The 57671-nt window shown below is 39.9% G+C and carries 59 protein-coding genes (2 of these 59 cut by a window edge); 24 read left to right on the forward strand and 35 right to left on the reverse strand.

Features of this window, described 5'->3' with window-relative positions; all coding sequences use genetic code 11:
- On the forward strand, positions 1-178 hold the 3' portion of the coding sequence (locus tag BM095_RS11700; RefSeq protein ID WP_218151632.1) for a YgaP family membrane protein. It extends 215 nt beyond the left edge of the window; 178 of the gene's 393 nt are visible here — the last part of the coding sequence; its start codon lies off the left edge, out of view; the stop codon is at positions 176-178.
- A gap of 44 nt (positions 179-222) precedes the next feature.
- On the opposite strand, the gene BM095_RS11705 is transcribed toward BM095_RS11700, so the two are convergent.
- Genes BM095_RS11705 through BM095_RS11725 form a run of 5 tightly spaced genes read right to left on the reverse strand, consistent with a single transcriptional unit; the run spans position 223 to position 4038 of the window.
- Complete coding sequence (locus BM095_RS11705) at positions 223-1296, reverse strand: sensor histidine kinase (protein WP_143083225.1); 1074 nt, start codon at positions 1294-1296, stop codon at positions 223-225.
- Positions 1289-1969 (reverse strand): response regulator transcription factor, encoded by a 681-nt coding sequence (locus BM095_RS11710; RefSeq protein ID WP_091661954.1) that lies wholly within the window; start codon positions 1967-1969, stop codon positions 1289-1291. Before BM095_RS11710 ends, BM095_RS11705 begins: the two co-directional genes overlap by 8 nt.
- A gap of 31 nt (positions 1970-2000) precedes the next feature.
- Positions 2001-2606: a redoxin domain-containing protein gene (locus tag BM095_RS11715; RefSeq protein ID WP_091661957.1), complete on the reverse strand. Its 606-nt coding sequence runs from the start codon at positions 2604-2606 to the stop codon at positions 2001-2003.
- Positions 2607-2624: 18 nt separating this feature from the next.
- Positions 2625-3365, reverse strand: coding sequence for a cytochrome c biogenesis CcdA family protein (locus BM095_RS11720; RefSeq protein ID WP_091661960.1), 741 nt, complete (start codon positions 3363-3365; stop codon positions 2625-2627).
- 1 nt (position 3366) lies between these two features.
- Entirely contained in the window at positions 3367-4038 is a 672-nt protein-coding gene (locus BM095_RS11725; protein WP_091661963.1) for a hypothetical protein, read from the reverse strand.
- A 580-nt stretch (positions 4039-4618) separates the two neighbouring features.
- Between BM095_RS11725 and dctP the strand changes: the two genes are divergently transcribed.
- The 3 genes from dctP to BM095_RS11740 all read left to right on the forward strand — a co-directional run bounded on the left by dctP (position 4619) and on the right by BM095_RS11740 (position 7732).
- On the forward strand, positions 4619-5722 hold the full coding sequence (gene dctP, locus BM095_RS11730) for a TRAP transporter substrate-binding protein DctP (RefSeq protein ID WP_091661966.1): 1104 nt from the start codon (positions 4619-4621) through the stop codon (positions 5720-5722).
- An 85-nt stretch (positions 5723-5807) separates the two neighbouring features.
- Complete coding sequence (locus tag BM095_RS11735) at positions 5808-6329, forward strand: TRAP transporter small permease subunit (protein ID WP_091661968.1); 522 nt, start codon at positions 5808-5810, stop codon at positions 6327-6329.
- Positions 6330-6361: 32 nt separating this feature from the next.
- On the forward strand, positions 6362-7732 hold the full coding sequence (locus BM095_RS11740; protein WP_091661971.1) for a TRAP transporter large permease: 1371 nt from the start codon (positions 6362-6364) through the stop codon (positions 7730-7732).
- 168 nt (positions 7733-7900) lie between these two features.
- On the opposite strand, the gene BM095_RS11745 is transcribed toward BM095_RS11740, so the two are convergent.
- The 4 genes from BM095_RS11745 to gabT all read right to left on the reverse strand — a co-directional run bounded on the left by BM095_RS11745 (position 7901) and on the right by gabT (position 13085).
- The gene (locus tag BM095_RS11745) at positions 7901-9214 is read right to left on the reverse strand and encodes a cytochrome P450 (protein WP_091661974.1); all 1314 of its coding nucleotides are present in this window, start codon (positions 9212-9214) and stop codon (positions 7901-7903) included.
- A 225-nt stretch (positions 9215-9439) separates the two neighbouring features.
- Positions 9440-10090 carry a FusB/FusC family EF-G-binding protein gene (locus BM095_RS11750; protein WP_091661976.1) on the reverse strand — a complete coding sequence of 217 codons (651 nt, stop codon included), beginning with the start codon at positions 10088-10090 and terminating at the stop codon, positions 9440-9442.
- A gap of 200 nt (positions 10091-10290) precedes the next feature.
- Positions 10291-11712 carry an NAD-dependent succinate-semialdehyde dehydrogenase gene (locus tag BM095_RS11755; RefSeq protein WP_281243896.1) on the reverse strand — a complete coding sequence of 474 codons (1422 nt, stop codon included), beginning with the start codon at positions 11710-11712 and terminating at the stop codon, positions 10291-10293.
- A 38-nt stretch (positions 11713-11750) separates the two neighbouring features.
- On the reverse strand, positions 11751-13085 hold the full coding sequence (gabT, locus tag BM095_RS11760) for a 4-aminobutyrate--2-oxoglutarate transaminase (RefSeq protein WP_091661978.1): 1335 nt from the start codon (positions 13083-13085) through the stop codon (positions 11751-11753).
- Positions 13086-13609: 524 nt separating this feature from the next.
- On the opposite strand from gabT, the gene BM095_RS11765 reads away from it, so the two are divergent.
- The 7 genes from BM095_RS11765 (at position 13610) to BM095_RS11795 (ending at position 22478) form a co-directional block, all read left to right on the forward strand.
- Positions 13610-14974, forward strand: a complete 1365-nt coding sequence (locus BM095_RS11765; protein ID WP_091661981.1) for a sigma-54 interaction domain-containing protein — start codon at positions 13610-13612, stop codon at positions 14972-14974.
- A 93-nt stretch (positions 14975-15067) separates the two neighbouring features.
- Positions 15068-16423, forward strand: coding sequence for a YjiH family protein (locus BM095_RS11770; RefSeq protein ID WP_091662505.1), 1356 nt, complete (start codon positions 15068-15070; stop codon positions 16421-16423).
- Positions 16424-16546: 123 nt separating this feature from the next.
- The gene (gene speB / locus BM095_RS11775; RefSeq protein WP_091661983.1) at positions 16547-17497 is read left to right on the forward strand and encodes an agmatinase; all 951 of its coding nucleotides are present in this window, start codon (positions 16547-16549) and stop codon (positions 17495-17497) included.
- 151 nt (positions 17498-17648) lie between these two features.
- Positions 17649-18023, forward strand: coding sequence for a DUF2512 family protein (locus BM095_RS11780; RefSeq protein ID WP_091661986.1), 375 nt, complete (start codon positions 17649-17651; stop codon positions 18021-18023).
- Positions 18024-18157: 134 nt separating this feature from the next.
- Complete coding sequence (locus BM095_RS11785) at positions 18158-18691, forward strand: hypothetical protein (protein WP_091661988.1); 534 nt, start codon at positions 18158-18160, stop codon at positions 18689-18691.
- A 76-nt stretch (positions 18692-18767) separates the two neighbouring features.
- Complete coding sequence (locus BM095_RS11790; protein ID WP_091661990.1) at positions 18768-19325, forward strand: general stress protein; 558 nt, start codon at positions 18768-18770, stop codon at positions 19323-19325.
- Between the two features lie 123 nt (positions 19326-19448).
- Entirely contained in the window at positions 19449-22478 is a 3030-nt protein-coding gene (locus BM095_RS11795) for an efflux RND transporter permease subunit (RefSeq protein WP_091661993.1), read from the forward strand.
- Between the two features lie 132 nt (positions 22479-22610).
- Here BM095_RS11795 and BM095_RS11800 read toward each other — a convergent pair whose 3' ends face one another.
- The 9 genes from BM095_RS11800 to BM095_RS11845 all read right to left on the reverse strand — a co-directional run bounded on the left by BM095_RS11800 (position 22611) and on the right by BM095_RS11845 (position 31290).
- Entirely contained in the window at positions 22611-23999 is a 1389-nt protein-coding gene (locus BM095_RS11800) for a hypothetical protein (RefSeq protein WP_091661996.1), read from the reverse strand.
- 419 nt (positions 24000-24418) lie between these two features.
- Positions 24419-24670, reverse strand: a complete 252-nt coding sequence (locus BM095_RS11810; RefSeq protein ID WP_091662001.1) for a ferredoxin — start codon at positions 24668-24670, stop codon at positions 24419-24421.
- 23 nt (positions 24671-24693) lie between these two features.
- Positions 24694-25680, reverse strand: coding sequence for an NAD(P)/FAD-dependent oxidoreductase (locus BM095_RS11815; protein ID WP_091662004.1), 987 nt, complete (start codon positions 25678-25680; stop codon positions 24694-24696).
- Between the two features lie 23 nt (positions 25681-25703).
- Entirely contained in the window at positions 25704-26246 is a 543-nt protein-coding gene (locus BM095_RS11820) for a chromate transporter (protein WP_091662507.1), read from the reverse strand.
- Between the two features lie 5 nt (positions 26247-26251).
- Positions 26252-26848 (reverse strand): chromate transporter, encoded by a 597-nt coding sequence (locus tag BM095_RS11825; RefSeq protein WP_091662006.1) that lies wholly within the window; start codon positions 26846-26848, stop codon positions 26252-26254.
- 70 nt (positions 26849-26918) lie between these two features.
- Positions 26919-27398, reverse strand: a complete 480-nt coding sequence (locus BM095_RS11830; RefSeq protein WP_091662009.1) for a GlcG/HbpS family heme-binding protein — start codon at positions 27396-27398, stop codon at positions 26919-26921.
- A 15-nt stretch (positions 27399-27413) separates the two neighbouring features.
- Complete coding sequence (locus tag BM095_RS11835) at positions 27414-28877, reverse strand: aldehyde dehydrogenase family protein (RefSeq protein WP_091662012.1); 1464 nt, start codon at positions 28875-28877, stop codon at positions 27414-27416.
- Between the two features lie 77 nt (positions 28878-28954).
- Positions 28955-29674 (reverse strand): TenA family transcriptional regulator, encoded by a 720-nt coding sequence (locus tag BM095_RS11840; protein WP_091662014.1) that lies wholly within the window; start codon positions 29672-29674, stop codon positions 28955-28957.
- A 155-nt stretch (positions 29675-29829) separates the two neighbouring features.
- Entirely contained in the window at positions 29830-31290 is a 1461-nt protein-coding gene (locus BM095_RS11845; protein ID WP_091662510.1) for an ATP synthase subunit B family protein, read from the reverse strand.
- Between the two features lie 249 nt (positions 31291-31539).
- Between BM095_RS11845 and BM095_RS11850 the strand changes: the two genes are divergently transcribed.
- On the forward strand, positions 31540-31854 hold the full coding sequence (locus BM095_RS11850) for a hypothetical protein (RefSeq protein WP_091662017.1): 315 nt from the start codon (positions 31540-31542) through the stop codon (positions 31852-31854).
- 101 nt (positions 31855-31955) lie between these two features.
- On the forward strand, positions 31956-32429 hold the full coding sequence (locus BM095_RS11855; protein WP_091662019.1) for a hypothetical protein: 474 nt from the start codon (positions 31956-31958) through the stop codon (positions 32427-32429).
- Here BM095_RS11855 and BM095_RS11860 read toward each other — a convergent pair.
- The 9 genes from BM095_RS11860 to BM095_RS11905 form a co-directional block, all read right to left on the reverse strand.
- Positions 32426-33541, reverse strand: a complete 1116-nt coding sequence (locus BM095_RS11860; RefSeq protein ID WP_091662022.1) for a hypothetical protein — start codon at positions 33539-33541, stop codon at positions 32426-32428. The genes BM095_RS11855 and BM095_RS11860 overlap by 4 nt on opposite strands.
- 42 nt (positions 33542-33583) lie before the next feature.
- Positions 33584-34603, reverse strand: a complete 1020-nt coding sequence (locus BM095_RS11865; RefSeq protein WP_091662025.1) for a Nif3-like dinuclear metal center hexameric protein — start codon at positions 34601-34603, stop codon at positions 33584-33586.
- A gap of 62 nt (positions 34604-34665) precedes the next feature.
- Positions 34666-35868, reverse strand: coding sequence for an NAD(P)-dependent malic enzyme (locus BM095_RS11870; RefSeq protein WP_091662027.1), 1203 nt, complete (start codon positions 35866-35868; stop codon positions 34666-34668).
- Between the two features lie 31 nt (positions 35869-35899).
- Complete coding sequence (locus tag BM095_RS11875) at positions 35900-36256, reverse strand: 2Fe-2S iron-sulfur cluster-binding protein (protein ID WP_091662030.1); 357 nt, start codon at positions 36254-36256, stop codon at positions 35900-35902.
- A 103-nt stretch (positions 36257-36359) separates the two neighbouring features.
- Positions 36360-37136, reverse strand: coding sequence for a creatininase family protein (locus tag BM095_RS11880; RefSeq protein WP_091662033.1), 777 nt, complete (start codon positions 37134-37136; stop codon positions 36360-36362).
- Positions 37137-37180: 44 nt separating this feature from the next.
- Positions 37181-37513 (reverse strand): 2Fe-2S iron-sulfur cluster-binding protein, encoded by a 333-nt coding sequence (locus BM095_RS11885; protein WP_091662035.1) that lies wholly within the window; start codon positions 37511-37513, stop codon positions 37181-37183.
- 29 nt (positions 37514-37542) lie between these two features.
- Complete coding sequence (locus BM095_RS11890) at positions 37543-37986, reverse strand: RidA family protein (RefSeq protein WP_091662038.1); 444 nt, start codon at positions 37984-37986, stop codon at positions 37543-37545.
- Positions 37987-38375: 389 nt separating this feature from the next.
- Positions 38376-39044 (reverse strand): GntR family transcriptional regulator, encoded by a 669-nt coding sequence (locus tag BM095_RS11900; RefSeq protein WP_091662043.1) that lies wholly within the window; start codon positions 39042-39044, stop codon positions 38376-38378.
- 155 nt (positions 39045-39199) lie between these two features.
- Positions 39200-40591 carry a sigma-54 interaction domain-containing protein gene (locus BM095_RS11905; RefSeq protein WP_091662046.1) on the reverse strand — a complete coding sequence of 464 codons (1392 nt, stop codon included), beginning with the start codon at positions 40589-40591 and terminating at the stop codon, positions 39200-39202.
- A 328-nt stretch (positions 40592-40919) separates the two neighbouring features.
- Between BM095_RS11905 and BM095_RS11910 the strand changes: the two genes are divergently transcribed.
- Complete coding sequence (locus tag BM095_RS11910; RefSeq protein WP_091662048.1) at positions 40920-41870, forward strand: D-2-hydroxyacid dehydrogenase; 951 nt, start codon at positions 40920-40922, stop codon at positions 41868-41870.
- 226 nt (positions 41871-42096) lie between these two features.
- On the opposite strand, the gene BM095_RS11915 is transcribed toward BM095_RS11910, so the two are convergent.
- Positions 42097-42729 (reverse strand): DsbA family oxidoreductase, encoded by a 633-nt coding sequence (locus tag BM095_RS11915; protein ID WP_091662051.1) that lies wholly within the window; start codon positions 42727-42729, stop codon positions 42097-42099.
- 167 nt (positions 42730-42896) lie between these two features.
- Between BM095_RS11915 and BM095_RS11920 the strand changes: the two genes are divergently transcribed.
- The 5 genes from BM095_RS11920 (at position 42897) to BM095_RS11945 (ending at position 48960) form a co-directional block, all read left to right on the forward strand.
- A complete protein-coding gene (locus tag BM095_RS11920) occupies positions 42897-43916 on the forward strand; it encodes an LLM class flavin-dependent oxidoreductase (protein WP_091662054.1) in 1020 nt (339 codons plus the stop codon).
- An 18-nt stretch (positions 43917-43934) separates the two neighbouring features.
- Positions 43935-44600, forward strand: coding sequence for a cyclase family protein (locus BM095_RS11925; protein WP_091662057.1), 666 nt, complete (start codon positions 43935-43937; stop codon positions 44598-44600).
- Positions 44601-45006: 406 nt separating this feature from the next.
- A complete protein-coding gene (gene codB / locus BM095_RS11930; protein WP_091662059.1) occupies positions 45007-46275 on the forward strand; it encodes a cytosine permease in 1269 nt (422 codons plus the stop codon).
- A gap of 3 nt (positions 46276-46278) precedes the next feature.
- Positions 46279-47547, forward strand: a complete 1269-nt coding sequence (gene codA / locus BM095_RS11935; RefSeq protein WP_091662062.1) for a cytosine deaminase — start codon at positions 46279-46281, stop codon at positions 47545-47547.
- 357 nt (positions 47548-47904) lie between these two features.
- Entirely contained in the window at positions 47905-48960 is a 1056-nt protein-coding gene (locus BM095_RS11945) for an exonuclease domain-containing protein (protein ID WP_091662066.1), read from the forward strand.
- A gap of 62 nt (positions 48961-49022) precedes the next feature.
- Here the strand turns inward: BM095_RS11945 and BM095_RS11950 are convergent, their stop codons facing one another.
- Both BM095_RS11950 and BM095_RS11955 read right to left on the reverse strand, forming a co-directional pair.
- On the reverse strand, positions 49023-50207 hold the full coding sequence (locus BM095_RS11950; RefSeq protein ID WP_091662069.1) for an aminotransferase-like domain-containing protein: 1185 nt from the start codon (positions 50205-50207) through the stop codon (positions 49023-49025).
- 122 nt (positions 50208-50329) lie between these two features.
- Positions 50330-50818 (reverse strand): metallophosphoesterase family protein, encoded by a 489-nt coding sequence (locus tag BM095_RS11955; RefSeq protein ID WP_091662071.1) that lies wholly within the window; start codon positions 50816-50818, stop codon positions 50330-50332.
- A gap of 214 nt (positions 50819-51032) precedes the next feature.
- Between BM095_RS11955 and BM095_RS11960 the strand changes: the two genes are divergently transcribed.
- Positions 51033-52139 carry a 5-methyltetrahydropteroyltriglutamate--homocysteine S-methyltransferase gene (locus tag BM095_RS11960; protein WP_091662074.1) on the forward strand — a complete coding sequence of 369 codons (1107 nt, stop codon included), beginning with the start codon at positions 51033-51035 and terminating at the stop codon, positions 52137-52139.
- Positions 52140-52191: 52 nt separating this feature from the next.
- Here the strand turns inward: BM095_RS11960 and BM095_RS11965 are convergent, their stop codons facing one another.
- Complete coding sequence (locus tag BM095_RS11965; RefSeq protein WP_177194796.1) at positions 52192-52779, reverse strand: cysteine dioxygenase family protein; 588 nt, start codon at positions 52777-52779, stop codon at positions 52192-52194.
- A 150-nt stretch (positions 52780-52929) separates the two neighbouring features.
- Between BM095_RS11965 and BM095_RS11970 the strand changes: the two genes are divergently transcribed.
- A complete protein-coding gene (locus BM095_RS11970) occupies positions 52930-53616 on the forward strand; it encodes a Crp/Fnr family transcriptional regulator (RefSeq protein ID WP_091662079.1) in 687 nt (228 codons plus the stop codon).
- 221 nt (positions 53617-53837) lie between these two features.
- Here BM095_RS11970 and BM095_RS11975 read toward each other — a convergent pair whose 3' ends face one another.
- On the reverse strand, positions 53838-54305 hold the full coding sequence (locus BM095_RS11975; protein ID WP_177194797.1) for a flavodoxin: 468 nt from the start codon (positions 54303-54305) through the stop codon (positions 53838-53840).
- A gap of 172 nt (positions 54306-54477) precedes the next feature.
- On the opposite strand from BM095_RS11975, the gene BM095_RS11980 reads away from it, so the two are divergent.
- Both BM095_RS11980 and menA read left to right on the forward strand, forming a co-directional pair.
- Positions 54478-54975: a hypothetical protein gene (locus BM095_RS11980; protein WP_091662085.1), complete on the forward strand. Its 498-nt coding sequence runs from the start codon at positions 54478-54480 to the stop codon at positions 54973-54975.
- A gap of 29 nt (positions 54976-55004) precedes the next feature.
- Positions 55005-55919, forward strand: coding sequence for a 1,4-dihydroxy-2-naphthoate octaprenyltransferase (gene menA / locus BM095_RS11985; protein WP_177194798.1), 915 nt, complete (start codon positions 55005-55007; stop codon positions 55917-55919).
- Between the two features lie 137 nt (positions 55920-56056).
- On the opposite strand, the gene BM095_RS11990 is transcribed toward menA, so the two are convergent.
- Genes BM095_RS11990 through BM095_RS16605 form a run of 3 tightly spaced genes read right to left on the reverse strand, consistent with a single transcriptional unit; the run spans position 56057 to position 56910 of the window.
- The gene (locus BM095_RS11990) at positions 56057-56296 is read right to left on the reverse strand and encodes a respiratory nitrate reductase subunit gamma (RefSeq protein ID WP_407639166.1); all 240 of its coding nucleotides are present in this window, start codon (positions 56294-56296) and stop codon (positions 56057-56059) included.
- On the reverse strand, positions 56283-56780 hold the full coding sequence (locus BM095_RS11995; protein ID WP_407639167.1) for a hypothetical protein: 498 nt from the start codon (positions 56778-56780) through the stop codon (positions 56283-56285). Before BM095_RS11995 ends, BM095_RS11990 begins: the two co-directional genes overlap by 14 nt.
- A complete protein-coding gene (locus BM095_RS16605) occupies positions 56773-56910 on the reverse strand; it encodes a hypothetical protein (RefSeq protein WP_177194799.1) in 138 nt (45 codons plus the stop codon). The genes BM095_RS11995 and BM095_RS16605 overlap by 8 nt, the downstream gene beginning before the upstream one ends.
- A gap of 281 nt (positions 56911-57191) precedes the next feature.
- On the opposite strand from BM095_RS16605, the gene BM095_RS12000 reads away from it, so the two are divergent.
- Positions 57192-57671: the 5' end (the start) of a nitrate reductase subunit alpha gene (locus tag BM095_RS12000; RefSeq protein ID WP_091662093.1), read on the forward strand. Its footprint extends 3204 nt past the window's final position; the window shows 480 of its 3684 coding nt (coding positions 1-480); it begins with the start codon at positions 57192-57194; the stop codon falls past the right edge of the window.

The raw sequence follows: 57671 nt of genomic DNA on the forward strand, positions 1-57671 counted from the left end.
TCTGCTGCCAATCATAGTAGGGAGCTTTCTCTTTCAGCATGCCACTCAAGGCTGGTGCCCTCCTTTAAGTATCATTAGACGAGCAGGCATACGTACTTCGTCAGAAATCCAAAAAGAAAAACAAGCACTCTTGAATATCTACCACAAGATAAAAGTCGAAAATGCGTCACCACGCTAACAACCGTAGTTGCACATTATAGATCTAGAAGGTTCAATCTTCCGTTATTCCAACGGGAGATCGAACCAAAAACTATGTCTGTGACCATCTGTTTGAAGGCCAACTTGACCTCCGTGTTTTTCGACAACTTCCTTGACGATAGCAAGTCCAATTCCTTTTCTTTCCGAGGATGCTTCCGTGCTTTCTGTCTGGTGATACCGATCAAAGATTTTATCTTTCTCTTCGGGCAGTATTGTCTTCCCCGTTGTCTCTACTTCGATATGATAATCTTTTCTCTTTGTATATCCTTTTATTTTAATAGGTGATCGGCATTCTTGATGTTCGATTGCATTTTGTACCAAATTAATCAATACACTTTCCATTTGATAAGGATCTATCTGTAAATCGCGTTCTTCCACTTCTACGCTTATTTGTATTTCTTTTTCTAATAAATCCCATCTGAAAAGTGTTATCGAACGATCAATCAGTTCTTTCATATTCACTTTCTCTTTTTTGAGTTTCCTATCCGTGATTTCTATTTCCCACTCTGACAATTTATATAGATCATTTACCATGTTAATAAGACGAAGCGCTTCTTTATGCAATGCATCGTATAAAACGGGACTGCCAGGTATGATCCCTTTTTTTAATCCTTCGAGATATCCATTAATATTCGACAAAGGTGTTCTTAACTCATGCGCCATTTCTGAAACGAGACGTGTTCTAGACTCTTCTATACTTTTTAGCTTTACTGATAATGCGTTAAAATTCCTAGTCAAACGGTTAATTTCGTTTTCTTGATGCGTCATCTCTATGTCTGGGAAGTCCCCTTTTATTAAGTCCTCTGTGGAATCTGCCAATTGCTGTATAGGGGACAACACTTTCTTTAAGAGAAGATAATAAAACACGCTGCCAGAGAGGACTGATATCAACAGTACAGCGAGGACAAAGTATAGAAAAGTTTCATTAAAGGTTTGCTGTTGAACTTGGTTTACTCCATTAAGGTTTCCAACTAACTGACACGCAAATTGATAAACCGTAAAACCACTTAACCCTATCATTAGACTAATAATAACGATATTACCAATTGTTAAACGGCTGATTAATGTTAAGGAAGATGGAATATGCTTTTTACTCAACAAACTTATACCCCATTCCTCTAACTGTGATTATTCTTTTGGGTGCTGAAGGATCTGCCTCTATTTTTTCACGCAAATGCTTGACGTGTACATCTATCGTCCGGTCCTGAATCACATTTTCGGACAGAGGATATATCTGATCAATTAACTGTTCTCTTGAGAAAAGGATGTTTGGGTGCCTCATGAAATGGTATAAAAGCGTAAATTCAATTTTCGTTAAGGAAAGAGTTTGACCATTTAATTCAGCTTCTCCTTTTCGAGGCATAATTGTCAGACCACCGTACGTGATCTTCTGACACAAGTGACCTGTGCGTCTGAGGATTGTTTCCACGCGGGCTACCAGTTCTTCGGGGCTAAATGGTTTTGTTACATAATCATCAGCCCCCATTTTCAGTCCTGCTATTCTCTCACGACTGCTTACCTTAGCCGTTAACATGAGAATCGCTGTGTCCATATCTTGATCACGCACCCATTGACATACTTCTTCCCCTGACATCTTAGGAAGCATTAAATCGAGTATAATTAAACAAGGGTTCGTTCGTTCAATCATCTGTAATGCTGTTTCTCCATCAGACGCAGTAAGTACCTCATAATTTTCCTTTTCCAGATATATTTTTATGAGATTTTGAATCATAGGATCATCTTCTACCACAAGCAATGTTTGCTGTAACAATGACGCCACCTCATTCGATGGAGGAATAATATTAATTTAATGATTCCCACTCTTCCACCATATAATCATAAGTCATGGGGCCAACGCTAATACTTTGAACTATCCCTTTCCTATCAATAAAAAAAGATGTCGGAATTGGCTGCACACCAAAATCATTGGCTGCTTCTACTTTCTTATCTAACACGATAGGAAATGTTAAATCAAATTCGTCTACGAAAGCTTCTACACTGTTTAATCCACCTTCTGTTTCTGTTAAGTTCACTGCTAAAATATTAGCATCGTGTTCTTCGTAAAAATCTTGCATGTCCGGCATTTCAGCCCGACATGGTGGGCACCATGTTGCCCAAAAGTTGATCAGGACTTTTTCCCCTTCGTACTCTGACAAAGTGACTTCATCTCCAGCTAACGTAGTAAGAGTGAAATCAGGAGCTTTTTCTCCCGTTTGAATCCAGTCTCCTTTTTCTGATACAGGTGCTTCACTTTCTTCGAGCTCAAATTCATTTGCTGACTCTGATCCATTGGAACTTTCTTGTGAATTAGACTCAGCACCTCCTGTCTGATCGTTTGTATCAAACGCTTCATAAAAAGCCCATCCGAGCATCACGACAACGATAATTCCAATTATCCATGTTCTCATCGTTACACCTTCCTCCCTTTATCCTAAATTTGCAAACCACGTGCCTTCTACTAATCGAAGTAAGTATATCGACAAACGAGTTAACTCACCGGTATACAGGAGAACACCTATTATTATTAATAAAACGCCTCCTATTTTCATAATGATGTTTGAATATTTAATGATCCACTTGGTAGACCCTGCAAAAAAGCCTAACGCTAGAAAAGGTACCGAAAAACCAACAACATAAAAACTCGTATACCACAAACCTGAGGATGGTTGGGATGCAGCGAGCATTAGTATGGATGCAAAGATGGGACCGATACACGGCGTCCATCCAGCTGCGAAACCTATCCCTACTAGAGTGGTTCCGGCATACCCTGCCGGTTTTTTTGTAAATCGTAACCTTTTATCTTTCGCGAGTAGTTTTATATTTAACCACCCTGCGATGTACAGCCCCATAATAATAACAAACACTCCACTGATCCTCTGAAGGAGTAAACCACTATCCCCTCTAAGAAAACTGTTTACAAATTGTCCGGCATAGGACGCACCAAGACCCAGGCCAATGAAGACAGTGGAAACACCCGCCAGGAAAAACAAGGAATGTGTAAGTACTTTCATACGCACTTCTTTCGTTTGATTCCCTTGTAAATCTTTCACTCCCACCCCGGTGATATAAGACAAATAAGCTGGAAACAATGGAAGTGTACAAGGAGAGATGAAAGAAATAAATCCAGCCCACAACGCTAACCAGATCGTTACATCTGCTGCTCCCATGTTACCTCTCCTTTCTAATAGATTGATGTAGTGACATAGAAATCAAAATAACGACAATAAGGAGTACTAATAAAAGAAACCACCATTCTGGTATGTAAACAAATATCATTTTGGCTGTATAGCTTAAGCTTCTGATATACATTAGCGAGCCATATACCATCAAAATAATGGCTAGTAGAGTTTGATTAGATAATAGGCGATGCAGCAACAGAAACAATAAAATCAAGATAGCAATAATAATAATGTGATAGAGAGTCGCCATTCCATCGCTTCCTGAATACAACATATAAGTCAAATAGAAAAACTCAGTAAGTAGATATATCAATGCTGTACGGAGGCTTGTTTCCGAAAATGAAATGCTATGCTTTCTACATCCAATGAATAAATAAATAATGGCTGCAATCCAAGCAACCGTCCATTCTTCCCAAGCGCCTGGTGCTGCTAATACAGAAAGTGGATATCGAATACCAATTGAAAAATGAAACAAAAAAGATGAAAGCTGGTATACGATGACAAATAAAAATAAAGTATTACTTAGAATTTCCAATTGCTTTTTGCTGTTTGTAAAATAATGAGAGTTATGTAGGAGAGCAAATGCCATTATTAAAGAAACACCCATTGCTACCCAGTCTTTATTTATGATCAACGAACCAACTTGCCAAACACCTTCCATTGTGATTCTCCTTATTCTCTGCTCCTTGATGCTTACAGTGTAGTTCACTTTTGTTAAGTTTTTATTAATGCTCAGAAACAGGAAGGTTTTTCTATATGATCGCCTCTGCTAAAATTTTATTGGGAAGAAAGCATCAATACAGGAGCATTAAAGGGGTAATCCATTAAATGAACGACAGGGAATGAACTTCCATAATCCTCCATCTATAACATTCAATAGAAATACCTATTCAAATAACTAATCAATACATTTTTGTCAAGGTCAAAAAGATCTGTTTTTATAGTTTTTTATTTGAACATTGCCTTTTCAATGCTCTAAACCCCTATTTAAAATGGTTTTTTCGTTGAAATATTCATAAATTTGTATTATTATAATTTTGTGAATTGGTTCTATATAACTAATAGTTACATGGGTCTAAATTATTATATTTGTAAATTTTATTGCTATTTCTGAAATTTTACATTAATATCACAAACATACGATGGTCTACATGTCGACAGTTGACCTGTGTCGTTGCAATGAAGCGTTTTCATTTCCGTGTACGGTGTGTGCTTTACATTAATTAGGGGGGTAAAAACATATGAAAAAGTTTAACCGTAAATTTTTAACTGCCATTCCAATTTCTTTATTCTTTTCCGTAATGGTTGGCTGTGGATTGAGTGAGGATTCAGGTGGGTCTGGAGATGCTGAGGGAGAAGCTAGCTCTGTAGGAGATAGCAGTGAAGCATCCGTTGAACTAAAGATTTCTCACCAATGGCCACAAGCAACGACAGAAGAGGGCGATTTTCGTTCTGTATTAGCCGAAAAATTCGCACAACAAGTTCAAGAGAAGTCAGATGGAGAGATAGCATTTTCTATTTATCCTTCTTCCTCATTAGTAGGAGCAAGAGAACAATATGATGCTATGTTAAACGGCTCCCTGGACATGTCTGTTTTCCCACTTGACTACGCTGGAGGAAAAGTACCGGAATTTGGTATTACGTTAATGCCAGCGCTTATTAGAAACCATGAGCAAGCACAGGCATGGGAAACTTCTGAGATTGGTCAAAGAATAGAAGAAATTGCAGAAGAAATTGCAGAAGAAAATGGGATGAAAATCTTAGTATGGGTTTGGAATGCAGGTGCAATTGGTAATTCAGGAGATCCTATCGTAAGACCTGAAGATGTAGAAGATGTGACGATGCGTGCTGCTGGAGCACGTGTGGAGGAAATGCTGCGTGACGCTGGAGCTAGTATTACTAGTATGGCTTCCTCTGAGATGTATTCTGCCTTCCAAACTGGTGTATTGGACGCCGGCATTACATCTAACTCTTCCTTTGCATCGTACAATCTGCAGGAACAAATAAGTTCATTTACTACTTCTTCGGAAAATACATTCTGGTTTATGGGAGAGCCATTAGTTATAAGCATGGATGCATGGGAACAGTTATCAGAGGAACAACAGCAAATTTTTGAAGAAACAGCTGAAGAATTACAACCTTGGGCATATGAAGCTTCAGAAGAAGACGATGAGCGTGTAACTGAGTTATTTAAAGAAGAAGGTCTAGAAGTTGTAGATATGTCAGATGAAGCCTACAACGAATGGTTAGAACTAGCTGAACCAGTTTGGGAAGAATGGGCTAAAAACACTGACAACGGTGAAGAATTACTAGAACTAGCAAAAGATGTCCTTGAAGAGAACTAATTTCCAAAGGCCCAGATGAGCCACGTATAGGCTCAACTGGGCTGTTATCCATCATCATGATTTAAATGGAGAAGGAGGCTGTGTTATGGAGGCCGAGCAAAATAAAAAGCCAATATGGGCACGAGTCATCGACGGGATAAGTGAAATCAGCGGGTACCTAGGAGGAATCGCTATTTTCGCCTCCACCCTTATCATTGTTTATCAAGTGATTGTCCGTTCATTTTTTAATGTTCCTACCGTATGGCAAACTGAATTAAGTATATATTTATTGATGTTCGCTACTTTTGTCGGCGCTACTTATGGTTTAAAGCACAATTCACACGTTGGGGTAGATGTGATAATAGAAAGACTACCAAAGCGCGGACAAAGCATTTTGCGAATCTTCACTTCTCTTTTATGTGTAATATTTACCGTTGTATTATCCTGGAAAGCATGGGAGCTATGGTGGGAAGTTACCGAGAACGGCTGGCATTCTTCTACTTTATGGGGACCTCCTTTAACGTTTCCTTATTTTATTCTCCCTTTGGGGATGACGTTCGTTACCCTTCAGTTTATCGTTCTCATTTACGAAGAATTTGTTAAATTAAAAAACATCAATCAAACCTAAGAGAGTAATCGCATCATAAGGAGAGGATATTATTGGGTTCTTTAACGATAGGGATTGTCATGGCGGTCGTCACCTTAGCTTTATTACTTACAGGAATTCCAATCGCATTTGCATTAGGACTCGTTTCGGTTGGTTCTATACTCCTGTTCCTTGATATTACAACTTTCAACATGGTGGCTGAATTCGTCTACGGTTCCTTAAACAATTTTTCTTTGCTTGCTATTCCTTTGTTTATTTTCATGGGTGGTATATTTGCAAGGTCACGAGCTAGCTCTGATTTATTTGAAACTGCTTATTTATGGACAGGTAAAGTACCTGGTGGCTTAGCAATAAGCAGTGTCGTCTCCTCTGCCTTGTTCGCCGCTTTATCTGGATCTAGTCCTGCGACCGCTGCTGCTATTGGGAAGGTAGCCATCCCTCAAATGAAAAAACGAGGCTACTCTAATTCTATCTCTACCGGAGCAGTAGTTGCCGGAGGAACGTTAGGGATCCTTATCCCACCAAGTGTAACGCTGATTTTATATGGGATAGCAGTAGAAGAATCCATCGGGCAATTATTCGTAGCAGGGGTCATCCCTGGTATATTAGTGGTTTTATTGTTTTGCTTATGGATCTACGTTGCTACTCTACTGGAAAGAAGAAAAGCTGGGGTGCAAAGTGCTGCGGCTGTCGAAAAGTCCGAATCTGAATCAACTGTCAGTAAGGACGGGGATGATATAACACCATCCGGTTTCTCTTGGAAGCAACGCTTTGTTTCTCTCTTATATGTTCTTCCATTCTTGCTCTTAATCGTCGGGGTTCTGGCATCTTTATATTTAGGTATTGCTACGCCAAGTGAAGCTGCAGCTTTTGGTGCAGTACTCGCTCTCTTAATGGTCATTGTAGTTTATCGTTCTATGACATGGAAAAAATTAATGAACCTGTTATTAGAATCTACGAAAGAAAGTACCATGGTTTTATTAATTATTGCTTTTTCCGCCTTAATTGGAACGACAATGAGTTATTTGCACATCCCACAAGACTTGGCAACTTATATTACGAGTCTTGACATGTCGAAGTGGCTCGTATTAATCATCATTAATTTATTTTTAATTATGTTAGGGTTTTTTATACCGCCTGCCGCTATTATCTTAATGACTACTCCTATTTTATTTCCTATCATTACTGGCCTCGGATTTGATCCCATTTGGTTCGGTATTGTGATGACATTAAATATGGAAATGGGCTTGATTACTCCACCTGTCGGACTTAATATTTTTGTGGTAAAAGGAATTGCTCCTGACATTCCAACGAATGATATTATCAGAGGTTCCATCCCATACGTTGGTTTACTCGCAATAGGTATTGTGATTTTAACTATATTCCCTTCGCTTGTCACTTGGCTGCCGAATTTATTGTTTTAAGCAAACACAAAACCTGTCGTTCTCTGCGACAGGTTTGTTTTCTGTTTAACAAGGAGGTTATTTCTATAACATGAAACTTTCTATGCGGGAATGTATTAAGAGGGTTCTCGTGTAGGTGCTAGGCGCTGCTCCGTTCACGTTATACACTAGTGGCTTACCAGTCAGTGTTTACACTTTTATTGCGGTTTGCGTGTCCATTTTCTTATACAATTCATCAGAAGGTTCTTTTAACTTTCTTATATTTGTCATTTCAAATCCACTCTTTGGCAATGTAGGCATGCGGCTCATATCGTAACTTAAATCTTGGTCAGGTACATCAAAAGTGATATAATTCGTCAAATAATGAAAGAATGCTGTCATTACCATGACAGTCATCCACTCTCCCGCACACCGATGACCCATATAATGATTTCCTCCCCCTTGAGGGACAAAAGAAAAAGGGCTTTCTTTCCAATTTTTAAATCGTTCTGGAATAAATTGATTAGGTTGCTCCCAAGAATCGGGATGACGATTTGTTCCAAACAAATCAAGAATGACCAATGTATTTTTTTTAAACTTATAATCATTCCATAAAAAATCCTGTTTTACTTTAGCAGCCATCGCGGGAGCGAAAGGATAGAACCGTCGTACTTCCTGCGCGAACATTTTACTATATCCATCTGTATCTTCTTTTAATTTTTGGTGAACTTGCGGGTACTCGTGCATGGCAACCGCTCCAAATACCATAAAATAAGCCGTCGCTACCAAAGGACGGAATGTATTACTTAAATCAACTGCCGCTACTTGAGGATCTAAACGTTTCCCGTTTGGCTCTCTATGATGAGCAATAATACATGCTGGCGTATAAGACGGAGGGACGAACTTTCCAGCACGTATTTCTTTTATAATACCTGTCAACCATTTTTCTTGTTTTGAGCGAGCTTTTGCCCCTTGTCTAAACCGTGCAGGAGATCCTCCAAATGAATCTATCATATCTAATACTTCACGAGATCGCTGCTTTACTTCTTTTTCTTTTAAGGGGACACCTGCCCATTCACAACCGGCACGGGTGAAAATTTCAACCATTTCTTCAAAAAGGTTAACTCTCTCTTCCTTCTCCCACTGACACACTTTCTTATCTAAATGTTTAATAGCAATTCTTCTCATGTCTTCTAACCGTTCGGGCGTCATCATGGATAGATGCATACGTTTACGCTGTCTATGAGCTTCATCGTCTTGTTCATGAACACCGCCTTCGCCTAACAGCGACTTCATAACCGGTTTCGGAATAGCTCCTTTTCTTTTAAACTTATTTTCATCGTAAAAAATGGCAGCTGATTCCTCTCCAGCCATACATACTGCTTTCTTTCCAACCAACCTCGTTTCAAAAATATCAGAACCTAACTGTTCTCTCCTGCTCGGAATGTAATTAAATCCTTCTTTTATGAGAGACAGTGTGCTATCTAATGATTTTTCACGAGGGACTGGCGATTTTACTTTCACCTAAGACCAGCTCCTTTGCCAAAAAAGGTATGTAAAAACAATGGATCTATAGGTTATTAATCCCCATCCCTTGTGAAATTAAACGCCCGATTTCATACACAGCCATTAGATAACCTGTAATTCCGTTAACTCAATGAAAGAAATCCTATGAAGCCCATCATTTAAAGATGTTTCACCTATGCATAGGTTATTATAGTACTACACGGATGGCACACGTCCGTATTTCTATGGTTTTACTTTTTCAATGACTCTTTCAAGAGAACGGATATCCATTATTTTTTTATTGCATTCTTGGTTGTCTAGACAAATATAATGTCCGATGGCCCGGTAATAATCCGTATTGTCATTTGATTTATCATTGGTGTGGAAACTTACAAAGGTAACGGTAGTCACTTGTTTGCAAAAATGGCAATAATCTTTTAGCGCACGCGGAATGTAACGCCCTTCTATTGGGAGAAGCTCGCCATTTTGATGATAAAGGATATATTTTTTCTTTTGGCCGGGGTCATTCCAACCTAAATAAGTTCTCCGTGAAAGGTCTATTCTTGTTAAATTTGGAATTGTCATACGTATATTATCGGGAAAAAGATCTTTAATCCTCTGTTTCGTAATATTTGGAAAAGATTCAACATAACGATAAATGGAACCGATAAAAGCTTCGACTTCTATGCTTGACTTCACTTCTTTCAATGACTCAATAATGTTTATTTCTTCTTTACTTAAGTGAGGAAATTGCTGAATGATACGATCCGTCGCTTGGCCTTTCACTGCTTCTATTACCCCTTCATCTTCAATATCCTGAAAACAACGTTGTATATTTCTTGCCTCACTTTTAATAATATTTAAATGATGATTACGTATAAATGTTGATGGCAACTCGGTCCCTCCTCCAAAATATTAATACCATGATATCATTATAATCCGCTTATACCAAAGACAGAGATCAGAAAACACGGCCAACATAACATTTATTTAAAGTCTATAGTATAGAGACAGACAAAACGCTTCCGACTATCATTCTGATAATCGGAAGCGTTCTTTACTCTTCTGGAAGGAGAATTCCAGCTCATTTTCAATTATATTTTTAATGAAGTATATTTAATCTCAAGATATTCCTCAATGCCATAGTATCCACCTTCGCGACCAAGACCGCTTTCTTTCATTCCTCCGAATGGAGCTTGTGGAGTAGATGGGAGTCCGTCATTCACACCTACGATACCATAATCAAGGGCCTCGCTAATACGCAAAGCTCTGGAAAGATCTTTCGTGAATACATAAGCAGCTAATCCAAAGTCCGTGTCATTCGCTTCTTCAATAGCTTCTTCTGCTTCCTTGAAAATAGCGATTGGTGCAAGCGGCCCAAAGGTCTCTTCATTCATACAAAGCATATCAGATGTTGCTCCTGAGATAACTGTTGGGGTGTAAAAGGTGGTCCCACCTTCTACTTTTGTACCTCCGCTCAGTACTTCGGCACCTTTTTCTTTTGCATCTTCGACATGCTTTTCCACTTTAGACATAGCATTCTCATCGATTAAAGGCCCGATGACAGTATCCTCATCAAACCCGTCTCCTACCTTCAGGTTAGCTGTGGCTGCCGCAAACTTTTGGGCAAACTCATCAGCGATTCCTTCTTGAACATAGATACGATTAGAACACACACACGTTTGACCAGCATTCCGGAACTTCGATTGAATCGCTCCTTCTACTGCCTGATCCACGTCTGCATCATCCATTACGATAAATGGAGCGTGTCCGCCAAGTTCTAGAGAAACTTTCTTCATCGTTTTAGCGGAACCTTCCATTAGATATTTACCAACTGGAGTTGAACCAGTAAACGTTAATTTACGTACACGCTTGTCATCTAGCCAAGCTCTTCCAATTTCTTTCGGATCTCCAACAACGACATTTATAACTCCTGCTGGAATCCCGGCTTGCTCGGCGAGGTCCGCCAAGAGAAGTGCTGTCAGCGGTGTTTGTTCTGCCGGCTTAATAACAGCAGTGCATCCAGCTGCTAAAGCAGGACCTACTTTTCTCGTGATCATAGCCGCTGGGAAGTTCCAAGGGGTGATAGCTGCAATTACTCCGACAGGCTGCTTTTGTACTAAAATTCGCTTGTCTGGATGGGAGGCAGGAATGGTATCACCATATATCCTTTTCGCTTCTTCAGCATACCATTGGATAAATCCGTTGGCATATCCTACTTCCCCTAGTGCCTCTTTATAAGGTTTCCCTTGCTCTTTCGTCATAACCGTCGCGATTTCTTCCTGGTTCTCTTTAATTAATTCATACCACCGGTAGAGAAGCTCAGAACGTTCTCCGGCTGTTTTTTTCGACCATGACTGAAAAGCTTTATGGGCAGCATCCGCAGCTTCTTCCGCTTCTTTTTTTCCACCCATTGGAACTTCTGTTAACACTTCTCCTGTGGAAGGATTTGTTACTTCCATTTTGTCTAGGGCTTCCCCTGTCCATTTTCCATTTATATAGAGTAAATTTTTCAACTCTATCCCTTCCTTTCTATCACCGAGCACCTGCAAGTTTAGTTGCTAGCCGCTTGAATGGCTTCTTCTAAGATGTTTAATCCTTCTTCGAGCTGATCGTCTGTAATAACAATCGGCATGAGTACACGGAGAACATTACCATACACACCTGCAGTCAATACAAGAAGGCCACGCTTCTGTGCTTCTTTCATAATCCGTCCAGCAATGTCCTTATCCGGAGTTTTGGAGTCTTGGTCACTCACTAATTCCATTGCACACATTGCCCCAAGTCCGCGTGCTTCTCCAATGCAATCATAGCGGTTCTTCCACTCATTAAATGTATCCATCACTTTTTTACCGACTTCTGCCGCTCTTTGATTTAGATTTTCTTCCTCAATAACATCAAGCACAGCAAGAGCTGCCGCACAACCAAGCGGACTTCCGCTATACGTGCCGCCGAGCTCACCAGCATTCGCTGCATCCATCATTTCAGCTCGTCCAATCAAACCACTGATAGGTACTCCGGCCCCCATTGATTTTGACACAGTGATCAAATCTGGTACTACGTCAAAATGGTCAATGGCAAAGTAGCCGCCTGTACGAGTAAACCCTGTCTGAATTTCATCAGCTACCATCACGATACCATGTTCACTACAGTATTCACGGATACCTTGCATAAATTTCTTATCAGGAACGATAAAACCGCCTTCTCCTTGAACAGGCTCAATAACTACTGCCGCTACGCGATCTGGGGAAATTTCATGATCGATCACACGCTTGAAGCTCTCTAATGTTTCTTCAATGTACTCTTCTTCCGTCATGGAATCAGGTTTTCTATAAGTATATGGATAAGGAGCACGGTATACTTCAGGAGCAAACGGTCCAAATTCGTGCTTATAAGGTTTAACCTTCGCGGTCATAGACATAGTCATCAATGTCCGGCCATGGAACGCACGAGAAAAAGTAACAACAGCAGGACGCTTCGTATATTTACGAGCTACCTTTACCGCATTTTCTACTGCTTCTGCTCCACTATTTAAAAACATTACTTTTTTGTCATAGCTTCCCGGAGCGAGATCAGCAAGTTTTTCCGCAAGCTCAATATAAGAATCATACATCATCACGTTAAATCCAGTATGAATAAAGTTGTCAGCTTGTGATTTAATAGCTTCTACTACTTTAGGATGGCTATGCCCTACGTTTAATGTACCTATCGCTCCAGCAAAGTCGATAAAACGGTTACCGTCTACGTCCTCTACAAGGGCACCCTCTGCACTCTTTGCAAATGTAGGTACACCGTAGCTCACTCCGTCTGGAACGATTCGGTTCCGTCTTTCTAATAATTGTCCTGCTTTTTCACCAGGCAGGTTTAAGAAGTCGTTTTTTGTTGTCATCGATCATCATCCTTTCTGTCCTTTTGTAGTATATCACTGTTGCAATCTTTGTGCCAAAAACTTCTCCATTCCATTATGGTACCCAAAAAACCTTTTTTATTTCTTTATTCCACTGTAATTCTCTGTACAACACGCCTTAAAATTCAATAAATTATTTTCATGAAAATAGAAAGTTATGTACGTGCTTTTAAAAATCCATTACTTTTTTATTCACACAGGAATATTCCATTCAAATATGAATGAAGTGATATTTTCACAAGTCATTTGTGTTCACTTAATAAACGTTTTATATATTATCCTTCTTCGATCTGTAATTACTACATTAAGAACAAAGGAAATCTGATTTCTTCATTAATATATATCAGACCCGAATAAAGAATCGGTTACTTTTTTTCTGTCCTCTATTCTGTTATTCTATTATTAATAAATTTTATTCATAAATAAATAACAAACCTTGTACTAATGTAAGCGTTATAAAGACTTCGCTTGTACTTTTTATTCAAAATTGAATCGGAGGAACACCAATGATATACACCAAAGATGAAAGTGAAAGGATTTTAGAGTCCCTTCAAGATGATTTACTAGTGACGGATGTTTCCGGAACCATCACAAAAGTTACCCATACCATGAAAAAATTATATGGAGTCGAGAACGATGAACTGGTTGGTCAGTCTGTCTACGACCTTGAGAAAGCAGGGATTTTCAAACCTGCAGTCACTCCCATGGTAAAGAAAAACAAAAAAAGGACAACCATTATTCAAACAACAAATGATAACAAAAAGTTGTTAGTAACAGGTATTCCTGTGTTTGATGATAACGGGGATTTGTGGCGTATTGCCACTTATTCTCATGATGTTACCGAGCTCGTAAACATTAAAGATTATTTGTCAGAAATGGAAGAAGAAATGGAACGAGTTCTGTATGAATTGAACCGTCTGAGAGGTCAGTATTTGCAGGAATATGGATTTATAGCGCGTTCCTCGACCATGAAGCGGTGTCTTGAAATGGCCAGACAAGTTGCTGATGTCGATGTAAACGTCCTGCTTTTAGGAGAGTCAGGCGTTGGTAAAACTCAAATTGCTAAAATGGTTCACAAAGAAAGCCCGCGCAAGGACGGTCCTTTCATTGAAGTAAACTGTGGTGCCATCCCTGAAACCCTTTTTGAGTCTGAGTTTTTCGGGTATGCCGGCGGTACCTTCACCGGTTCTAATAAAAACGGAAAAGTTGGTCTTGCTGAGCTTGCTGAGGGGGGGACGCTGTTTTTAGACGAAGTTGGGGAACTCTCTCTTAACAATCAAGTGAAAGTCCTTAAATTTATTCAAGAAAAAGAGTTTTACCCTGTTGGAGGGCGCAAATCAAAAAAGGTAGACTTTCGCTTGATATCCGCTACCAATCGCCCTCTTGAAAAGTTAGTTCAAGAGGATAAGTTCAGGGAAGATTTGTTTTTTCGTTTGAACGTCGTGCCAATCACTATACCCCCTTTACGGGAACGTACTCCCGACATCATCCCTCTCATTGAACATTTTGTACAGGAGTTTTCCGAAAAATACGAGAGGGAAATTCAGTTAGAAAAAGGGGCGATGAAACTTCTTAGCGAGCATGATTGGAGAGGAAACGTACGCGAGTTAATGAATGTCATCGAACGACTAATTGTAACGACCCCCTCCAACGTATTAAAGCCTGAAGATATTTGGATGCCTAATAAAAGCACAGATCAACAAGACAAATTTTCATTTCAAGGTTCTCTCCCGGAAACCCTTGCTTCTGTAGAAGAAAAAATAATAAAAGAAGCGGCCTCGCAGTGCCGTACAACGACAGAAATGGCCGAATGGTTAGGAATCAGTCAACCGTCTGTTGTCCGCAAACTAAAAAAGTATAACATTAAATAATTTGGCACGTATCTTGCAATAATATTACGGTAAATATAAAAAAGGGTGATATGTGTGGAGACAAACCATTCTAGTGGGACTCACAGATCCGATATGTCATTTTGGACTCCTGCTAACAAGCGGAAGTCACTTATCGTTTCTGTAGTCAGCATGTTTTTATTTTTAGTTCCTGTTCCCTACCAAGGGCAATGGACGATCGGAATCGGAATCGTCGCCGAGGCGTTACAGGCCACTTTTGAAGAACACTTGCCGCTATTTATGACTTTCATATTAATATTATCGGTAGTCGGTACTATTGTAATGAAGCTTGCTGTAAAAAGCGGAGCCGATTGGGCACAACGTCCGTCTTTCACAAAAGATTTACTGGATGTAACCTTTTTCTGGGGATTGCTTCGTGTCTTAGGTGCCATTTTTGCTATCATGACTTTATTTGAATTGGGTCCTGAATTTATATGGTCCCCTGCAACCGGGGGAACGGTACTGTTTGACCTCGTTCCTGTATTGACCACTTGGTTTCTAATTGCCGGGTTTTTAATGCCCTTACTTCTAGAATTCGGTCTCATGGAATTTATCGGTACAGCTGTCCGTGGAATTATGCGTCCTCTCTTTAAACTTCCTGGACGTTCATCCATCGATGCTCTTGCTTCATGGATGGGAAGCGGGACTGTTGGTGTTCTGATCACTACGCAGCAATATGAAAGCGGTTATTATACGAAACGGGAAGCCTCTGTCATTGCTACGAACTTCTCCGTAGCATCGATCGCTTTCAGCTTATTAGTTATTAACTTTATTGGCATGGGCCACATGTTTATTCAATTTTACGTCACGGTCATCGTTGCCGGGTTCGTTGCAGCTATTGTTTGTCCAAGAATTCCTCCTTTATCCAGAAAAGAAGAAACATATTACGAGCACGCTGGAAAGCAAATTACCGAAGAAGTACCAGAAGATAAATCACGTCTTCGTTGGGCAGCAGAACTTGCCGTGAAGAAGGCATCTAATGTAAAAAGCGCTGGCCCTATCATAAAAAGCGGTGTTCAAAACGTTATTGATATCTGGTTTGGACTTATTCCACTCGTAATGGGGTTAGGAACTATTGCTCTAGTCATCGCAGAATTTACACCGATTTTCGAAATTATTTCTTATCCAATTGTTCCATTATTAGAATTAGCGGGCATTCCTGAAGCTGTTGATGCTGCCCCTGCTATGCTAGTTGGTTTTGCCGACATGTTCTTGCCAGCTGTCATTGGAAGCGGTATCGAAAGTGAATTGACACGCTTTGTCATTGCCGTTCTTTCCATGACTCAACTTATATACATGTCAGAAGTGGGTATTTTGCTGTTACGTTCAAAAATCCCTTTGAATTTCTGGGAAATCCTTATCATTTTCCTTGAGCGCACGATTATTACACTTCCTATTATTATCTTCATGGCTCATGTATTCTTTTTCTAAATCATAAATGCTCTCATCTGGACTATCTTGATAGATTCGCTAAATACATTTGGCATGAAAATTGCATTAAAATGATATTGCAGTATGATTATGTTTTATCTAAGTTATTTAGGAGGTTTTATAGTGTATAAACCAAAAGATTCATCTACTAGCCCTCGTTATACAGGCGTTCGTACATTTATGAGATTAGAACAAATTAAGACAACAGAAGATGTGGACTTTGTCGTTGTGGGAAACCCATATGACACAGCTGTTTCTAACCGGATTGGAGCCCGTGGAGGCCCTCAGCATATTCGTGATTTCTCTGTTCTATTACGTCCTTACAATCCTGTACAAAAGATCAATATATTTGACTACTGTTCTGGAGTGGACTATGGCGATTTTGAAATCGTTCCTCAGAACATCCATAAGTCCTATGACATTGTCAAAGAAGAACTTGGAAAAATCTTAGATAACAACATTACACCGATTATCCTTGGAGGAGATCATTCTATTTCACTTGGTCATTTGCGGGCTTTTGCAGAGAAGCACGGACCAATTGCGCTTGTTCACTTCGATTCACATAGTGACACGTGGGATAACTATTTCGGTGAAAAATACATGCACGGCACTCCATTCCGCCGCGCTGTAGAAGAAGGCTTAATTGATACCGAACATTCCATTCAAGTCGGACTTCGCGGCCCTCTTTATGGCCCGGAAGATGAAACAGATCCGGAAGATCTAGGATTCAAAACAATACCAATGCATGAAGTAAAGAAACTTGGTTATGAAGAAGTACTACGCCAAATTCATGAACGTGTTGGTGACCGTCCTGTTTTTGTATCCTACGATATCGACTTTGTGGACCCTGCATTTGCCCCAGGGACGGGCACCCCAGAAATTGGCGGTCCTGACAGCCATGAAGCTCTAGAATACGTTCGCGGCCTTCATGGACTTGATATCAAAGGATTTGACCTTGTGGAAGTTCTTCCTGAATATGATCATGGAGAAATAACAGCAGCTCTTGCTTCTGCGGTAGCATTTGAAATGATCAGCTTAGTTGCTATGAAAAAAAGAGAGCAACAAAATAAATAATGTCTTATATTATCCTCTAGTCTGTTATGACTAGAGGATTTTTTTACGTTTACTATTTGCTGCTAGCGGAAAATAATCACATATAACATTGTTTCCTGTAAAAACTAAGTATGCTTCATCTTAAGTATCACTTTTAGAAAGGAGTGAAAATATGGAGCATGTAAAAGCTTTAACCTTTAAAGGCTTGTTAACTCTTGCCGTTCTCTGGCTCATTTTAACTGTAGGTTTTGGTGTATCCTTCTGGCACGTTATTATATTAACTGTAATTCTCGGAGTGCTTTCTTATCCTGGTGATGTATTCTTACTTCCAAAAATAGATAACCTTCCGGCGACAGCCGGGGACTTTGTCCTTTCCTTTCTCGTTATTTGGCTATATGGGACACTGTTTTTTACTGCAGACATTTCCGTGTGGCTAGCTTCTCTTATTTCTGCCCTCTTTCTTGCAGGAGGGGAATATTATTACCATACGTATTTGGCAACTCACCTCCTCCCAGCGAACAACCGGCTCCGCATGGATTCACAATAATTTTTTAGGCTTCCTCTATATGGGGAAGCCAATTTTGTTTTCTGCTGCTTTTCTTACTTAATTCAGTTTTCCTTTTTCTTTACAGCGGGTAATAACATTGTAGAACCTTTCATCAAAAGAGGAGGCTTCAATCCATGAGTACTAAAATGATTGGTGGCGTTTTTGAAGAGCAGCATGACGCCGTGCTGGCTATTAAGGGATTAAAAGAAGCAGGTTATACAACAAATGATATTTCCATTTTCACTCGAAATGACAATGTACTTGCAGAACTTGAGCAAAAAACCGGTACTGTTCGCTTAGATGATGGAGCTAAGACAGGGAAAAGCGAGAATATTGATAAATTCGCCGTGAGCGGTGTTGGCGGCGGTGGTTTATTAGGTGCCATTGCTGGTTTAGGGCTCCTTGCCGTTCCAGGGATTGGTCCCGTAGTCGGGGGAGGCCCATTAGCAGCCGCCTTAAGTGGTGCAGGAATCGGTGCCGGGGGCGGAGGCATCATTGGAGCTCTTACCGGCGCTGGCATCCCCGACGAAAAAGCCAAAGACTTCGAAGGTTACATGAAAGAAGGCTATATACTAGTGTTAGTAGAGGCAGATGAAAAGAGAGAACGCACAGTATACGATATCTTTTCTTCCCATCATGATGTAGAAGCGCGCGAATTCAAACGTTAATCGCGACGACGTTTTCCCTTTTGTAACTTGGGGTAAGTCTAAAAAGAACACAAATTCCTAATAAGGAGGTTTTATAGTGCAAAAAAAAATTATTGGCGGTGTCTTTCAAGACCAGCAAGATGCTATTAATGCTATTGAAGCCTTAAAAATGGATGGCTATGCGACGGAGGATATCACGGTTTTTTCAAAAAATAAAAACGATCTCGATGCACTCGAAAACAAAACAGGAGCCTCGACTACGGATGATTCGACAAGCAAAGGAAAAGGAGCAAGCATCGGTAAAGGTGCCGGTATCGGTGCAGGAAGTGGCGGCGTACTGGGTGCGCTTGTCGGCTTAGGCCTTCTTGCTATTCCAGGTATTGGACAAATTGCAGCTGCCGGGCCATTAGCAGCAGGTCTAGGCGGTGCCGGCATCGGCGCTGGAGGCGGCGGTATCGTAGGAGCCCTAGTCGGTGCAGGTATTCCTGAAGAGCATGCCAAAGATTATGAAGCATATTTAAAGAAAAATCACATCGTTGTCTTAGTAGAAGCAGACATTGATCAAGAATCCAAAGTGTATGACACTTTCAACACGCACCGTACAGAAAACTCGCACATGTACCCCGATAATCATCAACGAGGAATGCGTCTTTAACACGTGACTTCACGTTATAAGAAGGGGTGGAATTGCTTATTCAGCACTTCCGCCCCTACTTTATATTAGATAAATTATCTGGCAATACTTAAACTTATACAGGATTTTAGAGGAAGTGAAGCGATGAAGTCTATTTTAAATAGGAGCAAATTTTACTTATTGTTAATTTTCATTTTAGTGCTTGCCGGAATATATGTTTTCACAACTCTAGAACAACGAGAAGTCCCAGAAACGACAGTTAACGTAATAAACGTAACGACGCCTCTACCCGGAGCCAGTCCAGAAGACGTAGAAAACTCGGTGACTTCACCGGTGGAGGAGAATATATCGGGGATTACAGGAGTGGAAGAAATATCTTCTGTGTCTTCAAACGACATTTCAGTCATCACTTTAACATTACAAAACAACAGTGACATAAAAGAAGTGACTCAACAAGTGGAACAAGGAGTCCGAAAAGCTGAAAAGGAATTTCCTGAGAGAGCCTCCTCCTCATCTATTGAGGAAGTAGAAGCGAATACTCCTCTTCTCAGTTTTATGCTGACTCATGAAAAAAATGATGATTTACAAGACCTTGAAAGCTTTATTACAACTTTAGACCGTGAAGTATTGTCTGTAGAAGGTGTGTCAAGTACATTAACAAAAGGGTTAACAGAAGAAAGAGTAGAAATTAATCTGCTTAGTGAAGAATTAAGGGAGTATCAGCTCACTCCTCAGGAGATCATACAAGAATTAGAGCAGCGATTACAGCCTGTCTCTTTGGGTGAGGAAGAAGAGAACGATAAGCAAGTCTCACTCTTGCTTGAAGAATCGGAAGGAATAAAAAAGCTAAGAGATTTATACGTTAGTAATGCCTCTGTGCCTTTATCTGATGTGGCTGACATTCAAAGAGCAGAGACGAATCGAGAAGATATTATTACCCATAATGGGACACCCGCTATAAACTACACTGTTTACCTCCAAAAAGGGGGAGATGCGCCGGCAGTTAGTGAGACGATTACCAAAATCATGGAGGAGCAAGCACGGAATCTTCCATCAGACATATCGATACATCCTATTCAGTCTCAAGCCGAAAGTATTAACGACATCTTCAATGATCTCTACCAAGCTCTCGGTTTAGCCTTATTAGCAGTCATTTTCATTACCTCGCTTGGCCTTACAATTTTCGGGGCCCTCGTTGTCTCCTTAACTGTAATCGCATCAATCTTTATAGGTCTCATCCCTATCCCTTGGATGGGAGTCGACCTTAACCAAATATCTATTATCGGTTTAATTATAGCGATAGGGATCCTTGTCGATGATTCGATAGTAGTAAACGATAACATTCAAAGACGTTACAAGCTTGGTGACCAACCGATACAGGGAGCAATTACAGGAGTAAAAGAAGTGTATCCGTCCATTCTTTCGTCTTCACTTGCCATCGTTCTAACCTTTTCGCCTCTTTTGTTTTTATCAGGGGCCAATGGAGAGTTCATACGAGCGTTACCCAGCATTTTAATTACGACAATTATAGCATCTACCATTTTAGCTCTACTATTCGTGCCAATAATGCGCTATGTAAACTACCAGCGAAAAAAAGGATCATTTCCGAGCCATCCTGGTTTATTAGGAAAACCGTTGGAATGGGTTGCTAAAACTTACGCTTACAAAGTGCTTCCAGTTATGATAAGAAAACCGTTAATCACTACACTTGCTGGAGTCATTTTAGCTTCAAGCTGCTTTACACTTATACGCTATACTCCATTTGAGTTCTTTCCAGATGCCGACAAAGATGTAGTAACTGTAGACGTCTTGGCACCCCAAGGGACCCCCATCGAAACTACTGATGACTTAGCAAATGAGGTTGGTGCCTTTCTGGAAGAAAATGAACCAGTTATTCAAGAAGTGAGCGTGTTTACAGGGACGGGGTTGTCCAATCTGTTTGGGGCTTCTCTGGACCAATCCGACAGTCACACGGCTCAGCTTGCCCTTCATATCGATAATGAGTCTTTAAAAGCTACCAATATGATTGATAAATGGGAAGAAAGAATACGAAGCGAATTCCCTGAAGCTGATATATTTATGGAGACTATTGTTCAAGGGCCTCCTGCTGGTGCCCCAATTACCGTTTCCATATCCGGAAATGACATGTATGAGTTATTAGAACGCCGTGACCAACTGAAAGAAAAAATAAAAACAGAGGCAAACTCGAACATTGTAACAGACAACGTCGGAAACCTCGTTCGAGCTAAAGAATATGAAATAAACAAAGACTCTCTAGAAGAGAACCAATTGTCTCAAACTCGTATTGTTAATCAGTTACAGCTTGCGACGGAGGGTATCCCGATTGGGGACCTATATTCCTCCAATGACTCCTCTCTTGCCGTACAACTGTTCCAAAAAAATAACGAAACGTTAGACCTAAGTGCTATGGAGATACCAATCCCTGCGGAAAGCGGACCTCCTCAGTTTATCAACCTGGAGGACGTCGTTTCAGAAACAGAAACAGAGGTCCTACCTCAAATCCCTCATAAAAATGGAAAACGAACAGTCACGCTTCGTGCCTTTGGGGATCATGACGGCTTTGAACAGCAGGTTACCTCCATAGTAGAAGATCAACGTACAAAAGACAGTGAAGAATTTGAATATAAAATTGGCGGGGAAGAGTCAAATCAGCAGGATTTCTTTCAGGAAATTACAATTTTGTTTATTATTATCCTGCTTCTTGTTTATCTTGTGATCGCCTTTCAATTTAAATCATTTGGTTTACCCTTTCTCATATTACTTGCTGTGTTTCTCGCTATTGCCGGAGCAGTCGTTGGACTTTTTATCACTCAAACACCAATCAGCTTTTTAGGAGTTATGGGAATGGTATCTCTTACGGGGATTGTCGTTCGAAACGCAGTAGTGTTGATTGATTTTGTTGAACAAAGACGAGGAACCATGAATATTCATCAAGCAGTCCTTGACTCAGGTTACGCAAGGATAAAGCCAATACTGTTAACTACTTTGACGTCTATCACCGCTTTAGTTCCGGTGGCGTTGAGCGGCGATCCATTATTTGAACCATTAGCCATTACGATAATAGCCGGAATCAGCTTTTCTACGATTTTAACGGTATTAATTGTCCCGAGCTGTTATATGCTGTTTGCTCACTGGGGTAAGATAAAAGGTTAGTTTTTTCCCTTTTATCTCCTGGCTGTTCTTGCCAGGATCCCCCCCTCTTTTTCCGTGCGATCCAAGGGGTCATTCCTTGGATCAACTTGCACTTTTTCATGTTGAAGAGCTAGTTTCTAGTATCATCTTACCTTATATCAGAACATGCCCAATTTGTAATGCAGTTAATAACAATACAAAATAGACTGCGCAAAAAGAAACATTCCAATTTGATATTTGAAAAGGCGGTTTCTCTACTATATTTGACATTACTCCTATCGTGGCATTATACGGTCCCATCAAAAATGCCGGCACTGCACTTCCTAACATCATTAATGCTAATAGTAAATGAGATATGCCTAGGACATCAGGATTTAACGCCTCCACAACTAACACAAATGTTACGGCGGGATGTAACCCAAGAAAAGCAAATAACAAAGGTATAAAGGGAAGTATTATGAGAACGAACTGGATACCTATACTATTTACCAAGGATTCGATGACCTTATTTATACTTTGGTCCATACCAGACATATTTATAGCTGAGATAAAAAAGCCAGCAGATAAGAACAAGAAAAATTGATCTTTCATTTTTAAAAGATGGGTGGAAAAATGCCCTTTTAACCCTTCGAAAAAATTTTTAGGTTTCTTTAACAAGACGGCCCATGCTAAAGAAAAGGGAATGACTAACAAGCTAATGGTAAAAATAAAACTTAATTCAAAAAAATACTCCGTTATCATCACAACGATATTTAGTAACAAAATGGCCAATATAATATGCAGGAGACGTGCATGTGACTTTTCCTGAGAAACTTCTAAGGTGGCAGAAATTTGTTGTTTTGTTTCAGCCTCTTCTTTATTTACTGAACCATTGTTTCTCCGTATATGCAGCTTTGCCATAAACCAGTCTAAGAGTAATCCTACAATACTTAATGGGACTAAGTATGTAATCACACCAGTGTAGCTTACGCCAGTCATTTCTATAACAACTCCAACGATAGGTGTGACTGGTGTCCACAATACAGGCATTGCAAAGCCATGGGTAATGGAACGAGACATAAAGCGCTCTTTGTCTTGGATGGGAAAGCTATTCAACGATGGACGAATGGAATAGTAAGTCATTGGTAACGCTGCTAAATTCATAAATGAGCTTAAGAAAAAAGAAGTTCCTGATGAGACCATATAAAGCTGGTCTTTGCTCTTCACTTTTTTTCTTATCACTCCCTCTACATCATTCGCATACCCGCCTAATTTAATGGGCAGAGCGAGAATAGGTATTAATGCAAAAAGAGTTAATAAATTCATCATTGGCCCAAAGGCGAATATGTACTCCCCCCATGAAGTACCACTAGAGTAAAGCATGAGAAATCCCGCCGCTAAAAAAAGGATCCCGAACGTAAGAACGATTTTTCCAACGGTAGCAATACTCCATACCACTGCTAGAAAAGCAGCCAATGATAACAAGATCTCAATGATAGAATGGGAATAAATATTAGAGATTAAATATAAAGAAATAGCTATAAAGAATAATAATCTTACCATAAATAGCCGCCCCCCTTCGGAGTACTGTCTGCTTCACTACTTCAGCATCTTTATGTATAATGTTGCCTCTGTTGGCCTACCAATTATTCTACCAGCTAGTCCAACAGAGGCAACAGTCTAAACCTAACCCTCCCATATCACAGGAGGGCGGCACTTTATTTTCACCTTACCATTGATTTCTTCATAATGAGTTACCCAAGTACAATTCTTACATACACTTTTACAAACATACCCGTGTAAAGAGCAAGGCACTTCTTTATCTGCCGTGACGTTTTCTTCTCTTTCTTTAAATAAGTGTTCCTGCCAGTTTAATTGACCGGGTATAACCATTGCCCCCACCCCTTTACCCACTCTATATTGTATATTGTATACCAAAATAAACGTTAATAAAAGGATTATTTTTTATAACCCCTTCACTTCTACTCATTTCCAACGGAGGTCTTGCTTGCAAATGGAGTATCCTGTAATTTGATGGACTCGGATGGACAACACTCAAAAGCCTCTATCACATCTTCTTCTAATTCTTCCGGTACTTCTTCCGTACCTGTGTTATGGTCTATTATTACTTGAGAAAGTCCCTCATCATCATATTCAAATATGTCTGGGGCTATATCTTCACATGACCCGCACGAAATACAAGTTTCTTTATCAACAAATGTATATTTAGCCATAAACTTATTCTCCTCTCTTCTCACTAAGCCATCACTGATGTACTGTGTAACGGCTGTACTTTAGCTGCTGGATCAATATATGCCTTTGCATTATTCACTGCAGTAGGAGCTTCACCAAAGCCAGTTGCTATTAATTTAACTTTGCCGTCGAAAGTCGTTATATCTCCTGCTGCATAAACCCCAGGAATGTTCGTTTCCATTTTGGAATTTACAACGATAGAATTTTTATCTATCTCTACCCCTATATTTTTTAAAGGACCTAATGAGGATACATAACCATAATTAACAATGAGCTCATCGACAGCTATATGCTCAACTTCTTTTGTTTTACTATTCTCTATCACTACTTCTCGAATTCTATCTTCCCCAATGAAGTTACATGGCTGGTATGGTGTTTTTATCGAGACCGTTGAACGAAGCATTTTTTCTACACTATGCTCATGAGCTCTAAATTTATTTCTTCGATGAATAACACTGACTTTTTGCGCAATTGGTTCTAGCATATTTGCCCAATCTACAGCTGAATCTCCGCCCCCGCATATCGCCACTTTTTTGTTTTGAAAATAGTCGAGATGATCTATAGAGTAATGGAGATTTTTTTCTTCAAATTTTTCGTATCCATCAATTAATAGCTTACGTGGTTGAAAAGCACCTACACCTGCTGTAATAATAACGGTCTTTGTTAAGTGTACCTCTTTATCAGTTGTTAACATTATCGTTCCATCAGATAAGCGATCTAATCCTTCCACTGATTGTTCTAAGCAAATCGCAGGGTTAAATTGCTTCGTTTGTTCTTCTAACCGCGTTACTAGTTCTTTTGCTCTTATTTTCGGAAAACCGGCTACATCATATATATATTTCTCAGGGTATAAAGCTCCCAATTGGCCGCCTAGCTGAGGCATGCTTTCAATGATTTTGACTGATGCCTGTCTTAGCCCGGCATAGAAGGCGGCAAATAAACCAGCCGGTCCTCCGCCAATAATTGTTATATCCGTTACACTTTCATCCATGGATCCACCTCCGCTTCCTTGTCTTAAATGAGAAGTCCTGACATAAACAATCCCCCATAACATAGCGCTCCAACTATCACCAGGGCAGGATGAATTTGTAGCTTTTCCAATGATAAGTAACTTAGCAAAGCGATGATTACGAGGTGTACTACCCCACTAGCTTCATAGGAGTTATAGAAAAACTGGATAGCGAGTATTCCTAATAAAATAGCTATCACTGGTTGTACAGACCGCGTCATAAATTTTACTTGCAATGAATCTTTAAACATAGCTGCAAATCGAAGCAAAATCACTACTGCAATAGCTGAAGGAGCAATCGTCGCAAAAAGTGCGATACCAGCCCCGGCTACTCCCCCCACTTCATAACCAATAAACCCTCCTAATTTTGTGGCTATCGGACCGGGGAGTGCATTAGCAATGGCTAACAGTTCGCTAAATTCATGATTAGACATCCATCCGTAACGATTAACGACTTCATTTTGGATTAACGGAATAGTGGCAGGTCCTCCGCCATACCCTAATAAATTAGCTAAAAAGAATGCCATAAATATATCTACATATGTCATCACTATCACTGGACTTTCTTTTTGATTTTCTCGGTTACTTTCAGACTTTCTTTTATTTTTCTATTCTTGTACATGGCAAACAGAAAGGAGACAGATAGGAAGATGAAAACTACAATACCAGGATGAATGTTGAATAACTCTATAAAAACAAGACATATGACCGCTCCCCCTAACGCCCCTTTCACTCCTAAGCCTTTGGAAGCTTTTTTTAAAAAATTCAGAGCCATTGTTAATAACATAATTGCAATGACAGGGGTGACCCCTTGTATCATTCCATTGATGAAGGGAGATGACCGAAATGAATAAAAAAAACTTAATAGAGCAATCAAAGCGAATAGGGAAGGGAGTATGTGGGCAAAAACTGCTATTACAGCTCCTGCTATTCCTTTTACTTTATATCCCACATAGGCTGCCATTTTCGTCGCGATGGGCCCGGGAAGTGTGTTGGCTAATGCTAACGTTTCACCAAACTCATCCCGATCCATCCAGTTATAATTTTTCACGGCCTCATATTCTATAAGTGGTATGACCGACGGACCTCCCCCGTACCCCAACACTCCTGATCTAGCAAACCCAATGGTAATCTGTAAATATGGATGCAATCATTCACTCCCCCTTTCAGGTGACTGAAGGGCGGTAATAATTAGACCACCCCTCCCTGCCTTTTCATGTTTATCGTTTAATATCCGCATCGGTTATAACTTCATGTCCGTCATTCTTTAAGTGTTCTGCTAAAGCCGCTAGAGCTGCGGTTCCTACTGCTGTATCTTGTTCTCCGTTTCCGCCGCTGACCCCGACACCACCGATTACTTCTCCGTTAACGACAACTGGAAAACCACCAACGAATGTCGCAAATTTTCCAGGTATCATATGTTGAATACCAAATGCTTCATTACCCGGCAAGACTGGGCCATTTGGTTCCCGATTAAATAAATGAGTTGAGCGCTTGTGACCTGCTGCTGTAAAACCTTTCGCCATAGCAATTTCAGGTCCGGTCACTCGAGACTTATTCATTCGTTCCATCGCGATCACATAGCCTCCGCTATCGACTACAGCTATGGTTTCTAACACGTTTATTTCTTCAGCTTTTTTTCGGGCTGCCTCAATCATTAACTTTGCTTCTTCTAAAGTCAGCTCATATACTTGATGCATAGCTATGTCTCCTCCTTAATAACCAACATAAACTGTTTTTGTTTGAGTAAAGAATTCCATGCCGACTCGTCCTGATTCTCTAAAAGTAGATGTGCTAGATTTTTTCAATCCTCCAAAAGGAGCGTTAATTAAATTTCCGGTAGTTGTTCGATTCACTTTTACTGTTCCTGCTTCAATGTCTTTCGTGAATTGTTTCGCTTGTTGAATATTCTCCGTCACAATGGAAGCAGCTAATCCGTACTCTACATCGTTAGCAATTTGTATCGCTTCCTCATAAGAGTTCGCTTTTAAAATAGAGATAACTGGTCCAAATATTTCTTCTTGAGCGATTCGCATATGTTGATTTACTCCTGAGAATATAGCTGGTTCTACAAAATAGCCGTTATTATACTCTTGGCCCTCTAAACGCTTTCCGCCATATTCAAGGTGTGCTCCTTCTTCTTTTCCGATCCCAATGTATTTTAATACCGTATCCATTTGTTTCTGGTTAGCGAGCGGGCCTATTTTTGTATCTTTGTTTAGACCATTTCCGATAACTAATTCTTTTGTCTTTTCTATTAATGTTTCCTTAAATTCCTCCGCTACCGACTCCATCACAATTACTCGGCTCGTTCCTGTACAAGCTTGCCCTGTTAGAGAGAACCCTCCGTTGATAGACAGTGTAGCCGCTTTTTCTATATTTGCATCTTCCATGACAATCAATGGGTTCTTCCCACCAAGTTCCATTTGGGTTCTCGTTGTAAGGGAAGCTTTTTGATGAATATCTTCTCCGGCACTTGTTGATCCAGTAAATGTTACAGCTTTTACCGCAGGGTGAGTAATAAGACGATCTCCAATTTCAGATGATTTCCCAGTTATAAAGTTGATTACTCCTTTAGGAATCCCTGCCTCATGTAAAGCTTCTACTAAGCGATACGCAATTAATGGGGTGTCCGAGGATGGTTTAAATACTACCGTATTCCCGGTCATAAGGGCGGGAGCGATTTTTCGCGCGGGAATAGAAATTGGGAAATTCCAAGGTGTAATAACAGTGACGACTCCTAACGGTTCTCTTTCCGTATACACATCCATAGATGGGTCGTCATTTGGAAATGTCTCTCCCGTGAAGCTTAACCCTTCCACCGCATAATATCGCAAGGTTTGAGCAGATCGTTTCACTTCTCCTTGTGCCGCCGAAATGATTTTCCCTTCTTCTTTTGTAAGTTCCTCTCCATATTCCTCGGCTTTGCTCTCTAAAATATCTGCAGCCTTATTTAAAATCTCGGCTCGTTTCGACGGTGCCATTCGAGCCCACGTTGGAAATGCTTCTTCAGCCGCGTCAATTGCTTGCTCCACATCCTCTGGCGTGGAAGCTTGAAACCGACCTAATATTTGTTCAGTGTTGGCCGGGTTAATACTGTCGAACGTTTTCTGATCTCGGCTTCCTTGCCATGTGCCGTTAATATAGTTATTGTAACTTTCAATTTTTGTCTGTAACAAATGACCACCTCTTCTCAATTATTGGTATTGTTTAGGCAGCTTCCAATTGGAAACTGCCATTTTTACAACTTATACTCTTATACACTTGCTTTTTCTAAATCTTCTTTTAAGTAAGCTTCATAGAGACCGTCCATGTACATTCTTCTCATATCAGCTCCTGTACGGACGATATCAAGACATCTTTGTTGAAGTTCAGGAGTATCGGCGTATTTTAAGACGATAGAATATCCTCTTTCTCCATGAATTTCATCAGAGACAATGTGAAGGTCAAAAAATTCAATCTCTTCATCGTTAAAGCCATACTTTTCGCGAAGGATAGGAGTTTGTTTTCTATAAATTGCTGGTACCTGTGACTCCAATCCAACAACCAGTGCTGCAGTCGCCACTACAAAATTCTCTCGCATAGCAACGGAGTAACACCAGCTCTGAAGTCCTAACGTTGTCGGCTGCATATTTTTCGGATTTTCAACTCGCTCTCTCGTCGTTCCACATGTTTCAGCAAATCGGATAAGCAAGTCAGTATGACGATCAGCCGCTACTTCTTCCTCGTACATATTTTGTAGAATAAAGTCTTTCGCATCGGTATACTCTTCTGGAGTTTTAGCGTACATACTAGCCAAGTAATCTGCAAAAGGTCCTACATAGTGGTAGTGATTCTCTGCCCATCTAGCAAAGTGTTTTCGCTCTAATTTCCCTTCGGCCCATGCTAACGTAAACGGTGCTGCTTCACTATGATTCCCTTTGATTGCTTCCTCTAGCTCTCTTCTAAATTCCTCGCGTGATAAAAGTTCTGCCATGTTAAATTCCTCCTTAATATTGGTAAACTTGAGTAAGTTACTAATGGTTTTTGATATACTGTATTTGGTATACCAAAATGATTTAAATAAAGTATAGGCTACATCAGCTACTTGTGTCAATAGATTTTTAATATTTTTATTTTACTAATAATTAATTACATTAATAAAATAGCAACACAAGTAGCTACAAATAGCCCGCACATTACCGGGATAAAATTTCTTCGTACTAGATCAATTGGCTTCACTCCCGCTATTCCTGCATCAGCAACTACTCCAAATGCCCATGCCGCTAATGTTCCTCCCCCTGTGAAAATAGTGGCTACTTGTCCTAAAGAAGCCAAAACGGCGACATCGACATTCGCTGCGCCCCCTAGGGATGCCGCTAATGATCCTACAAGCGGTAAACCAGAAAAACCGGAACCATCCATGCCAGCAAGCATAGAAACAAGTACTATACCGAAAGATAAAAAGATGTCGTTCCCTGTAAAATAAGGGGCAGCTGCTGTTCCTATATCAAACAAAAACCCTGGTGCTCCTTCTCCTAGAATTACTTCAGCATGGTCAGGATTCCCCATAAAGAAAAAACCTGCTATCGGTATAATTGGGGCAAATATTTTAATTGCGAAGAAAAATCCTTCTCGAATGTGATTCGCAATTAATTCAATTGATTTAGACCCTTTATCGAGCACAGTCGATATAATTAAAAGAATAACCGCACTGCCTCCCAGCAAAGCAGTTGCATCTCCACCTTGTATAGGTTCGAGTTGAGGAGAAAATGAACGATATATCATTGTTACAACTATCCCTAATAATGTAACCGGTACCAAAATTGCTAAAAACTTCGCTCGAAAAGTAGCTTTTTCAGCTGTGGCAGCAATTTCCTCTTTTGCTTGCTTATCTTCTTGTTTATTCACATTTATGACGTCATCTGTATTTACTTGTAGTTTCCCTCTTTTCATATCTCTCTTAATGCTGTAGAGCGCTATACTTACTGCAACTACCCCAGTAATCACAGAAAAAAGCGCAGTGAACGGAAGTAATACGGTTGAATCGATACCAGATGAAGAGGATGTCAGTTGCGTGGCTCCTTGTATCACTACGTCTCCTGATAAAGCCATACCATGTCCCATTAAATTAACAGATACTGCCGCTCCCATGGCTGGTAAACCCACTTTCATGGCAATCGGGATAAGTACTGTACCTACTAATGCTACAGCTGGTGTTGGCCAAAAAAAGGTAGCTGCGGCATACATTGTTATCCCTAAGATTAAAAAGGCGGTTGAAGGTGTTTTCATTAACTTTTTAACGGGCTGGATCATTAAGACATCTGCTCCTAGATTTTGCAATGACTTTAACATTGCTACCATCATGGCTATTACTAGCATAATGTCCAGTAACTCTGTCCCTGCATTTAGAAATGCTGTAAAAAGCACTTGAACTCCACTAATGGCGGTATCGATAAAACTATCTTTTGTGTTGTATACCATACCAATTATGAAAATTCCTAATATAGATGGTAATACCACATCACGCCTAAACACCATGAAAAGGATAATGGTAATAATCACCAGTAAAAATATCCAGTGAGCAGATGTCATCACGACTCCCTCTTCCATTAAGTTCCCTCCTTTAATAACTCCCTCTTTTGATTTCATTTACAATGATTGATTATTATTAAATAGAGATCACCTCCTTAATAGTTTTGTATACCAAATTATTTTTTAGTATAAAGAAGCGTTATTAATTTTTCAACAAATATTTGAAATTTTTAAATTAAAATTAAAATTTTAAAATCTGCTTGATTATCAATTTTTTTTATTTTATAATGTGGTATACAAAATACAATATTTAAGGAGATGGTTCTTGTGAACAAATTTATCATTTTGACAAACAAAGAGGATTACCAAACAATTTTAGAGAACGAAGGTTTACACATAGTAGAGACATATGATTATTATTTCTTTGATCAGCTCAAAGCAAAATATTCAATTGCCCAGGTATTATCGGATGATATTAAAATTACCTTGGTTGAAGAGAAGAATGGCAAATCCTACATCAATCATATACCTATCAAGTTCTTTGAGTCCTTTGAAACCATAGAGGGGGCTCAAGAGGAATTAGGTGAGTTATCAGGCCCTGATTCAGATTTTTCTCACCTCAAGTTAGCTGCAAACAGATAAGCTGAATATGTAAATAGGTCTTCCGGCTTCCTTCTTGAATAATTACTAATTATTTATCATAGTAATGAGTAAAGAGGGATACATCTTAAGGGGGAAGCATCATGAGCCTTATTGGTTTTGAGTTGCTGGCTGGAAGATCTATTTCCATTCAACCTGATGCGGTCTTTTCTATTGCTGTCTTCTGGAACAACGAGAAAATTCCAACATCTTTAGGAAAAGATACGTACCACCGGCATATGCTCTTGTTGCCTAATCGCCGAATTACTGGGACAGGGCGAATTCACCATGTTGCAAACAAAAACAATTCCTCTTTCCTATTGGATCAAACGACTCCTTGTCATTTATTTAAGAGTCCTTTTCGTTCAATGGACACTTTGCACATTAACGTCACAACTCCACCAACAATAAACTTAGAACCTTTATATCGAAGTGTCTCGATTCGTTTCTACAAAAAAAATAAAAGTGGGACAGAGCGTTATCATTTGTTTCTAGACCCGCTTTCCATTATAGAATCACAGGTAAACAACTTTGTTATCGACCTGTCCCATATTATGCCGAAATACATTCACGCTTAGACTAAGATCGGTGTTAAGAAGTATACAACAAGGAAAGCGGTTACAACTCTCATTGAGACTCCTAATACTGCAGCTCCCATAGCTTCTCTTTCTGTTAAATCAGAGTTATCTGCCCAAATCACAGGAATTTGACCAAATACAGAAGATAAAGGCAAACCAGAAGAAGCAAGCACAAACGATCCAATAACTAATCTGGGATCTAATGTTGAAGCTGTCTCTGCCAACTGCGCCATGCCAAGCGTAGGGCTTGCTAATATGGATAAAAGCCCCGTTTCAGGATCAATGTTAAGAGCCAAGAGCGAGGTACTTAACCCACTTTCCACAAAGGACCAAACTCCTACATAATCAAGAATACCAATACAGGCAAAAACGACAGCTACAGCTGGAATGATTAACAAAAATACGAGTTCTGCTCCCTCGCGTGCTGAATTAAATATAGTAGGCAGAAAACCTGTCTTAGGAGTAAACTTTGGTAATTCTTCCAGTTTAACTGATCGAGTGTTACGAAATAGTGTTTTTGACAGGATAAACGGGACTACAACAACAGGTAAGAAAACTGCAAGGACGACGACCAAAAAGGCGTTAACTCCAACAGCCGTCATTGCAACCATCCCTAACATGAAGGTAGCAAAAGATTGTTGAGATTGGACCATAGTTGCCACAGCAATTTTTTGTTCATCTTTGGTAGCTCCAGAACGCATTAAAATAGGACCGGCAATTTTACCAGCTGCATTTATATCTCCAAGAATATTATAAATACTCGGAATTATCACAGCAGGGTTAATCTTATATAAAGTAGTAACCGGTATAAAAACCCTGCTCAACGCATCGGTAAATCCTAACCTCTCTAGTGTTCTTCCTATGATCACGCTTACAATAATTGAGACTCCTACAGTTCCGGTAAGGAAAGTATCTACTACTACTGGATACACTTGGTCTACGACCGAGTTAAATATCCCGGATAATGTCTCTGGTGAAAACAACATGACTAAGAGAGAAAGTATCACAAGGCCTAAGCCTACTCCTTCAATTCTCGACCATTTCCTCTTCTCTTTTGGTGGCTCCTGCTGTGGAACAACTACCTCTTCTTCCATTCTTTTTGCCTCGCTCATTTTTTCCTCCCCTTATTAAGGTAATACATAAACAAAGAACCTTTACATTTCCATGACTTTATTTTTCACCAGAAATTCATCAGACATTGTCTTAGCATATTTTTTCAATGCAGTGTCCCCTACTTCATGTAAGGCAGTGCTAGTGACTTTCTCTCGAAAAATGACTACCTCAACATCAGGAAGTAATGTATCAAGCGCATAGGCTAGTGGCAGACCATTCTCTAAAATCTCAAGTACGTGTGAATTACCAACAATGAAATTGAGGCCTAACTCTTTAGCTGTTGTCACTAATTCGTGATCCTCGTTTACTCTGCTAATGGAAGCAAGGACTGTGTCTGCCTCGGGGTGTTCATGGTATGCTTTTCGGAGATGTTCAGCTGTAAAGCCAGTGTGTGGGAAAATATGCATGATATTATTCACCGGGGTTGTCTCACCTCCGAGAATAATGTGACCACGAGTGACCGTACTTGTTTCTATCATGGAAGGTGATTGAGAAATATCTTTCTCTAACATTAACAGTTGCTCCTCTGTTTGTAGTCCCATTAACTTATCCAGTCTATCTAACACGTCCCCCAGTGTGTTCACCTCGGGCAAAGTGCTTCCTACAAACAACACATTACCTTCCAAATTTCCGTAAGAGATTTCTTTTCGATATACTTCGTGACCATGTAAATAAGAAATACCAGGATGAAGTCCATGAAATGCTTCATGCAGCTCAAAAGCTGTTACATTATACAAATCGAGATAATTTTTTAAGATCACCCCTCCAGAATTTGCTCCCTCCGCTATCGGATGATGGGCTATGATTGCATCAACATCGGTAGCACCTGCAAGTTCAATGCTATTTTCTGTCATTGTCATCGTCACTGCAATTTTTTTAATAGGAGTATCTAGCTTCCCATATACCAGCCCTGGTGTTTCTAGGATACCTTTTCCCGGAATGTTCGAAGACTTTGTCAACACGAATGGATGTTCACCTGATGTGATATCGTTCAATGACTGAACAACCCTGCCCCCCGTTAAAGTGTCGAGAGCATTTAACACATCTTGTACTGTTTTCATATAATCCCCCCTGATTAGAATAGAGGAGTTCATCACCTAGTCGAGATGAACTCCAGAATACTCTACACTCTCACTGTCAGATTAGATGGTTTCTTCTTAATAGCCCCGCTTTCAATGGCTGCCCGTTCTACAGCTTCCGCTACCTTTGTTACCACCTCATTATGAAATGGTGAAGGTATTACATACTCTTCATGTAATTCATCAGGTGGAATGACATCAGCAATAGCATACACTGCAGCTAATTTCATTTCCTCATTAATCTCAGTGGCCCGAGCATTTAATGCCCCACGGAATATACCTGGAAACGCTAATACATTATTTACTTGATTGGGAAGGTCGGAACGTCCCGTACCAACTACTTTTGCTCCAGCAGCTTTAGCGGCATCCGGCATTATTTCAGGTACAGGATTTGCCATGGCAAATATAATGGCGTCATTATTCATTCGCTGGACCATATCAAAAGTCAACGTATGAGCGGCAGATACACCGATGAAGACATCAGCTCCTTCTATCACCTCCTCTAAAGTTCCCTGTACATTCTCATTATTTGTCTGTTTTGCTTGCTCTTCTTTCACCGGGTTCATCGCATACGGACGTCCCTCATAAATAGCTCCTTGAGAATCACACAATATAATCTCTTCTACACCCATGGAGCGTAATAACTTCACAATAGCGATTCCAGCGGCTCCTGCGCCATTTACTACTACTTTTGTTTTAGCTATTTGCTTATTTGTTACTTTTAAAGCATTTAGAAAACCACTTCCCGTCACGATAGCTGTTCCGTGTTGATCGTCATGGAACACGGGTATATTTAATTGTTCTTTTAATCTATCTTCTATATAGAAACATTCAGGGGCTGCAATGTCTTCTAAATTAATCCCGCCATATGTGGGCTCTAACAATGTAACTGCTTTAACTATTTCTTCTATATCAGTAGAATCTAAACAAATAGGATAAGCATCAATGTCAGCAAAATGTTTAAACAGAGCGCTTTTTCCCTCCATGACAGGCAAAGCTGCCGAAGCTCCAATATTACCTAATCCAAGTACCGCGGTCCCATTCGTTACAACCGCTACACTGTTTCCTCTCGTTGTATAACGATATGAGTTATCAATGTTTTCATAAATTTCTTTGCAAGGTTCCGCTACACCCGGAGAGTAAATAACAGATAGATCTTCTTTGTCTTCTACGGGCGTCTTTACATTAATACTGATTTTACCTTTATACTGTTCATGCACCTTTAACGCTCGTTCCTTTAGGTCCAAATGTTTCCCTCCTCCTTTTCATGTCTACTAACTACCTTGTACCTGAAGAGCTCACTTCTTTTTTTATTTTATCTGGCTTTCTTCTTTTCACTTGTTTTGTCACTTCTTCGTCCCAAGAAATTTCAACGTCTCCTTCCTTAACAAAAGTTTGACAACCTAATCGATACCCTTTTTCTAACCATTCTTCTCCAAGTTTTCTTTTTTCTTGTACTTTCACTTTATCTAGATTCTCCGCCCCTTGTTCAATCTTACATACACAAGTTCCACAAATGCCTCCCCCGCAACGGTTAGGTAATTCTCCGTCATAGCGAAGTGACATTCTTAAAATGTTAGCCTCCTCTGGTACTTCCATACTTTTCTCGCTTGTTAAAAAATGAATGGTTGGCATGTTTCCACACTCCTTTTATTAGTATACAGTATACCAAATCTCCCGATTCAAACAACATTAGTTTATAGAAAATTTAGTCATTTACGAAAACAGTTCATTCTTCCTATGATTTAGATCCTGCGTGAGCATTTATTTCCATTAGAGATAGCAAATCTTTTGATAACCGTTCAAGAGATGTTTGTACGATGTGACGTCCGATATCTTCATTTGCAATTGTGGCATTCCCAATGGCACCATTGGCAGTCATTTCTTCATATTTATAAAACCCTTGTATGGGTTGTCCAGGTCTTAACTGCTCCCAGCGGCCACCATGCTGGATATTACCTTTCGTTAACCTGTCTTTTCTTACAATCTCCGGGGCTAAATAAAGAGCCTCGGAAACCTCTCGCTCGCAACTATGTCCGTAAAGAGAAGTTTCTGTATATTGTTCTATTACATCTTTCGCGGAAGCGGTCGTCTTTGCATAATATATTTCGACATTTAAATCTAAAGAAAGCTTGGTAGAAGCAACTCCCAGGATGGATTGATTCCCGCCGTGAGCATTGAGCAACAAAAACTTCTTTATTCCATGTTCTTTTAATGATGACACCACATCTTTAATAACACTTAGCATTGTTTCAGGTTGAAGTGTTATCGTTCCGGGAAAATTCATATGATGAGGGGAAATCCCTAAATTAATGACAGGGGTGATCACTGTATATGGATGCAATTTCTCCCCTAATAAAATTGCCATTTTTTCCGCAAGTACAGCATCACAATTCTCCGTCATGTGTGGACCATGCTGTTCATGAGCTCCTACAGGGATCACTGCCATTTTAACTGTCTGTAAAGCCTCTTCCACTTCAGGCCATGTCATTTTTCCTAATTGATAGACTTTCAATTAAACACCCCTCCTTTTTGTATATTGTATACCTTAAAATAAAATTATTTTGTTGTTGTTACAGATTTTCGACGAGGGGGGCGAATAGAAATATTTTCCTGGGATATTTCAATGTCTTCTTGTATTCTTAGTTGGCATGTAAGTCTATACCCTTCTGTTAACTTTTCACCGAGCATTTTTTGTTCTTTCCAATTAGGTTCCTCTAAACCTTCTGCTCCTTCCACTACTTTACATGTACAACGCGTACATTTCCCCATTCCACATCCATATTTTAATTTGGGAAATTGTTTGATTCCAGCCAATACTACTAAGTTAGCGTTCTCATTTACTTCTTGTTCTATAACTTCCCCATCTATATGCAACTTGACTTTTGGCATTTTCATCTCTCCTTGTCTTTAGTTGATATTTAATTAATTTCAGCGATAACATCTACTTCCACAGCAGCGTTACCTGGCAAGGAAGCCGCTCCTACTGCGCATCTAACATGCTCACCTGGTTTTCCAAATAGTTTCACGAATAAATCAGACGCCCCATTAATAACTTTAGGTATATCTCCAAAATCCTCGCTGCAATTTACATAGCCTGTTACCTTTACAATTTGATTGATTTGAGATAAATCTCCGAGATAATCTTCTAATACAGCCAACAGATTTAGTGCACAGGTCTTTGCAGCTTCATAACCTTCTTCTATTGTCACATCTTTTCCTATTTTTCCTTTATAAGAAATTTCTCCATTCCATTTTGAGGTGATACCGCTTACATAAACTATGTTTCCGATTTGTTTGATCGATAAATAATGTCCTGATTGTTTGGGCACTTTGGGAAGCTCTATATTTTCTAAATTCGTCATTTCTTTCTATCCCCCTTTTTTAATAGTAATTATGCGTTAGCTTTTACTTTCACCAAACGTGAGATGGAAGGTTGTAGAGTAGAATAATTAAAATCATTGTAAAACACTTCGTATTGTGCCTTGTTTTGGCAAAATAGACATTTTACGTTTAAGCTCGATTTTTTTACGTGGGGAATATCCAACATATTTATGCCCTTACTCACGTGGCACTCACAAACCCAAACCATATCCATCTCTCCCTTAAGCAGTTAGATATAGATTTATTTTGTATACAATATACCACAATGTTTTTTAGTTAACAATGGAATTTTAAAATTTTTTTAACAATTTAATGAGTAATCGTAAACTACTCTCTTGTCACCCTATAAAAAAAGGGAATGATTTTTATATCATTCACCCTTTTTATGATCGATAGCATCTAAATATGCTTTTTTGGAGTTTTCAATATGAATTTTTGTTAGGTATTCAGCCATTTCGACTTCTTCGTCACGGACTGCTTTAAGTACTGCAAGATGTTCTTTCATCGCTTCATCTTCTCTGCCTTGTACTTTTCTTCCTACATCAGCAAAGGCTCGAATATAATCCATTAAATCAACTAACATCTCGTATAACTTCGGGCTTTTGGCAGCTTTATACAGTACATGGCTTATTTCGATGTGTAAATTTGATATTTCTTCCGTGTCGTCTTGTAAAGCATTCTCCATTTTATGAATCCACACGTCTAGCTCTTTCTTCGTGTTTTCGTCCACTTTTTGTGCAGCTAACTTCGCAGCAAGTACCTCTAAAGAAGACAATATTGTAAAAACTTCAATGACATCTTCCGTTGAAATACTTGCAACCACCACGCCTTTTCGAGGTACGGTTTTTACGAAACCTTGTGACTCCAGGCGAAATAAAGCTTCACGGATAGGGGTACGGCTGATGTTTAATTTTTCAGCAAGTTCCCGTTCAATTAGTCGATCTCCTGTTTTGTATTCTCCTTCTAATATTAAGTTTTTCAAATAAAAATATGCTCTCTCACGGATAGACAGTAAATTTTCCGGTGCCCATTGTTCCATATAGATCCCCCTTATTTTGTATGCGGTATACCATATTATACTAAATAAACATTCATTTATAAAATCATTCGCTTTATTGCTTTTGGGTGGGAAAGGCTGATAATTAATAAATTAAAAACGTATCGCATTAGTAAAAGTGTATAAGGAACAAGCCATTATTTTTTATTGAGATTATATTTTTTTATCTTTCTCATTAAAGTTGATTGGGGAATCTCCAGTATGTTAGCTGCTTCTCTAGTTGTTTTCGTGTGCTTAACAGCATGCTCAATATAATTTTTCTCTATTTGTTCCAAGTATTCTCTTAATGGGCCGCTTTCTGCTATTCTTGGCTTATTTGCAAATGGGTCTGCATCTCGGATATTAGCAGGAAGGTCGCCCACACCTATTTCTTGATGATCGGACATCACTAAAGTACGCTCCACCACGTTAGATAGTTCTCTAATATTCCCTGGCCATGAATAAGCTTGAAATTCATCTATCGCTTCTCCAGTAAACCACTTGTTAAAGGTGTATTTTTTGTTATATGAATTTGTGAAGTGTTGAACTAATAAAAAAATGTCGTCTGGGCGTTCTCGTAGTGGGGGGACATGTATAGATAAAACATTTAAACGGTAGTAAAGATCGTCTCGAAATTTCTTTTCTTCTACCAGTTTTATTAAATCTTTGTTAGTTGCCGCTATAATTCGAACATCGGCACTTCTCGTTTCGACTTCCCCGACAGGTAAATACGTTTTGTCTTGAATCAGCTGCAATATCTTTACTTGTAGCGACAGAGGGAGTTCTCCTATTTCATCTAAAAAAAGTGTACCGCCTTCAGCTACCTCTACCAGGCCAATTTTTCCTTTTTCAGAAGCGCCAGTAAAAGCTCCTTTTTTATACCCGAATAATTCGGACTCAAACAAACTTTCCGGGATTGCTCCGCAATTCACTTGAATGAACGGTTGGTTGTACCTGTCACTTAATTTGTGTATGTAGTTGGCGAATACATTTTTTCCAACTCCCGTTTCTCCCGTTATTAGTACGGAAGCCTCGACCCCTGCAATCTTCTCAGCCTGTTCTACGGTACGTTTAATCAATGGGTTTTCTCCCACTAACGATTGGACATCCTCTTCCTCATGATTTATTCTCCGTTCGCGTAATTCTTGAATGTACCTGTTAAGTACCGCTTCCACTTCTTCATATTGAGTGGATGACACAATGTCCGTGTTCAACTCTCTACCATGGGTCACGACCCATTTTGGGTCTCCATTTTCATCTTTAATCAAGTGACCGCTAACTAAAGACTTGCTTCCTGTGTTGCCGATATGCTGGATCAGTGATACGGAATGGGGCTCCTCTAACATTAGTTCCGTGATGGACGGAGTAAAAACACCTTCCTTTTCTAAGTCAAATACATTTCGTTTTAGCAGCTCTTCCCTGCTTTTTTTCAGTATATTACAGCTCGCTTCATTCACCCACACCGTAGTTCCATCCGGCTTTGTAACATAAATACCATCGTGTATCGTGTCTAATATTTTTAATAAATCTTCTTTCTCAAGCTCTGTCACGATCCCACCTCCTGATGACTGATGAACTTCATCCGATCCATAAATAGATCATAACTTTGTCTCTTGGTTTCTGCAACTGATCCAGTATTGATTGTTTGAACCAAAAATTGATCAATAGTTCTTCATTCGGCTGGAATGAAGCTGATATACTAATACACTGCACCCTTTTACGATTTGGAAGGTAGAAGTAAAAGGTGCTTCGCTTAGCCACTTTCATAAGTTTTTCCCATTTTTAATTTGTGTCCGCATCTTTTTTTCCCAATCAGCACGATGGAATAAAAATTGCATATATAAATTAGGTAAAATACCACGATAAGGAGAAATACATATGTTTTTATTTTCCATCCCACATGAGGTAGATGAACAATATATACAACAAGTTAGAGACCTGGTTTCCCCTATGGAAGTCATCGTGCAAGCTGACGTTCATGAAAAAAATGTTCCGCTTGATAAAGTAGAAATATTTCTTACTTATGGACAAAACGTGGATAAAGAAACATTAGAAAAAATGCCATCTCTCAAGTGGATTCAAATATTCCAAACGGGCGTAGAGCAGTTGCCATTGGAGGAGCTTAAAAAAAGGAACATTCTTCTAACAAACATTCAAGATTTTCATAGCATCCCCATTGCAGAATATGTACTAACTACAATGCTATATTTCACGAGGTCTATTCCAAAGTATTTACATTTACAAAAAAATCAAGATTGGGACCGTACTGAAAAAGATCAGGAAATTTATGAAAAAACGGTGGCAATTTTTGGTGCGGGGAAGATAGGCCAGGTTGTGGCAGAGCGTTGCCGCCTACTAGGAATGCATGTAATCGGTGTAAACACAACAGGCCAGCCAAGACCTAATTTTGATGAAGTGTTTCCGATGTCTCAGAAACATGAAGTGTTAAAGAAGAGTGATTACGTTGTTCTTCTTCTGCCGGCTACAAAAGATACATACCATGCATTTGGCAAGGAAGAATTTGAGAAAATGAAAAATACCTCCTATCTTATTAATGTAGGACGTGGAACCCTCATAAATCAGGAAGAGTTAGCAGAGTGCTTGGAGAATGAGGTCATCCGCGGAGCTGCTTTAGATGTCACTGACCCCGAGCCACTTCCAAAAGACCACTTTCTTTGGGAGACAAAAAATGTTTTAATTACTCCACATATGGCATCCATTACAAACCGGTATATTGAACGGGCTCTTGAAAAAGTGACGCTTAATTGGAATGCATATAAAAGTGGGGAGACTCCACCCTATTCTATTGACCTGGATCGAGGATACTAATATCTGAATTTGGTTAAGTCAATATGACTTTCATTCCAGCAGTTACTTACATCTTCAGCGAAAAGCCCTAAAGAGGCAAGTAACAGTATAAATCTCCACCGTTACCATCCATTCATATTACCGGTGGAGATGTTATTTTAAAGGACTAGACCACCTTATTGATGAGTAGATTCGCAAGTGGTTTTATAATTTTAATTCCAATTAATTCAAATTAATAGGTAGTGATTTATGACTTAGCTGCCTTTCCAAGTGCTTCTGTAAAGGCCTCAACAGGCTGAGCCCCAGACACTGCATACTTACCATCAAAGAGGAAAAACGGAACACCTCGAACCCCCGCCTCTACTCCTTTTTGTTGATCCAACCTTACTTCATCTAGGTAACCGTCTCCATCGAGGATTTTGGCTGCCTCTTCTTTATCTAATCCAATGTCGTCAGCTAGGGAGACTAGGGTATCATGATCACCAATATCTAACCCTTCCGTAAAATAAGCTTTCATCAATCGTTCGGTGAGTAAGTTCATTTTCCCCTGTGTTTTTGCGTAATGAGATAATCGGTGAGCATCCGTTGTATTCGTTGGAATGACTTTATCGAATTGATAATCCAAACCAACTTGTTTAGCCTGCTCTGCTACCTGATCATTCATTTGTTTTGCTTTCTCTACTGGCATTCCGTATTTACTAGCGAGTCCTTCATGGATACTTTTTCCTGTATTTTTCTTAGCTGAAGGGTCTAATTCAAAGCTTCTAAACTCCACGATCACACTATCTTTTCCTTTGAAATTGTCCAACGCTGCTTCTAGCCGTCGTTTCCCAATATAACAAAAAGGACAGACCATATCTGACCACACTTCGATTTTCATCATTCGACCTCCATCTTAGATATTGAGTTTATTTTCTACTATTTACTACTCTTTTGCAAAAAATTAGATTTGCTTGTAATCGTTTTATTTCAGGGTAAGAATAATAGTTGTTACACTAAGGGGGAAGCACATCCGCTCTTTAAAACTAATAAAAAGGAAGTTGAATTATGGATAATGTAAATGGAAAACAACTAAAAGATGTTCGTTATTCTGTTCTAGATTTATCGCCAATTATAGAAGGAAGTACTATTCCAAATTCTTTTGAGAATACTCTTTCTCTTGCTCGGCATGCTGAGAAATTAGGTTATTATCGCTATTGGATGGCGGAGCATCATAACATGCCCTTTATTGGGAGCTCTGCAACTTCTGTGCTTATTGGTTATGTTGCCGGCGGTACGAATGATATTCGTGTAGGCTCAGGAGGCATTATGCTGCCAAACCATGCTCCACTTGTTATTGCAGAGCAATTTGGTACACTTGAGTCTCTATATCCTGGCCGCATCGATCTAGGACTCGGTCGTGCTCCCGGTACAGACCAGAGAACGGCTCAAGCTTTACGACGCAATCCAGAGATCGACGGTCATAATTTCCCACAGCAGCTCGAGGATTTACGTACGTATTTAGATCCATCTCGTTCTTCCACACCGAGACCTGTCCGAGCTATTCCAGGACAAGGGCTAAATATTCCTGTTTGGCTTCTCGGTTCCAGTGGTTTCAGTGCACAACTGGCCGGACAGTTAGGGCTCCCATTTGCTTTTGCCAGTCACTTTTCACCAAACAACACACTTCCTGCATTGGATTTATATCATCGATCTTTCCAACCATCTGATGTCTTAGACGAGCCTTATGCCATGGTATGCGTCAATGTGGTAGCCGCTGAGACAGATGAAGAAGCGGAGTATTTGGGAACCACACTCCATCAACAATTTCTTAACTTAATACGAGGAACTGAAAAACCGCTTCAACCTCCTATTGAAAATTTGGAGGACCAATTAACTCTCCAGGAACACGCTGCTCTAGAGCAACAATTAGGATCTTCCATATTTGGAAGTGCTAAGACAGTAAAGCGGAAATTACAAGAATTTCTTGATGATACTCAGGCTGATGAAATAATGATTAACACTCAAATTTATGATCACGATAAACGTCTTCGTTCATACGAAATTGTCTCTCAATTGTTTGATTAACCTGAGGAGGGATATCTCTTGAATTATTCTAAGGTTATTGACTTGTCTATACCTGTCACAAATGACACTCCCGTCTTCCCAGGTGACCCTAAACCTACCATTTATTCTGCTGCTTCCATAACAGATGACGGCTACAATGTTAGTAAATTGGAAATAGGATCACATACTGGAACTCACGTCGACTCCCCTTATCATATCATGGAAAATGGTCATCGCATGGATGAAACACCATTAGAGCAGTGCATGGGAAAAGGTTTTATCATAAATGCCACGGAAAAAAAACCTGGGACTGGCGTTACATTAAATGAAGTTAAAGATGATATAGAAAAAGCAGGACCGGGAAAAATTGCTCTTTTTTATACAGGGTGGTCTCACTATTTAGGTACAGAAAAATATTTTAACCATCCATATATTACAGAGGAGGTAGTAACAGCCTTATTAGATAAGGGTGTACGAACCTTTTTCATTGACGCGTTAAATATTGATCCACCCACGGGAAATTCATTCGCTTGCCATGAAGCAATTACAGCGAAAAACGGCATTATCGGAGAAAACTTTACTAACTTTGATCAATTGGACGTTAAAGATCCCTTCATTATTGCTCTTCCTTTAAAGCTTGCCGGGCTCGATGGATCACCTGTGCGGGCCGTAGCACTGATAGAACCTCTAACGCAAAGCCAGTGACGGTTTTCCATTCGCGGTTGCTGGCTCCACTCTTTCATTAAATTTTTACAAAATTAAAAATAATATATTGCATTCCTGCTAAGAAGACTTTATAATATAAGCAAGTTAATAACTGAATAGTTTGAATTTCTCTAGGGTTCCGTTTATCTTAAGATAAAGACTGGTCCGAGAGTAATTTATATGCACTTGGAAGGAAAAGTCCAGTGAAGAATATACCATTCTCGCTGGACTTTTCCTTTTTTAGATTCTAAAGGAGGGGATGCTGTCAGCTGCTTGATTGATTTTCGTTGTCGTGAGATCACTTTGTAAGTCCTTCACTTCGTCATTTTCATGTGTTATCGGCTCACATTGCATCCACATGTCACACGCCTTATCAATATTATTTTATTGAAAGGAAGGATGAAAGATGGAACGGAAAGACAAGGAGTTTTCCCTGCAAGCTGTTCCCGCTGCAAATCGTCATGGCTTTTGGAGAATGCTCGTCGTAATGCTTGGGCTAACATTTTTCTCTGCTAGTATGTGGTCTGGTGGAGAACTCGGAACGGGGCTTACCCTTTCACAGTTTTTGCTTATTGTCTTAGCCGGTAACCTCATTTTAGGTCTCTACACCGGGGCTCTAGCTTTTATAGCTGCAAAGACAGGGCTCTCTACTCATTTGCTGGCTCGATATGCTTTTGGTGAAAAAGGTTCTTACCTCTCTTCTTTTATGCTTGGAGCTACACAAGTTGGTTGGTTTGGCGTTGGAGCAGCCATGTTCGCTCTCCCCGTCCAAATTGTTACAGGCATCAACGAGTACGTACTGATTTTCGTTGCTGGAATTCTTATGACAGCCACAGCTTATTTCGGCATGAAAGCATTAGCTATTCTTAGTTTCATCGCGGTCCCCGCCATTACCATCCTAGGTAGCTTTTCCATATTTCGAGCTGCAGACACAGCTGGAGGATGGCAGGCACTCGCTCAATACGAACCAGCGGAAACGATTGGCATTGCTGCTGCCATCACTATATGTATTGGCTCCTTTATTAGCGCCGGTACTCTCACCCCGGATTTTACCCGTTTTGCTAAAAACAAGTCCTCCGGTGTCCTCACCACTCTTATCGCTTTTTTTATCGGTAACTCTCTCATGTTCTTTTTTGGGTACATCGGTTCTCTTGCTACAGGAGAATCTGACATTTCTGAAGTAATGTTTACTCAAGGTCTTATTATCCCAGCTATCATTGTATTAGGATTAAACATTTGGACGACAAATGACAATGCGTTATATGCTTCCAGTCTAGGCTTTTCGAACATCACCAAAATACACAAAAATAAAGTAGTTATTTTCAATGGTGTCATAGGTACTGTGTTTGCCATGTGGCTCTATAATAATTTTACCGGGTGGTTAACCTTCTTAGGGTCTTTTCTCCCTCCCATCGGGGCTATTATCTTAGCTGACTTTTTTATAGTGAATAAAGGGAAATATCGGGCGTTTCACGAAGTAACATTTAAAGCGGTGAAGTGGCCTGCTCTCTCTGCCTGGGGAATCGGAATATTGTCAGCTCAATTTGTGCCGGGAATTCCCCCCATTAATGCATTGCTTGCTTCTGCGATATCGTATGTGTTATTAATGAAACTTTTTAAGACTTCCACAATGACACCAGATATGCCAACAAATGAAAATAACAAGGTGGTATAATCGATGCTTATTAGAAACGCTCGTCTACGCCATAAGAAAGGATTATGGGACCTTCTAATTAAGGATGGAACCATACAACAAATAGAAGCAAATATCAGTCTAGAGAATGAAGAAACTATTGATGCGAACGGCAGCTTAGTTATTCCTCCCTTTGTCGATCCTCACATACATTTAGATTCTGTACTAACGGCTGGAGAACCGGAGTGGAATCTGAGCGGTACGTTGTTTGAAGGAATCGAGCGCTGGAGCCAACGGAGAGAAACACTTTCTGCCACTGATGTGAAAGAACGCGCTACGTTAGCTTTGAAATGGCAAGCTGCCCAAGGAGTTCAATTCGTCCGTACGCATGTAGATATCACGGATCCCCAATTGATTGCGTTAAAGACCCTTCTTGAGTTAAAGGAGGAAATGAGTGATTATCTTGATCTACAAATCGTAGCTTTTCCACAAGAAGGAATACAGTCATACCCTCAAGGAGAGGAGCTTCTCGAGGAATCACTGCGAATGGGAGCAGACGTAGTGGGAGGAATTCCACACTTTGAATTTACTCGAGAATATGGAGTCGACTCTTTACGAACAGCTTTCCAGCTAGCGCAAAAGTACAATCGCCCCGTAGATATCCATTGTGATGAAACCGATGATGAGCAATCACGTTTTATAGAAGTAGTGGCAGCTGAAGCTCTTCGTTCAGGACTTGGAAAACAAGTGACGGCAAGCCATACTACAGCTATGCACTCTTACAACAACGCTTACACAGCAAAGCTGTTTCGCCTGTTGCAGAAAGCAGAAATCAACATTATCGCAAACCCATTAATTAACATTCACTTACAAGGCCGTTTTGATTCTTATCCGAAACGTCGTGGTATCACCCGTGTAAAAGAACTTTTAGAAGCCGATATTAACGTTTCTTTTGGACATGATAACATTTCTGATCCATGGTATCCCTTAGGAACGGGAAACATGCTTCAAGTCCTCCATATGGGAATACATGTCTCTCACTTAATGGGGTATGAAGAAATTAATTCTGCTCTCGATCTTATTACAAATAATAGTGCTAGGACTTTACAGGTAGAAGAGTCATATGGCATCACCGAAGGGAAACCGGCGAATTTCATTGTGCTAGGTGCAGAAAATGAATTTGAAGCTATACAGAGACAAGCTCCTGTTTTATATTCCATACGAAACGGAAGCTTGATATCGCATACCAAACCAGCAGAGACTTTCATACACACCCCTAATAAACAAGAACTTATTCCTTTCCAAAGACCATAGTTTTTAGCAGATTAGAGACTTTTAAGTGACACGCCCTTTATAACATAAAAGCGAGCATTCCCAATCCATTCGGGTGCTTAGAACTTTGCCGAACCTCTATCTATTTCGGCAAAGTTTTTTTCTTATTCTTCCCAAAATAAATCGTCCAAGGGTTTGGAAAGTATTTTTCTGATGGCTAAACCTAGCTTTAAACTTGGTTTATATTCACCTAGCTCGATCAACCCCTCTTCTAGCGAGACACTCCGACTCGTTTTGTCCATTTTGTGGTATCTGACTTAAGTTAACATAGATTTTCATTATAGATTTTTATTAAATACATCTGTAAAATATAGGCATTACTATTGGGGAGGAGAAATTATGTCTTCCACATCTGAGCATTTTCAACTTTTAAACTCTGAAATTGAGAAGCGTCACTCCTTTGATGATTTGGAAAATATTATTAAATTATGCAAGAGAGGAATGGAACAACTTCGTGAAGATTCTAACGAGATAACGGAAATCCCCCGTTTTCTCCCCTGCCGAGATATTCTTATCCAGTCCTATGCCATGTTGGATCAATTCGATAACGCACGTGTTACTGCTGACGAAGCATATAAGGCTGGAACATATCATATCAATGTATATCAGGCTGTTTTGAAGAGAATAGATGAGATGGAGAAAGTTCACTATCATATGTTTGCATGTCTTCAAGAAGATCCAGGCTTGCCTGTGGATGAGGTTCGAGAGAGATTGCAATGTGACAAAAAAGCATTGGAATGGTACATAACGAACAGTAAAAACATTAGGAAAGAGTGGAAAGAAGACAGCTTGTTCTTACACCTTTCCTCAGAAGAGCATTCGGTAGACCCTGGAATGAAGGCAGCCCTTGTCGATGTAGAAACAACAGGCCTCTCTAAAGTAAAAGATGAAATTGTAGAAATTGGTGTCATGTTTGTCCGTATCAATCGAAGAAATGGAGAACTAATGGAGGTTATTGAGGAGTTAAATGAATTGAATGAACCTAGTTTTCCGATACCAGAAAGGGTATCCAACATTCACGGTATACGTGACGAAGACGTAAAAGGTAAGCAGATCACGTACAAGCGTTTTGAAAAAGTATTTGCTCAATCTGATCTCATTATCGCTCATAATGCTGGCTTTGACAGCGGTTTTATTCAACGCTATTTCCCATCTACTCAGTTCAAACCTTGGCACTGTTCCGTTCGAGGGATCCAATGGAAACAATATGGTTTTAAAACGAGGAAACTTGTTGACCTATGTCACTATCACCGTATTACAAACCATCAAACACACCGCGCACTAGACGACGTCAAGCTGACACTTGCTTTACTGCAAAAGAAAAACCCCTGGGGAGATTATTATTTAAAAGAACTATTGAAACGCCCCATCGATTTTCCATTACCTCAAAGCTGATAAAAATAGGAAGAAGAGCTTTCCGACGCTGTGCCGGAAAGCTCTCCTAAACTATAAATCATTTATCCTATTATTGGTTCACTCATCACTTCCACTAATCGTTTCATTCCTGCCTCGATTACTTCCGGTTCTGAATTAGTGAAGTTAAGTCTCATTGTGTTTTGAGCGGGATTATTTACATAGAAGGGAGCTCCAGGAACAAAAGCTACCCCATTATCCACGGCCTGATTTAACAACTCTTTTGTATTAACAGACTCGGGCATAGCTACCCAGAAAAACATACCGCCTTTTGGTACTTTATAGCGAATAGGTAACGTATCCCCGCCACGATCGAATATATCTTTCATTACGTGCATTCTTTCTTTGTACACTTTTTGCAACTTATGGATATGCGCATCTAAATCAAATTCCCTCAGCAAATGTACAAGGGCATGCTGTGTTAGTGAATTGGTGTGTAAGTCTGTCGCCTGCTTAGCTTGCGACATCATGCGAATAATTTGGTGAGGACCCGTGATCCAGCCTGTTCTCATTGCCGGGACAACGGTTTTAGAAAACGTACTCGTATACATGACGTACTTATTATCATCCAATGAGGCAATTGGCGGTACGGTCTCTTCATCAAATTGAATGTCTCCATAAGGGTCATCTTCAAAAATAAGGGTATGGTACTTTTCCGCAAGCTTTAACAGCAGCCTTCGGCGTTCTAATGACCACACTTTACCTTCCGGATTCGAGTAAGTCGGTACAATATAAATGCATTTCGGTTTATATTGTTGAATCTTTGTCTCTAAATCTTCTTCTATCATGCCATCCTCATCTGATTCGACTGGGATAACTTGCACCTCATACGACTGAAAAACCTGTAAGGCTGCAAGGTATGTAGGATTTTCCGTTAAAATAATATCCCCCGGGTTAAACATGACTCTTGCAAATAAATCTATCGCCTGTTGTGAACCAGAAGTAATTAAAATATTTTCAGGATCACGATGGATCTCTTTGACAGCCATCCTTTCAGCCAATTGTTCCCTCAGAGCTGGAACGCCCTCTGTTTCTCCATATTGCATTACTTTCGGACTAGACGACATTGCCTGATCAAAAGCAGTTTTCACCTCATCTATCGGGAATAGTTTCTCATCCGGCAATCCACCTGCAAAAGAAATAACATCCCCTCTGTTCACCACTTTTAAAATGTCCCGTACAGCAGACGATTGCATGTGGGTTACACGCTTTGCAAATCCGTACTTCATATCTATTTCCCACCTTAACAATTAATTCAAATTATCTGATAACAGAATTAAATAAAATGTATAATATTATAATTATAGCATATCTTGCCTTACCTGCGGATATCTGTCTCTATCTTATTTTTTTATTTAAAGAAAATGTGCTCAGCCTTTAATTGATTATTAAACTCTAATATCCCGAAAGAGTAATACGGCAACCTGCGCTTATCAGTCGGTGATCCAGGATTAAACAGCATTGTTTTCCCTGAATAACGAAGAAGTGGAAGATGAGAATGACCAAAAATGATCATATCCAGTTTCTCTCCTTCGAACGCCTCTGTCACTCGTTTTTCTGTCGTTTTCTTTTCCCCATGACCATGAATGAGACCGATACGCCATCCTTCTCGCTCAATCACCTTTTTTGCGGGAAATAGAGCTCTAATATCTTCACCGTCCACATTTCCGTATACTCCTTCCACTGTCCCATACTGCTTTAACTGTTCATATACTTCAGGTATTTTCCAATCCCCACCGTGGATAATGAGATCTGCTGTTTCTAGTTCAACGATTAAACGCTCAGGCAGCCTTTTCTCAGGCTTATTCATATGGGTGTCAGATAAAACTACTACTTTCACATGACCACCTCTCCTCTAGAGTAATATAAATCAGCAGTTTCACAGCATGTTGCATCATACTGGTGAAGCCTGTGCTAAACGATAAGCATATGGAAGCCATTATAACAAAACTTTTTTCCTCTAATCAGAAATACCAATATGAGAAGATTTTTCTTTTTCGTTTCATGTCTGGTATTCTTTAAAGGAGAGATTGTAACAGAAAGGGGAATCACCAATGACTGAGCCAATTCAACAACCCCCATTCCGAGCAGACCACGTAGGGAGTTTACTGCGCCCGGAACGAATAAAAAAAGCCCGTTCTGATTTTGAAAAAGGTCTTATTGAGAGGGCTGATCTCCGTACTATCGAAGATGAAGAAATCACCCGAATTGTAGAAGAACAAAAGAAGGCAGGACTTCAAGCCGTCACAGATGGAGAATTACGACGTGGCTGGTGGCATTTTGACTTCCTTGAGGGGTTAGACGGAGTAGAAGGCTATACCGCGGAAGATGGAATACAATTCCAAGGTAAGCAAACCAAATCTCGTGCTATAAAGGTAACTGGTAAGCTAGGATTTACTGATCACCCTATGCTCGAAGACTTTTCATTTTTACAGAAAGCAGCTGGACGGCATACTGCTAAAATGACGATACCTAGTCCGAGTATGCTTCACTTTCGAGGAGAGATTGATTCTACTGTTTATAAAAACGAGGAGGACTTTTTCACTGACCTTGCTGAAGCATACAAAAAAGCTATACAAGCCTTTTATGAGGCTGGCTGTCGATACTTGCAACTAGATGATACATCATGGGCATATTTTTGTTCAGAGGAGCAGCTGAAGCAGTTGAGAGAGCGTGGAAAAGACCCCGAAGAAATGAAAAAAAGGTATGCAGAAACTATTAACAAAGCCATTTCCGAACGTCCGGATGATATGAAGATTACAATGCATATTTGTCGAGGTAATTTTCGCTCTACTTGGATTTCTTCCGGGGGTTATGAGCCGGTAGCGAAAACACTGTTCGAGGATTTAAAAATTGATGGTTTCTTTCTTGAGTACGATACGGACCGCGCCGGTGGATTTGAGCCACTTCGATTTATTAAACGCAGCGATCTCCAAATCGTATTAGGATTAATTACATCGAAGTCTGGGGCGTTAGAAGAAAAAGAGGAAGTGAAACAACGTATTCAAGAGGCTTCTCACTATGTCCCAATGAACCAACTGAATGTGAGTCCACAGTGTGGGTTTGCTTCTACTGAAGAAGGAAACTTACTAACAGAAGAAGAACAATGGGCCAAGCTGCGTCATACCGTTGAAATTGCGAACGACGTCTGGAACGCTTAACTAAATGGAGGGCTGTCTAAGCTAGTCTTAGTTACAGCCCTTTCTTTTTTTATTATATTTCAGATATTAATGGTGACTTCGACCATGGGGTGATAACTTCCTTTTTTTCACCAGATGCTCTGTCGTAAACATACCTAGGTTTCGTGCCAATATTGCCACCATAGATATGAATACCAATACACGGTGTATCCGAAGCACAGTTCACCTTATGTATATCTAGATCCTTACTACAGCAGACAGTCACATCGCCTTTATGTAAAAATCTTTCTCCTACTTTATCTAGTTCTCCCCCTTCTATACGAGACTCTAAGAATTGTACTTCTCTTTCTTTTCCGTCGACGATGCCAATCACTCCCCATACCCCATGATTGTGAATTGGTGTCGACTGTCCCACATCCCAGACAGCAGATGAAATGGAAAAACTTTCGTCTGGGGCGATATATAACGGATATAGTACATATTTATCAGGGTTTGGCAGTGTATATTCATTAGGTATGGACAGACCGCTGTTCAAATATGACTTTAATTTTTTGGAAACGCGTTCTGTAATTTCTTCCTCTGCTGTATGATACGTTACGATTTCCTCAATTTCTTTCACAAAACGCTTCCAGTGATCTAATACTTCTTGTTGTATTTCCATTATTTGTGTCATCCTTTCCAAAAAGACTCCTAACTACATAAACTATTCAACATTCATACTATCTTTTCCTTGGTTTTGCTTTTTCTTTTCATTACCATTCCAAACATATACAATGAAAGGGGAAGATTAATTGAACGGGAGGAGAATTCAATGTCAGAAGGCCACCATTTAAAAACCCATTGCATTCAGCTCGTCCCTATTTTTCAGAATTTAGAAACCGAGGAAATGGAGCGTATTGCTTCTTTAAGTCACGTACAAACTTATGATAAAGGAGATATGATTTATCACGCGGGAGAAGAGGAAAACTTTCTCTATATTGTACATAAAGGGAAAGTTAAGGTTACTCGGCTCATGGAAAATGGCAAAGAACAACTCCTTCGCATTCTTGAGTCAGGAGACTTTATGGGGGAATTAGCCTTATTCACAAAAAATATACATGACAGTTATGCCGAGTCTAGTTCACCTACTGAATTATGTGTGATCACTCGTGAAGATTTTCAGGAAATTTTAGCAAAGCACCCGGAGATTTCAATGAAAGTTCTCGAAGAAGTCAGTCACCGTTTGAGTCAAGCGGAGAAATTGATGACTCAGTTAAGTGCACAAGATGCAGAAATTCGTATAGCTTCTTATTTATTAGATTTGGCAGAAGAACAACATACGAACAACATTGTTCTTCCAATGAGCAAGAAAGATATTGCATCCTATTTGGGAACCACTCAGGAAACATTAAGCCGTAAGCTCTCTTCCATGCAAGAGAAGGGGTGGATCAACCAAAAAGGCCACCGGCATATTCGCTTATTAGAGAAAGAATCTCTATTTCAGATCACTCATTCATAGCAAGGAGCTGTATCAAAAGGGGGTATAGCTAGTATTCAGGCTCCTGTTTAATCGTACATGTTACCTATCGAATGTTTGCTAAGTTAGAAAATGAACGGAAAGTAATCAAAAAGTTATTGAGCTGCAGGGTAAAGATAAACATAGGAAATTACGAACGGCATGCGTTTTGCTGACGACAGGGAAAGCAGATTGTTAACCTTTTGATACAGACCCCAGCCTTATTAGTTAGCAGTCTTTGATTGTCCACCTCCCATATATTCAATGACTCGTTGTGCAAATTGTACACACTTTTCTTTTTGGTCATCATAACTTGGGGACAATTCAATTTTCAACGCAGGTTCTATGATGACGCCTCCCTGCTCTATTACTCTTTCTTCAAACAACACGGCGGCATTGCAAAAATCTACGTATAGGGTATCCCCGCTTCCAAAACATGAAGCATACTTCCCCGATAAATCAAGACCTTCCAGTTCTTCGTAAAAGTCTTCCGCTTCAAATGGAATATCCCCGTCATCGTACGTGTAAGAGCCGATCAAAACATAATCATAGTCTTCTATAACATCTACCCCTACCATATCCATTTCATAAACATCCACTTCTGTATACTTGCTGATTGTATTTACCAATATTTCTTTGATTTCCTCAGTGTTACCTGTCATACTCGCAAAAACAATACATACTTTACTCATCCATCTTCCCCCTTCATGAATCCTATCTTTCTTTATTATGGCTGGAGGAGATATGTTTTTCTTTGACATAGATCAAAAATACCCGATTATTTTATTTGATATGGATCAATGTTTTCTCCCTCTTTTGTTTCTATCCTAAAGATACATCCTTTTTAAAAGAGGGGGAAAACGTATGGTTTGGACACTCTATCAACTAACGCTTGGAGTTCATATATTTTTTGCAATAATGTGGGTAGGCGGGGTTATGTTTGTAGGGTGGGGGGTCTATCCTGCTGTAGCCTCCCTTCCTTATATCCAGCAGAAAAAAGTACTGGCTGCCGTGATGAAGAGAAGCCATCCGCTTTTTATAGTGGAAGGAATCGCTGTAATCTTGACTGGATTCCTATTAGGTACAGTACTAGGCCCTATTCATACGTGGTCAGATGTTTGGGGTACTGCCTATGGACAGAAATGGCTGGCCGCTTTTCTGATTGCCAGTTTCTCCCTAGTATGGGGAGCTGCCGTAAGCTACAAAACAACGATGAATGTGCTTATGAAAAATCATTTATGGACGCTCGCCAGTAATGGCAATATCACTCCCTTACGGCGAAGTCTATTGTTTGCCGCATGTCTTGCCTCTGTAGAGATTGCAGGTTTTATTTTCATTTTATTCCTCATGGTCCTCTTGTAAATCTTTCTATTGATGAGGAGGGAATCTTCATGCCATCTATTCGTTCTAACAAATTTATCTATCGCCACTCATGGAAGCAACTTGTACGACCTCTCACACTAACTGGTACTGTTACGCCAGTACTTGCGGGAACGGGTTTTGCTTTTCAGAAAGGCTCTATTGATATCATCACCTTCCTTACGTTTTTAATTGCCCTTCTTCTCATCCAAGTTTCTGTTAATATATGTAATGATTATTACGACTTTCAACATGGACAAGATAAAGAAAAATGGACATCCAGTAATCAAATTTACTCCATTCAAGGAATCTCTCCAAACAAAATGAAAGCTGCAGCCATTCTATTGCTATTTATTGCTCTACTTATTGGATTACGACTTGCTTTTCTGACTTCCCCTTGGCTAATCATCGTAGGCATACTTGGCATGACCGCAGGTATTTTTTATTCTGCCGGGCCGCGACCGCTGGCTTCTTTCGGTATGGGTGAACTTACTGCTTCCATCTTCTTGGGAGTGCTTCCGTTTACTATTGCCTACTCTATTCAAGGTCACGGACCCGGTTTAGATGTTTTCACCATATCACTTACTTTTGCTTTTTTAATTGCCACTATGATTCTTACAAACAATATAAGGGACATCAAAAAAGATAAACCGTTTCGGGTCACTATTCCTATTAAACTCGGTAAGCAATTATCCGTTGTTTTACTTTCTATTTTACTAACTGTCACTTACGCGCTCGTTTTTACAGGGATATTTTTACGAATTATCCCTGTATTGTCGTTGCTCGTTATTCTCGCCATTCCACTGGCTATACGTTTAGTTTGGTCTTTCCGACCTAATAATTCGAGGGAACATGAAATACAAGCCATGAAAATTGCAGCTTATCATCATTGGATGTTCGGACTGTTGTTGGCAGGAGGAATATGGTTTGGAGCTGTTTTATTTTAAATAAATGTGCATTTCAGGGGAGTTACATTGTTTATCAAAGAGAAGCCAATTTCTTTCTAGAACTGACTCATTCTGAAATTGGCTTCTCCTTCAAGTGACTTGTTATCAAACGAGGTGCAACACCTACCCGCAGAGATTCACTTTTTATAAGCAGCGCGAGACCTGTATTGTTGCGGAGCACGTGTTGGATAACGCACTGGCACACTAAACATATGAACCAATTTTGTGAACGGTATTGCTGCGAATAGCAAAAAAGCTGTTACGACGTGTACTTGAAAGATGAATGGAACACCATTCATCAATTGGTATTGAGGCTGAAAAATAAACAGACTTCGAAACCACGGACCTATTGTCGTACGGTATTCATAGGCGATCACGGTGCCATGGTGAGCTATGCGCCTTCCCCACGTTTGCTTTCACATATTGTTCTCTCTTGTCAGGATCCGTAACGATATTTTCCCAAGCGCTGACAGGATCTTTCCCTTCATCCAACTCACTCTTCCATAGCTCGTCTAAATCGCTGCGAATATACGGATGCTTTACCCTAATTGGACTATATGTGCCAGGAAAAACTAGCCCCCGCGGACATCCTCTCGGTTCATACTCAGAAAAAACACTGCCAGTTGTGGATAATCCGTTTGTTGTGTTTCTGTCGTGATAATGCCGTCTTTCACATAAATTTTCCAACTGCAAGACCCAGTATAGTTCAGAGTGGACGACTTTATCAAATTGCCAGCGACGTCGATACAAATCCTCCCATTCACGCTTCCAAGGACTTTCTTCTGTCCAGCTATCATTAATGCGCTCCCCACGCTTTAAATGTTTTAGACGCATGAAAAACTTATTATCCATCTTACTCATCACCGCCTCCTCCAAAATCTTGATTTAGCGGGTTAAATGATTCACCTGTGAAACGAATAGCTCCTTCGTTTATGTTTAGCTCTTCACTAAATACTTTCCACTTGGGAGCATTGGCTGCTACAAGAATCAACCTTTCTAATGTTTCCCCTTCACTAATTCCATATATTCTCTTAAAAAACAGTTAGAAAAGCGTAAAGGTGTATCTTCCACAATGTTCGCTTGAATGTATTTCTGATACTGTATTTCTGAAATAGCTACTTTCTTGGGTTTCAAAAAAATGTGTAAAAACAAAAAGTACGTTTAAGTAAGCCAGCGCTGTGGAATACGGGCATTGAGCCATCCATTTACCAATATGTGTTAACTTTTCCAAAATAGGTACTTTCAATGCATATTAAGGAAGGAGTTGTAGCTGTGAAAAAGAAGACACCTCCGTTTTTGCAAAAATTAAAGTTCTTAGGAAAAACAGACACAGAAACGGAACATAGCGAAATGTCTCCAAAACCACGAACTACCGAAAAGTACTATCGTGAAAGGTGGCAGCATGATAAAGTAGTTCGCTCTACTCACGGTGTCAACTGTACAGGATCATGCAGCTGGAATATCCATGTAAAAGACGGGATCATAACTTGGGAAACCCAGCAGACGGACTATCCGAGTACAGGACCGGGAATGCCTGAATACGAACCTCGCAGCTGTCCCAGGGGGGCCAGTTTCTCCTGGTATACATACAGTCCACAACGTGTTCGTTACCCTTATATCCGCAGTGCCTTACTTCAAGTATGGCGCAGCGCTCTCTCCGCAGAAAAAGATCCAGTGAAAGCCTGGGAATCTATTATTTCTGATCCTGAACAAACAAACCGCTATAAAAAAGCACGCGGAAAAGGAGGATTT

The sequence above is a fragment of the Alteribacillus iranensis genome (assembly GCF_900113025.1).
Lineage (GTDB): Bacteria > Bacillota > Bacilli > Bacillales > Marinococcaceae > Alteribacillus_A > Alteribacillus_A iranensis.

What these genes read in the sequence shown, in the direction of transcription:
- BM095_RS11715 (WP_091661957.1), bottom strand. Translation starts at nt 2,606, where the DNA reads ATGAGAACATGGATAATTGGAATTATCGTTGTCGTGATGCTCGGATGG.
- BM095_RS11720 (WP_091661960.1), bottom strand. Translation starts at nt 3,365, where the DNA reads ATGGGAGCAGCAGATGTAACGATCTGGTTAGCGTTGTGGGCTGGATTT.
- BM095_RS11725 (WP_091661963.1), bottom strand. Translation starts at nt 4,038, where the DNA reads ATGGAAGGTGTTTGGCAAGTTGGTTCGTTGATCATAAATAAAGACTGG.
- dctP (WP_091661966.1), top strand. Translation starts at nt 4,619, where the DNA reads ATGAAAAAGTTTAACCGTAAATTTTTAACTGCCATTCCAATTTCTTTA.
- BM095_RS11735 (WP_091661968.1), top strand. Translation starts at nt 5,808, where the DNA reads ATGGAGGCCGAGCAAAATAAAAAGCCAATATGGGCACGAGTCATCGAC.
- gabT (WP_091661978.1), bottom strand. Translation starts at nt 13,085, where the DNA reads ATGACAACAAAAAACGACTTCTTAAACCTGCCTGGTGAAAAAGCAGGA.
- BM095_RS11765 (WP_091661981.1), top strand. Translation starts at nt 13,610, where the DNA reads ATGATATACACCAAAGATGAAAGTGAAAGGATTTTAGAGTCCCTTCAA.
- BM095_RS11770 (WP_091662505.1), top strand. Translation starts at nt 15,068, where the DNA reads ATGTCATTTTGGACTCCTGCTAACAAGCGGAAGTCACTTATCGTTTCT.
- BM095_RS11780 (WP_091661986.1), top strand. Translation starts at nt 17,649, where the DNA reads ATGGAGCATGTAAAAGCTTTAACCTTTAAAGGCTTGTTAACTCTTGCC.
- BM095_RS11785 (WP_091661988.1), top strand. Translation starts at nt 18,158, where the DNA reads ATGAGTACTAAAATGATTGGTGGCGTTTTTGAAGAGCAGCATGACGCC.
- BM095_RS11795 (WP_091661993.1), top strand. Translation starts at nt 19,449, where the DNA reads ATGAAGTCTATTTTAAATAGGAGCAAATTTTACTTATTGTTAATTTTC.
- BM095_RS11800 (WP_091661996.1), bottom strand. Translation starts at nt 23,999, where the DNA reads ATGGTAAGATTATTATTCTTTATAGCTATTTCTTTATATTTAATCTCT.
- BM095_RS11810 (WP_091662001.1), bottom strand. Translation starts at nt 24,670, where the DNA reads ATGGCTAAATATACATTTGTTGATAAAGAAACTTGTATTTCGTGCGGG.
- BM095_RS11815 (WP_091662004.1), bottom strand. Translation starts at nt 25,680, where the DNA reads ATGGATGAAAGTGTAACGGATATAACAATTATTGGCGGAGGACCGGCT.
- BM095_RS11820 (WP_091662507.1), bottom strand. Translation starts at nt 26,246, where the DNA reads ATGACATATGTAGATATATTTATGGCATTCTTTTTAGCTAATTTATTA.
- BM095_RS11830 (WP_091662009.1), bottom strand. Translation starts at nt 27,398, where the DNA reads ATGCATCAAGTATATGAGCTGACTTTAGAAGAAGCAAAGTTAATGATT.
- BM095_RS11840 (WP_091662014.1), bottom strand. Translation starts at nt 29,674, where the DNA reads ATGGCAGAACTTTTATCACGCGAGGAATTTAGAAGAGAGCTAGAGGAA.
- BM095_RS11845 (WP_091662510.1), bottom strand. Translation starts at nt 31,290, where the DNA reads ATGGAAGAGGGAGTCGTGATGACATCTGCTCACTGGATATTTTTACTG.
- BM095_RS11855 (WP_091662019.1), top strand. Translation starts at nt 31,956, where the DNA reads ATGAGCCTTATTGGTTTTGAGTTGCTGGCTGGAAGATCTATTTCCATT.
- BM095_RS11860 (WP_091662022.1), bottom strand. Translation starts at nt 33,541, where the DNA reads ATGAGCGAGGCAAAAAGAATGGAAGAAGAGGTAGTTGTTCCACAGCAG.
- BM095_RS11865 (WP_091662025.1), bottom strand. Translation starts at nt 34,603, where the DNA reads ATGAAAACAGTACAAGATGTGTTAAATGCTCTCGACACTTTAACGGGG.
- BM095_RS11875 (WP_091662030.1), bottom strand. Translation starts at nt 36,256, where the DNA reads ATGCCAACCATTCATTTTTTAACAAGCGAGAAAAGTATGGAAGTACCA.
- BM095_RS11885 (WP_091662035.1), bottom strand. Translation starts at nt 37,513, where the DNA reads ATGCCAAAAGTCAAGTTGCATATAGATGGGGAAGTTATAGAACAAGAA.
- BM095_RS11890 (WP_091662038.1), bottom strand. Translation starts at nt 37,986, where the DNA reads ATGACGAATTTAGAAAATATAGAGCTTCCCAAAGTGCCCAAACAATCA.
- BM095_RS11900 (WP_091662043.1), bottom strand. Translation starts at nt 39,044, where the DNA reads ATGGAACAATGGGCACCGGAAAATTTACTGTCTATCCGTGAGAGAGCA.
- BM095_RS11910 (WP_091662048.1), top strand. Translation starts at nt 40,920, where the DNA reads ATGTTTTTATTTTCCATCCCACATGAGGTAGATGAACAATATATACAA.
- BM095_RS11915 (WP_091662051.1), bottom strand. Translation starts at nt 42,729, where the DNA reads ATGAAAATCGAAGTGTGGTCAGATATGGTCTGTCCTTTTTGTTATATT.
- BM095_RS11920 (WP_091662054.1), top strand. Translation starts at nt 42,897, where the DNA reads ATGGATAATGTAAATGGAAAACAACTAAAAGATGTTCGTTATTCTGTT.
- codB (WP_091662059.1), top strand. Translation starts at nt 45,007, where the DNA reads ATGGAACGGAAAGACAAGGAGTTTTCCCTGCAAGCTGTTCCCGCTGCA.
- codA (WP_091662062.1), top strand. Translation starts at nt 46,279, where the DNA reads ATGCTTATTAGAAACGCTCGTCTACGCCATAAGAAAGGATTATGGGAC.
- BM095_RS11945 (WP_091662066.1), top strand. Translation starts at nt 47,905, where the DNA reads ATGTCTTCCACATCTGAGCATTTTCAACTTTTAAACTCTGAAATTGAG.
- BM095_RS11950 (WP_091662069.1), bottom strand. Translation starts at nt 50,207, where the DNA reads ATGAAGTACGGATTTGCAAAGCGTGTAACCCACATGCAATCGTCTGCT.
- BM095_RS11960 (WP_091662074.1), top strand. Translation starts at nt 51,033, where the DNA reads ATGACTGAGCCAATTCAACAACCCCCATTCCGAGCAGACCACGTAGGG.
- BM095_RS11965 (WP_177194796.1), bottom strand. Translation starts at nt 52,779, where the DNA reads ATGGAAATACAACAAGAAGTATTAGATCACTGGAAGCGTTTTGTGAAA.
- BM095_RS11970 (WP_091662079.1), top strand. Translation starts at nt 52,930, where the DNA reads ATGTCAGAAGGCCACCATTTAAAAACCCATTGCATTCAGCTCGTCCCT.
- BM095_RS11975 (WP_177194797.1), bottom strand. Translation starts at nt 54,305, where the DNA reads ATGAGTAAAGTATGTATTGTTTTTGCGAGTATGACAGGTAACACTGAG.
- BM095_RS11980 (WP_091662085.1), top strand. Translation starts at nt 54,478, where the DNA reads ATGGTTTGGACACTCTATCAACTAACGCTTGGAGTTCATATATTTTTT.
- menA (WP_177194798.1), top strand. Translation starts at nt 55,005, where the DNA reads ATGCCATCTATTCGTTCTAACAAATTTATCTATCGCCACTCATGGAAG.
- BM095_RS11995 (WP_407639167.1), bottom strand. Translation starts at nt 56,780, where the DNA reads ATGAGTAAGATGGATAATAAGTTTTTCATGCGTCTAAAACATTTAAAG.